51 protein-coding genes and 2 tRNA genes are annotated in these 52449 nt (G+C 38.2%); 11 read left to right on the top strand and 42 right to left on the bottom strand.

Annotated features, from left to right (window positions below):
• The first annotated feature begins 551 nt into the window (after nucleotides 1–551).
• Entirely contained in the window at nucleotides 552–878 is a 327-nt protein-coding gene (locus EDD61_RS07150; RefSeq protein ID WP_008686960.1) for a helix-turn-helix transcriptional regulator, read from the top strand.
• Between the two features lie 27 nt (nucleotides 879–905).
• Here EDD61_RS07150 and EDD61_RS07145 read toward each other — a convergent pair whose 3' ends face one another.
• The 10 genes from EDD61_RS07145 to EDD61_RS07100 all read right to left on the bottom strand — a co-directional run bounded on the left by EDD61_RS07145 (nucleotide 906) and on the right by EDD61_RS07100 (nucleotide 12001).
• The gene (locus EDD61_RS07145; protein ID WP_132224794.1) at nucleotides 906–1220 is read right to left on the bottom strand and encodes an AzlD domain-containing protein; all 315 of its coding nucleotides are present in this window, start codon (nucleotides 1218–1220) and stop codon (nucleotides 906–908) included.
• A complete protein-coding gene (locus EDD61_RS07140) occupies nucleotides 1213–1926 on the bottom strand; it encodes an AzlC family ABC transporter permease (RefSeq protein ID WP_008686957.1) in 714 nt (237 codons plus the stop codon). The genes EDD61_RS07145 and EDD61_RS07140 overlap by 8 nt, the downstream gene beginning before the upstream one ends.
• Before the next feature lie 204 nt (nucleotides 1927–2130).
• Nucleotides 2131–2733 (bottom strand): hypothetical protein, encoded by a 603-nt coding sequence (locus tag EDD61_RS07135; protein ID WP_008686953.1) that lies wholly within the window; start codon nucleotides 2731–2733, stop codon nucleotides 2131–2133.
• A gap of 288 nt (nucleotides 2734–3021) precedes the next feature.
• The gene (gene trhA / locus EDD61_RS07130; RefSeq protein WP_117548081.1) at nucleotides 3022–3708 is read right to left on the bottom strand and encodes a PAQR family membrane homeostasis protein TrhA; all 687 of its coding nucleotides are present in this window, start codon (nucleotides 3706–3708) and stop codon (nucleotides 3022–3024) included.
• Between the two features lie 48 nt (nucleotides 3709–3756).
• Complete coding sequence (locus EDD61_RS07125; RefSeq protein WP_243642698.1) at nucleotides 3757–7512, bottom strand: Ig-like domain-containing protein; 3756 nt, start codon at nucleotides 7510–7512, stop codon at nucleotides 3757–3759.
• A 29-nt stretch (nucleotides 7513–7541) separates the two neighbouring features.
• Nucleotides 7542–7961 (bottom strand): hypothetical protein, encoded by a 420-nt coding sequence (locus tag EDD61_RS07120; protein WP_132224790.1) that lies wholly within the window; start codon nucleotides 7959–7961, stop codon nucleotides 7542–7544.
• Nucleotides 7936–9609, bottom strand: a complete 1674-nt coding sequence (locus EDD61_RS07115) for a serine/threonine protein kinase (protein WP_132224788.1) — start codon at nucleotides 9607–9609, stop codon at nucleotides 7936–7938. Before EDD61_RS07115 ends, EDD61_RS07120 begins: the two co-directional genes overlap by 26 nt.
• 162 nt (nucleotides 9610–9771) lie before the next feature.
• Nucleotides 9772–10287 carry a transcription repressor NadR gene (locus EDD61_RS07110; protein ID WP_008686944.1) on the bottom strand — a complete coding sequence of 172 codons (516 nt, stop codon included), beginning with the start codon at nucleotides 10285–10287 and terminating at the stop codon, nucleotides 9772–9774.
• 15 nt (nucleotides 10288–10302) lie between these two features.
• Nucleotides 10303–11127 carry an HAD family hydrolase gene (locus EDD61_RS07105; RefSeq protein WP_117548077.1) on the bottom strand — a complete coding sequence of 275 codons (825 nt, stop codon included), beginning with the start codon at nucleotides 11125–11127 and terminating at the stop codon, nucleotides 10303–10305.
• Between the two features lie 43 nt (nucleotides 11128–11170).
• Nucleotides 11171–12001 carry an HAD family hydrolase gene (locus tag EDD61_RS07100; protein WP_117548076.1) on the bottom strand — a complete coding sequence of 277 codons (831 nt, stop codon included), beginning with the start codon at nucleotides 11999–12001 and terminating at the stop codon, nucleotides 11171–11173.
• A gap of 146 nt (nucleotides 12002–12147) precedes the next feature.
• Between EDD61_RS07100 and EDD61_RS07095 the strand changes: the two genes are divergently transcribed.
• Nucleotides 12148–14046: a DUF5696 domain-containing protein gene (locus EDD61_RS07095; RefSeq protein WP_132224786.1), complete on the top strand. Its 1899-nt coding sequence runs from the start codon at nucleotides 12148–12150 to the stop codon at nucleotides 14044–14046.
• Nucleotides 14047–14446: 400 nt separating this feature from the next.
• Here the strand turns inward: EDD61_RS07095 and EDD61_RS07090 are convergent, their stop codons facing one another.
• Nucleotides 14447–15826: a sodium-dependent transporter gene (locus tag EDD61_RS07090; protein WP_132224784.1), complete on the bottom strand. Its 1380-nt coding sequence runs from the start codon at nucleotides 15824–15826 to the stop codon at nucleotides 14447–14449.
• Between the two features lie 311 nt (nucleotides 15827–16137).
• Here EDD61_RS07090 and EDD61_RS07085 point away from each other — a divergent pair, with 311 nt between their 5' ends.
• On the top strand, nucleotides 16138–16878 hold the full coding sequence (locus EDD61_RS07085) for a hypothetical protein (RefSeq protein WP_008686934.1): 741 nt from the start codon (nucleotides 16138–16140) through the stop codon (nucleotides 16876–16878).
• Nucleotides 16879–17051: 173 nt separating this feature from the next.
• On the opposite strand, the gene EDD61_RS07080 is transcribed toward EDD61_RS07085, so the two are convergent.
• The 5 genes from EDD61_RS07080 to EDD61_RS07060 form a co-directional block, all read right to left on the bottom strand.
• The gene (locus EDD61_RS07080) at nucleotides 17052–17954 is read right to left on the bottom strand and encodes a sugar phosphate nucleotidyltransferase (RefSeq protein ID WP_008686932.1); all 903 of its coding nucleotides are present in this window, start codon (nucleotides 17952–17954) and stop codon (nucleotides 17052–17054) included.
• Nucleotides 17955–18270: 316 nt separating this feature from the next.
• Nucleotides 18271–18633 carry a YbaN family protein gene (locus EDD61_RS07075; RefSeq protein WP_132224782.1) on the bottom strand — a complete coding sequence of 121 codons (363 nt, stop codon included), beginning with the start codon at nucleotides 18631–18633 and terminating at the stop codon, nucleotides 18271–18273.
• A gap of 1 nt (nucleotide 18634) precedes the next feature.
• Complete coding sequence (locus EDD61_RS07070; RefSeq protein WP_132224780.1) at nucleotides 18635–18982, bottom strand: nitrous oxide-stimulated promoter family protein; 348 nt, start codon at nucleotides 18980–18982, stop codon at nucleotides 18635–18637.
• Between the two features lie 97 nt (nucleotides 18983–19079).
• A complete protein-coding gene (locus EDD61_RS07065) occupies nucleotides 19080–20735 on the bottom strand; it encodes an amino acid ABC transporter ATP-binding/permease protein (protein ID WP_117548074.1) in 1656 nt (551 codons plus the stop codon).
• On the bottom strand, nucleotides 20732–22468 hold the full coding sequence (locus tag EDD61_RS07060; RefSeq protein ID WP_132224778.1) for an ABC transporter ATP-binding protein/permease: 1737 nt from the start codon (nucleotides 22466–22468) through the stop codon (nucleotides 20732–20734). The genes EDD61_RS07065 and EDD61_RS07060 overlap by 4 nt, the downstream gene beginning before the upstream one ends.
• 285 nt (nucleotides 22469–22753) lie before the next feature.
• Between EDD61_RS07060 and EDD61_RS07055 the strand changes: the two genes are divergently transcribed.
• From EDD61_RS07055 to EDD61_RS07045, 3 genes are all read left to right on the top strand, one after another.
• A complete protein-coding gene (locus EDD61_RS07055; RefSeq protein WP_008686926.1) occupies nucleotides 22754–23506 on the top strand; it encodes a DeoR/GlpR family DNA-binding transcription regulator in 753 nt (250 codons plus the stop codon).
• A 13-nt stretch (nucleotides 23507–23519) separates the two neighbouring features.
• Nucleotides 23520–24407 carry a PHP domain-containing protein gene (locus EDD61_RS07050; RefSeq protein WP_008686924.1) on the top strand — a complete coding sequence of 296 codons (888 nt, stop codon included), beginning with the start codon at nucleotides 23520–23522 and terminating at the stop codon, nucleotides 24405–24407.
• Nucleotides 24408–24777: 370 nt separating this feature from the next.
• Complete coding sequence (locus EDD61_RS07045; protein WP_008686922.1) at nucleotides 24778–25398, top strand: 4Fe-4S binding protein; 621 nt, start codon at nucleotides 24778–24780, stop codon at nucleotides 25396–25398.
• 111 nt (nucleotides 25399–25509) lie between these two features.
• On the opposite strand, the gene EDD61_RS07040 is transcribed toward EDD61_RS07045, so the two are convergent.
• The 23 genes from EDD61_RS07040 to EDD61_RS06935 all read right to left on the bottom strand — a co-directional run bounded on the left by EDD61_RS07040 (nucleotide 25510) and on the right by EDD61_RS06935 (nucleotide 44728).
• Nucleotides 25510–26079 (bottom strand): ECF transporter S component, encoded by a 570-nt coding sequence (locus EDD61_RS07040; protein WP_008686920.1) that lies wholly within the window; start codon nucleotides 26077–26079, stop codon nucleotides 25510–25512.
• 17 nt (nucleotides 26080–26096) lie between these two features.
• The gene (locus EDD61_RS07035) at nucleotides 26097–27068 is read right to left on the bottom strand and encodes a nucleoside hydrolase (protein ID WP_020990855.1); all 972 of its coding nucleotides are present in this window, start codon (nucleotides 27066–27068) and stop codon (nucleotides 26097–26099) included.
• Between the two features lie 197 nt (nucleotides 27069–27265).
• A tRNA-Thr gene (locus EDD61_RS07030) sits at nucleotides 27266–27341 on the bottom strand.
• Nucleotides 27342–27547: 206 nt separating this feature from the next.
• Nucleotides 27548–28954 (bottom strand): glycoside hydrolase family 1 protein, encoded by a 1407-nt coding sequence (locus tag EDD61_RS07025; protein ID WP_132224776.1) that lies wholly within the window; start codon nucleotides 28952–28954, stop codon nucleotides 27548–27550.
• 13 nt (nucleotides 28955–28967) lie between these two features.
• On the bottom strand, nucleotides 28968–30365 hold the full coding sequence (locus EDD61_RS07020) for a PTS transporter subunit EIIC (RefSeq protein ID WP_132224774.1): 1398 nt from the start codon (nucleotides 30363–30365) through the stop codon (nucleotides 28968–28970).
• A 78-nt stretch (nucleotides 30366–30443) separates the two neighbouring features.
• Nucleotides 30444–31274, bottom strand: coding sequence for a PRD domain-containing protein (locus tag EDD61_RS13815; RefSeq protein WP_165877200.1), 831 nt, complete (start codon nucleotides 31272–31274; stop codon nucleotides 30444–30446).
• A 31-nt stretch (nucleotides 31275–31305) separates the two neighbouring features.
• Nucleotides 31306–31776, bottom strand: a complete 471-nt coding sequence (locus EDD61_RS07010) for a PTS sugar transporter subunit IIA (protein WP_132224772.1) — start codon at nucleotides 31774–31776, stop codon at nucleotides 31306–31308.
• A gap of 339 nt (nucleotides 31777–32115) precedes the next feature.
• A complete protein-coding gene (locus tag EDD61_RS07005) occupies nucleotides 32116–32595 on the bottom strand; it encodes a nucleoside-diphosphate kinase (RefSeq protein WP_008686910.1) in 480 nt (159 codons plus the stop codon).
• Nucleotides 32596–32757: 162 nt separating this feature from the next.
• Complete coding sequence (locus tag EDD61_RS13810) at nucleotides 32758–32922, bottom strand: hypothetical protein (RefSeq protein WP_165877199.1); 165 nt, start codon at nucleotides 32920–32922, stop codon at nucleotides 32758–32760.
• Nucleotides 32923–33024: 102 nt separating this feature from the next.
• Complete coding sequence (locus EDD61_RS07000; protein ID WP_008686909.1) at nucleotides 33025–33882, bottom strand: patatin-like phospholipase family protein; 858 nt, start codon at nucleotides 33880–33882, stop codon at nucleotides 33025–33027.
• Between the two features lie 157 nt (nucleotides 33883–34039).
• On the bottom strand, nucleotides 34040–35578 hold the full coding sequence (cls, locus tag EDD61_RS06995) for a cardiolipin synthase (protein WP_132224770.1): 1539 nt from the start codon (nucleotides 35576–35578) through the stop codon (nucleotides 34040–34042).
• 19 nt (nucleotides 35579–35597) lie between these two features.
• Nucleotides 35598–36557 (bottom strand): hypothetical protein, encoded by a 960-nt coding sequence (locus EDD61_RS06990; RefSeq protein WP_008686906.1) that lies wholly within the window; start codon nucleotides 36555–36557, stop codon nucleotides 35598–35600.
• A 406-nt stretch (nucleotides 36558–36963) separates the two neighbouring features.
• Entirely contained in the window at nucleotides 36964–37242 is a 279-nt protein-coding gene (locus EDD61_RS06985; protein ID WP_132224768.1) for a hypothetical protein, read from the bottom strand.
• A gap of 37 nt (nucleotides 37243–37279) precedes the next feature.
• Nucleotides 37280–37477: a hypothetical protein gene (locus tag EDD61_RS06980; protein ID WP_132224766.1), complete on the bottom strand. Its 198-nt coding sequence runs from the start codon at nucleotides 37475–37477 to the stop codon at nucleotides 37280–37282.
• 245 nt (nucleotides 37478–37722) lie between these two features.
• Complete coding sequence (locus EDD61_RS06975) at nucleotides 37723–38193, bottom strand: hypothetical protein (protein ID WP_132224764.1); 471 nt, start codon at nucleotides 38191–38193, stop codon at nucleotides 37723–37725.
• A 402-nt stretch (nucleotides 38194–38595) separates the two neighbouring features.
• Nucleotides 38596–39270 (bottom strand): GntR family transcriptional regulator, encoded by a 675-nt coding sequence (locus tag EDD61_RS06970; RefSeq protein ID WP_008979241.1) that lies wholly within the window; start codon nucleotides 39268–39270, stop codon nucleotides 38596–38598.
• Nucleotides 39271–39295: 25 nt separating this feature from the next.
• On the bottom strand, nucleotides 39296–40381 hold the full coding sequence (locus tag EDD61_RS06965; RefSeq protein ID WP_132224762.1) for a DUF871 domain-containing protein: 1086 nt from the start codon (nucleotides 40379–40381) through the stop codon (nucleotides 39296–39298).
• A 25-nt stretch (nucleotides 40382–40406) separates the two neighbouring features.
• Complete coding sequence (locus EDD61_RS06960; protein WP_008686897.1) at nucleotides 40407–40886, bottom strand: DUF3284 domain-containing protein; 480 nt, start codon at nucleotides 40884–40886, stop codon at nucleotides 40407–40409.
• A 67-nt stretch (nucleotides 40887–40953) separates the two neighbouring features.
• Nucleotides 40954–42333, bottom strand: coding sequence for a glycoside hydrolase family 1 protein (locus tag EDD61_RS06955; protein ID WP_132224760.1), 1380 nt, complete (start codon nucleotides 42331–42333; stop codon nucleotides 40954–40956).
• Nucleotides 42327–42509: a hypothetical protein gene (locus EDD61_RS06950; RefSeq protein WP_008686893.1), complete on the bottom strand. Its 183-nt coding sequence runs from the start codon at nucleotides 42507–42509 to the stop codon at nucleotides 42327–42329. The genes EDD61_RS06955 and EDD61_RS06950 overlap by 7 nt, the downstream gene beginning before the upstream one ends.
• A 42-nt stretch (nucleotides 42510–42551) precedes the next feature.
• Nucleotides 42552–42866: a PTS sugar transporter subunit IIA gene (locus EDD61_RS06945; RefSeq protein ID WP_008686891.1), complete on the bottom strand. Its 315-nt coding sequence runs from the start codon at nucleotides 42864–42866 to the stop codon at nucleotides 42552–42554.
• Between the two features lie 63 nt (nucleotides 42867–42929).
• On the bottom strand, nucleotides 42930–44354 hold the full coding sequence (locus EDD61_RS06940; protein WP_008686890.1) for a PTS sugar transporter subunit IIC: 1425 nt from the start codon (nucleotides 44352–44354) through the stop codon (nucleotides 42930–42932).
• 71 nt (nucleotides 44355–44425) lie between these two features.
• Nucleotides 44426–44728, bottom strand: coding sequence for a PTS sugar transporter subunit IIB (locus tag EDD61_RS06935; protein WP_008686887.1), 303 nt, complete (start codon nucleotides 44726–44728; stop codon nucleotides 44426–44428).
• Nucleotides 44729–45044: 316 nt separating this feature from the next.
• On the opposite strand from EDD61_RS06935, the gene EDD61_RS06930 reads away from it, so the two are divergent.
• The 4 genes from EDD61_RS06930 to EDD61_RS06915 all read left to right on the top strand — a co-directional run bounded on the left by EDD61_RS06930 (nucleotide 45045) and on the right by EDD61_RS06915 (nucleotide 48762).
• Complete coding sequence (locus EDD61_RS06930) at nucleotides 45045–46370, top strand: 6-phospho-beta-glucosidase (RefSeq protein ID WP_008686885.1); 1326 nt, start codon at nucleotides 45045–45047, stop codon at nucleotides 46368–46370.
• Between the two features lie 131 nt (nucleotides 46371–46501).
• The gene (locus EDD61_RS06925) at nucleotides 46502–47329 is read left to right on the top strand and encodes an AraC family transcriptional regulator (RefSeq protein ID WP_008686884.1); all 828 of its coding nucleotides are present in this window, start codon (nucleotides 46502–46504) and stop codon (nucleotides 47327–47329) included.
• Nucleotides 47319–48266, top strand: coding sequence for a DMT family transporter (locus EDD61_RS06920; RefSeq protein ID WP_132224758.1), 948 nt, complete (start codon nucleotides 47319–47321; stop codon nucleotides 48264–48266). Before EDD61_RS06925 ends, EDD61_RS06920 begins: the two co-directional genes overlap by 11 nt.
• An 88-nt stretch (nucleotides 48267–48354) precedes the next feature.
• A complete protein-coding gene (locus tag EDD61_RS06915; protein ID WP_008686880.1) occupies nucleotides 48355–48762 on the top strand; it encodes a DUF2000 domain-containing protein in 408 nt (135 codons plus the stop codon).
• Between the two features lie 167 nt (nucleotides 48763–48929).
• On the opposite strand, the gene EDD61_RS06910 is transcribed toward EDD61_RS06915, so the two are convergent.
• Nucleotides 48930–50468 carry a nitrite/sulfite reductase gene (locus EDD61_RS06910; RefSeq protein ID WP_132224756.1) on the bottom strand — a complete coding sequence of 513 codons (1539 nt, stop codon included), beginning with the start codon at nucleotides 50466–50468 and terminating at the stop codon, nucleotides 48930–48932.
• Nucleotides 50469–50676: 208 nt separating this feature from the next.
• On the opposite strand from EDD61_RS06910, the gene EDD61_RS06905 reads away from it, so the two are divergent.
• Entirely contained in the window at nucleotides 50677–51099 is a 423-nt protein-coding gene (locus tag EDD61_RS06905; protein WP_008686876.1) for a hypothetical protein, read from the top strand.
• 101 nt (nucleotides 51100–51200) lie between these two features.
• On the opposite strand, the gene EDD61_RS06900 is transcribed toward EDD61_RS06905, so the two are convergent.
• Both EDD61_RS06900 and EDD61_RS06895 read right to left on the bottom strand, forming a co-directional pair.
• Nucleotides 51201–51767: a sugar O-acetyltransferase gene (locus EDD61_RS06900; RefSeq protein ID WP_132224752.1), complete on the bottom strand. Its 567-nt coding sequence runs from the start codon at nucleotides 51765–51767 to the stop codon at nucleotides 51201–51203.
• Between the two features lie 568 nt (nucleotides 51768–52335).
• A tRNA-Val gene (locus EDD61_RS06895) sits at nucleotides 52336–52411 on the bottom strand.
• Between the last annotated feature and the right edge of the window lie 38 nt (nucleotides 52412–52449).

Genomic DNA, 52449 nt, shown 5'->3' with positions numbered 1-52449 from the left:
TAAAAATAAGAGATGTTTTTTCAGAACAAAGCATAGAAAAAAGAGGTGTAACCTCATAGACTTGTCAATTCAGTCTATTTCGTTACAGCCTCTTTTTTTATACGACACATCTAACAAGTTGAATGATCAGATCGCAATGTATATTGTGCATCATGAAAACAACAATGATAAACTTTATCAAATTTACGATGACAACTAGCAAACGCATCGTTCTTTCAGTTACTTGATAAGCTGTTTGAAAACAAAAGCCAAAATTGATCTTTATTTGCTATGGATAAGGAAGCTAACGGATGAAAAAAGCGAACAATAAAACTAGCAAAATGCCAGAAAGTAAGGCTAATACTAAAACAGCATAGGCCATGATTATATCCTTTTGTTCTGGTTTCATCAAAACCACCTCTATGCTTATGTATGCCACTTTTTATGCTTACGTATAGGCAGATTAAAGAAAAATTATAATATTTTATGGAAAAATATTGCTTTTGTTTCATCTTTCTAATTTTACCTTTTCTATCCGTTATAATAGGTAAATAAAGGGAGGAGGAGATCTTATGGTGGGAAACTACGGGGAAATTATAAAAGAAGCCTTAGCGATCAATAATATGACGCAAAAACAACTAGCAAAAAAGCTCCATTTATCCCCGCAGACAATCAACAGCCTGCTGCAGGGAAGGACATCCATACGCTTAGATGACTTTTTCATGATTGCGGAAATACTGCACTTAGATCCAGGTAAAATTTTTACTACCGATAATGAAGATGCAAAAGCCATTGATGCCTATTTATCCGCAGCAATTCACAAACTGGACGATTATCAGCGTGAATTAATTTTAGCATTATTACGCTATTTCCATCATGTAAACAAACGTTTAAAATAGGCTGTGACAACTATGCACAGCCTTTCTTTATGATAGCAATGGGAAAATCAAATCAACTAGATATACCATAATACAAGCAGCCACTGCCACACTTAACAATCCCTTACCTTTGTATGCCAGATATAAGGCTATCAAACAACCGGCAGTAGATGCCAGAACACTGCCTCCGCTGGTAAAAATGGCTGGGAAGGTCATTGCGCCTAACACCGCATAAGGTACATAGAAAAGAAATGATTTTATAAAAGGACTTTTGATTTCCTTCTGAAAAAAAGTCAAGGGCACCATACGAATCAGATAGGTTACCAGTGCCATAACAACCATATAAGGAAGATAGTTATTCATGAGACACCTCCTCCACCGGGAACAGCCAAGCGCCAAAGCCGGCAGCACAAACGGTGCAGATAATAATAACAAAACCGGAAGAGATCGGTAAAAAGGAAGCACATGCTGAAAAGAGGCAGCTCAGCGCTATCGCTAAGATCAAAACTTTGCGAACACTCTTTAACTTTTTGGCGGGAGGAATGATAATGGCTAAAAACATACCATAAATCGCAATACCTAAAGCACTTCGCAGACTTTCCGGCATTAAAGTGGTAAATGCTCCGCCTAACAAAGTTCCCATTGTCCAGCAGAAAACAGGAAATAAGATAAGACCAGACATATACCATTTTCCTACTCTTTCATAGGTAGAGCTTGCTAAAGCAAATATTTCATCGGTAACACCATAAGCAATCAAAGCTCGCTCATATGTTTTCATATGCTTGTCTACCTTCTGTGTTAAGGATAAGGACATTAAGGCATAGCGTAGATTAATGATAAATTGCGATAGCGCCAATTCTAGTAAAGAAGCACTCTCCAACATCAAAGATAAGGCACTGAATTGTCCGGCACTGGTAAGATTGGTGAGCGATATCATTACAGCTACCTCTACAGGAACTCCATTGGAAACCGCCATCATACCAAACGTAAAGGATACAGATAAATATCCTAAGCCAATCGGAATGCCATCTTTTAATCCCTGTGAAAAATGATTTTCAACAACTTCCATATCCTCACTCCCCTTATTCTTTAGGCATTATTATACAGGAAAGCAGATGGATTTTAAAGTGTGAATTTTAAGCCAAAAGTCTTTCATAAGAATGTCGTTTCTTTTCCGATGCAAATTACAAAATGTTTTGTTATCGAATGCATGGATGAATCATATAAAGAAAAAGATTTGCTAGCACATATGCTTACAAATCTTATTTTACGTTTATGCTTTGGATGTTGTCTGTAATGCTTTTTCTTTACCAAATTTTAAATCTGCTTCCTTTACATTTGCTACAGCTGCAATGCTTCTGTTTTTAATAAGTACCTTCCAAACCGCAATGCTTAATACCATATCCACACAACTATGAACAATGGTTCCTACCCCTACTAATCCCATGACCATATACATAAAGTCAACCGTAGGATCACCAACATAAATAGGCAATACAATAGCAACCTCAAAGATACCGTGAAGAAGTGCTACCCCCAACATATACAACAGGCTCTTCCAAACATTATTTAAGGTTTCTGGATGCTTCTTTAAATAATAGGCACCAGCGAAAGCCCATACCACATGACTGAAAGCACGTAAAACAACCGGCATAGGAAAGCCATACAGCAAAAAGCCTAACGTTGTTCCACAAGCGGTAGCAACAGCGACAAATGGTGAAACAAACATTGCAATCATGATTGCCACATGGCTTGCCAGGGTAAAAGACATTGGCTCTAAAATGACTTTAATTGGTGAGATGATTGGTATCAAAATACCTACGGCAATCAATAGTGCCGATAACACCATTGTATGAATTTTATTACTTTGACTCATTTTCATTTCCTCCCAAATCTTGTTTACATGTGTCAAGACACATGTTATGACTATTATACTCCTGATGTTTAATTTGTCAAAGTCTTTTTCGCTTTTTCTTACATCCTAAAGGAAAACCTTTCTCATATTTCCATACGCCGATACCTAACCCATACGACTTGCTATCAATAAAGAGGAATCATAGAGTATACAATAGCACATGTAGGACAATCCCTGCTTCTTTTCACCAAAAGGTGCTTTTATCCATCAACCATAAGAAAAAAGACGATACACTGCGTATCGCCTGATTCATAAATATAGAAACAAATAAATGCCCAACCAGTGTAGGATGGCACCGCCTAACACGAATAGATGCCAAATAAAATGACTTCCTTTCCCATGTTTCGCAAAAGGAATCATCCCAATGGTATACACAATGCCACCGCCTAAGATCATCCAAAGCAGGTTTTGATTGTCATTCCACAAACCGGGCAGAAACACCAAACCACTCCAACCAATCACAAAATATAACGTAAAATGTAACGCCGGCCACTTACCAGGTCCAAAAATAAGGATCATAATGATGCCAAACAGGATGAGCAGCCACTGTATGATAAAAAAGCTAATTCCTAACGCATCGCCGCGATACACAAGTAAGATCGGCGCAAAGGTTCCTCCAATCAATAAATAAATGGAGGTGTAATCAAAACGTCGCCACAGATGTTTTACTTTTGATTCACTTTTAAAAGAATGGTATAGGCAGCTCATCAACATCATAAGAAACATACTAATGCCATAAATCAAAGCAGCCACGCATTTATTCATCGTATCCGCCTTTATCAGTAACATCACCATAGCGATAAGAGCAAATAAAGCGCCTGCCCCATGCGTGATGGCATTTCCTACCTCTTCCAAGATACTAAGCTTGGGTGGTTTATTTTTTTCGTAGAGCTGTTGTTTACGCTCTTCCTTTGTGAGCAAAGATTGCTTTTTCAAAATATCCCTTCTTACCGTTCAAGTATAGCACAATTTTAAGAACTTGTCTTATCGTGCATGCTTTCTTCTCTTATAGATATATGCGACACTTCCAACCAGAATGATGCCGGCGAACACATATCCATAAGGTTGGCCATTTGGTGTTTGAAGCGTATAAGAAGGATGGGGCAGTATGGTGATATCCTCACAGGAAATAGTTTGTATATTTCCCGCAGCATCTTCTGCGTACACATTCACCTGCTGAGGCAAAGAACTTTGATAAAGCATAAACGTATACATATCTTCCTTCTTTTCATACGCAAGTGCTTTTCCATTTACAAGAATTGTCACTTTCTTCAGCTGCATATTATCGCGTATGAATACTTGAACCTTACGCTTGTTTGCATCATAGCGTGTATGTGCATTAAGATTCATAAAATCAATTTGCGGTGCATTTTGATCCATCATAAACTTTACGATGGCATGTTTTGTATAAGCCGTATTATCATTTGCATTGCCCGCAGCATCCTTTGATAATAAATATACTTGATAACGGCCATTCTTTTGAAACAGCTTTTTAGGCAAATGATACGTATATTGATACCAATTGCCTTTGTTTTTCACAACCGTATATTCTTCTTTCTTTAGCTTTTGCACACTGCCATTCACACTAAGAAACACCTGTTGTTCAAGTAAACGCGTAACATTGCTTTCTGTTATTTCAATAGCAAATGGATGACGATAATAAGCATTGGAAACCTTTGGCAGCTCATAGACAGAGCCAAAGCGATTCACACTGAATGTCAGTGTTTTTTCACTCTGATTTCCAGCACGATCTTTTGCCTTTACAGATACTGTATAAATACCATCAAATGTACGCTGAAAGGGGATGGAGGAAAATTGATATCGTAATTGTTTTCCCTGTTCTTTTACCTGATAAGCCAGCTTAGTCTTTGTTTGATTGGCACAAGTCAATGACACAGATACCAAATGTCGGTCAATAGCGGCATCGCGACAGATAATTACTGGCTTTACCATACCTTGGTAAGCTGTATTGGCGGTAACTCCCATGATTTCAATCTGAGGTTTTTGTGTATCAATAGTAAATGGCAAGATGGATATACTTTCACTTTTCTGCCCTGCTTTATCTTCTGCTTGCACCTGTAATTCATAAGTGCCATCTACGACAAAATCCAAATGAGTAAAATATCCATCTTTTCCTTTCTTCCATGGGGTTGGTTTAGGGAATTGCAGAAGTCTTTCTTGCTGTTTTGCGACTCCGTCTATCTTCATGCGTGCCGCATCAAAATGTGTCTCATCCACCTGAATGGTAATCCGTTGAGGCTGATGAAAAAATCCTTTTGTATTTCCACTATCCAAACGATCAATGGTTACTAGAGGTGGTTTGGTGTCAATCGTGAAGATGGTGTGTTGCTTTTTTGATGCCAGTTTTCCTGCATCATATGCCTGTAAAGCAAGCGCATAGGTTCCATCCTTTTGAAAAGAAAGTCTAGCTTCATAAATATCCTTAGATACTTTTTGCCAATGCAGATCCATTTGAATTCGCTTATGATCCTTTTGTATGTTAAGATCTACACCTTTTTCGATAAAGTTTTGTTCCTGTATTTGTAGGATCGCCGTCCGCTTTGTAAAATAACCGTTATCTGCACCTTCCTCTTTCTGATCTTCAAACAACAGGTTTACATTAGGAGCCATTGTATCCTTACAAAACGAAATGTGTACTGTATCTGTGCGATTGTGCCAATCCACCAGCACGACTTCCAAGGTTGAATGATTGCCTTTGGATGTGACAGCGATATCTGTTTCTAAAGAGGTAATAAGATTATGATTGACACCGGTGATATGAAAACTTTGTTCATCCTGTTTCAGCTTTTGATCTACCTGATATGCCTGTTTTGGCTGTAAATCACATAGGAGCTGATGCGTGTTTTCTTCATCGCCAAGCAAACGCCACGACACTTTTTGAATACCACTGTCTTTATCCTGCATTCGCAAATGAATGGTAATCGGCGCGGATTTTGTATATAAAGGCAAGCCTTCTATATCTTGATAAGGGGTATGGGGCAATTGATAAGAAAGATGTGGGTTAAGCTGATGACATATGACAATTCCTTGGCTATGCACATACGCCTGTTGATTGCTTGCTTTGGAAGAATGATGACAATAATCTTGCGTCATCGCATACAGCCAGCCGCTAAAACCATCATTTAGTGGTATTGACAATCCTCCATGATCATCTGTTACATCCTTATGTATGTCACTTTTTACGCCCATAGCATCTATGGTATACCATTGAATAAAGGCAATACCACTGCTGGCTTCCCCATCCAGTGCTTGCACATAAACCGATAAAGGCTCCTCATAAAAAAGTTCTAATTGTGTTTTTGCTACCGGCTTATGCGTTTGTCCCTGTAAACGAAAAAAGGCAATAGTAGGGCGCTGATCATCTACATAACACGTATAACTTGTTTTGCTTATATTTCCCGCATGATCGCTTCCTTCTACATAAAAGAAACAGGCACCGTCTTTACGATATTGTAAAGGAATATCCGAAGTGCTAACCTTCATATGAAATTCCTCTTTGCGTTCATCATCCCATTGTTGTTTCTTCAAAAGATGATGTTGTTTGGTATAAATGCGCACCTCATAAATTCCTGAGAGTGTATCTGTTCCTTGTATGGTAATCGGGACATGTTGATCTAGCCATATCACATCTTTATTCGCATATTGATGAGCAGTCGTAAGATCAGCACTTATATGCAACTGCATTGCCTGCTTTTCTAACAGGATATCATTGCGCGCAGCCTTTATATTAGAATTCTCTCTAGTAATTGGGATAACATCACTGCAATTGCCAACGGCATCTTCCAAGCTAAAAGAAATTGTCCCCTGCGCTTTTACCATTTCTTCTGGCAGTCGCACGACAAATACAGCATCTTCTTTCTGGGGATGCTGCGCAAAGTTAAGACAATCATTTTCAATTGGCAGTCCATCACTAAACAATGTCACTTTTGCGATGCCACTTCCCTCATCCATGATCGGAATGCGTATTGCAAACTCCTTCGCAAAACATGTTTGAAATAAAGTCGTGTGGGGCCGTCTGCCATCCCCATGAGGATCATAGAGGGTTATCTTTTCCCCACTGATAAGTGTAGGTATTGTTGTATCTATGTTTTGGACCTTCACCTCATAAGGTGCACTGAGATTTCCTTGCTCATCCTTGGCATAAAAGACATAGCGTCCATTGTTTACGATTGTAAAAACCGCTTCTTTTTGGAAGAGACCACCTTTTTCACCATAGGTTAGCTCTTGTGATGTATTGCTATCATCAATCGCCGTTAGGCTAATAAGAATGGGGTCTTTACTAAATTGGTAAGTGGATAAGGCTGCCTTCGTAATGATAGGTGCTTGCTTATCTTTTAGCTGTAAGACATTCTTTTCCTTATGATATACATAATCGAGCTTATCCTTTTGTAAACATATGGAAAAACGGTTCATTGTTTCTTCTTGCTCATCATGATGGATAAAAACCAAAACTTCCATACCTTTTTCCATTGCTGCATCATGGATAGGAAAAACAACCTTTCCATCCTCATCACTTAGCTGTGTAAAGGTCTGCAATGTTTCCTCTTCTTCATATTGCAATGTCACCTTTTGCTTCACGATTGGATCCTTTGTTTCATAATTCTTCCAAAGCTGAATGGTGAAACAAGGAGTTTCTTCATGTGCCTTCAAAAATGAGGTGGCACCACATACTACCATACCCATTACCAATATAACCAACCATCCATACCTTTTTCTCATGACATTTTCACCTTTCTTACTTACTCTTTTCATAAGGATACCTTACCCTCACGCTCTTCCCTTTTCCCTTCTTCTATATCTTCCTTTTGTACAACTGGCAGAATACAGGTTTGCGCAAGCACATTGCACTTTTGCCCATCCTTTGTCAGCATCGTCGTTTCCAAACATATACGTCTTTGCTCTTTGTCTGATGTGTCCGTTTGTTTCATAAACGCTTGATGATAATGTTCATCTTGTGTTTTTTTCCAAGTCTGCTGATTAGGCATTCGCCAATAAACTTGATCCTTTTTCCTTTTCCTTTGTTGGGACAGCTGTCGTTTCATCTTCCAGCCACTAAGTTGTGATAGTGCCGTATACACAGCCCAATGATGACATAGCCAAACAAACAACAGACATCCCATGATGCCTAACATCATACAGCCATCATGCAGTCTTTCCCATCGTTCCATCCTGTTTCTCCTTTTGACATGCCACATGTATTCGTGACGTCCCTTCTTCACACATTCGTAAGATCTCTGCTTTCAGCGCTTTTGTCTTAGGTGTGGTAGTATTTAATTGCATCACCTCTTCCTTGATTGTTTTCATTCTGAATAGCATCCTCTCTTCGCTGATGCCATCACGATGTAATCCTCTAGCATAATTCACTAATAAACAGACAAACATACGATCACTTTCCAACTCGACGATTTCTGCTGGTGCTTTCATTTGATGCTGCTGATACAGGTGTTCCATATCTTGATAACACCTTTGATACATACCGGCATCTTCCACCTCTTCCATACGCAGCGTAATCGTCTGATGAAATTTTGCAATATTGGCATATGCTTGCGCCAATGCATATGCCTGCGTTTTCACATGTGTATGTACCTTTGAAAACCAAAAGTAGGCTGCCTTCATACGTGATATAGATGGTTGTGCCTCCTGTTTTGTTTCGTAATAATACCAATACAACTTGCCAATCTGAAAACACAATTCTTCATAGAAAACATCTTCATGAGAAATATAAGGCTGTATGTTTCGTTTGAAATCAACCTCTTCCAAGAAAGAAAAACAACCATCCTGTGCATAGATTGCTACTACCTGCATATAGGCTTCTTTACGATGTGGCAACTCTTTCACCGCCTGATACAATTTCTGCTTTTGTTTATCTTCTCTTTTTTCCTGTAAAGCTGCTTCAAGCAAACCTTCATATGCCTGCGCATGCAATAGATGAGCATACGCATTTGCCCAAACACCACCCCCAAAACATAGCATGCAAAACAAAAGACATATACCCGTTAAACGCAAATGCAGCTTTTGTTTATGACGATAGTGCGTATCATATTCCTGTATATGAGAGAGCGCATATTGCACCTGTAAAATCGAAGCATATCGATTTTTTGGTTCTAATTCCATGCATTTTTGCATGATGTTTTGTAATCCGCTGGAGATTGTATCTGGTAAAGCTTGCATCTCCTTATGTAAAGGAGAACGTCCACAGGCCATATGATATAAAGTTGCCCCTAAAGAATAAATATCACTGCGACAATCACTTTGTTGGTCAATAGAAAACTGTTCAGGTGAAGCATACCCTTGCGTACCTAAGACGGTTGTATCTCGGTCATTGTTAATTTGATAACGACGTGCAATTCCAAAATCAATCAGACACAGCTCTCCCTTTGGTTTTACCATAATATTACCGGGTTTTAGATCTCGATAAATAATGGGCGGTGACTGTTGATGAAGATATGCTAAGATATCGCATAATGCCACCCCCCATGCAATTATTCTAGCTTGTGGCGGTGGTCCATAATCGCGTATCATGGTTTCCATCGTTTCCCCTTCGATATAATCCATGACGATGCAAACTTCCTCACTTGTTTCAACAATATCAACAATGCGCGGTAAACCGGGATGATCAAGTTCTTTTAATAGATCCGCTTCTTTTGTCCAAGCCTGCATAAGGATGGAAGAAGAACTATGAGTTCTCTTCATCACCTTAATTGCCCACATCTTATGAATGTGCAAATCCATAGCCAAGTACACTATTGACATACCGCCTTTACCGATTTCTTTTAAAATTTCATACTTATTAGCTAAACGCATCCCTTCTTTCATACCTTACACCTCTTTCTTACAAACTCCCCTTGCATATGTATATACGACATGACATCATAAAAAGCGTAAAAAAGGCCAAAAAAAAACGCGAGTTTTTATTCGCGTTGTCCTTTCTCTTCCTTTTTGATAAAAAGCAATTGTTCCTCATAAGCGTCTTATTAGCTATCGTTTATATAAAAATCCTTTTTCATCCAAACGCTGAATAATGCGTGTATAGACTTCTTCACTAGGACATTGCAGTGTATGCAAATGTAAACCATTGGTCAGATTTGATAATGGTTTTGCCCTATTTTCACAAACATTTTTATAAAACTGCTGAGCATCATAGCGAGAGGCAATATGTAACTGCCCGGATAATTGCCCATAAATCGGATGTTCGACAATTACATCAACTAGTGTTCCCCCTAAATCAATGATCGTATAGATTTCATCCATCATCTGTTCAGCCGTATGATCTACGGCAATCGTCTTTCTAATGCCACTGGCTTCTTTAACATCACATACATAACCACGCGGTGTTGCTATGATATGATGCCCTGCTGCTCTAAGCAAAGCCACATCACCGACGATGATCTGACGCGATACATGAGCAAGTGTTGCCAACGCGCTAGCTGAAACCGGTTTTTCACTTTGCTTAATATGTGTCAGAATAAGCTTTCTGCGTTCACTGGATTCCATACATCTTCCTCCTTTTCATGATGCAAAGATAAATTTTTGAATTGCTTCTGCGACAGCATCTTCATTACAATTCGCCTTGGTAACATAATCACTGATAGCTTGAATTTCTGCTACGGCATTGGCCACCGCAACTGCCACACCAGCATCCTTCAACATCGCATAATCATTCAGATTATCTCCGATTGCCATAGTATCTTCGATAGCAATTCCCAGATGTGCAGCTAATTCTCTCAAGCCCAATCCTTTATCAACACCAATGGCATTTAATTCTAAATAGCGATTACTGGAATAAGATACACTGACTTTATCCTTTGTAATGGGTTGCATCTGTTTTGCTATTTGTTGTAAATATGCCATATCCGTATTTTGAAATAAGATTTTCGCAATTGGTGTATCCTTTAAAAACGCCAACGATGTCTCTTCACAAATAATACTATCTGGCTTAAACATAAACAGCCACTTCTTTTCATCTTCATTTAAATGGAAGGCATAAACATCTTTATCCGTAAACACTTGAATACAGACATTAGCTTCATAACCAAATTGAAACAGTTCACAAGCCAAAGCAAAAGGCAATGCGTGAAATTGTAACTTCTGATAATCTTTCGCAGTGCATAGGATTCCACCATTGTTACTGATGATATAGGCATCTTCTTGATCACGTAATGCTAAGGTGTCTAACACATCATCAATACAAGTATAACCGCGTCCGGTAGCAGGTACAAAGAGTACACCATATTCATCCTTTGCCCGTTGTATTGCTATCCGATTTTTCTCGGATATTTTCTTATCGCTGTTTAACAGCGTTTCATCTAAATCACATGCGATCAATTTGATCATCGTCATTCCTCCCATTTTCTATTCCCTATTATAGCACATATCCTTATGACTCTACACAAAGGGCATGCTCTTGCATCCATCTTGCGACGCCATCCTCCTCATTGCTGCCTATGACACCATCGCTTTGTTGTTTCAGTTCCTCAATAGCATTGTCAACGGCATAAGCTTCATCTGCAACCTGAAACATCGGCAAATCATTTACGGCATCACCAAAGCAGACCACATGATCAAAGCCACCAAGTTCCTTTAATTTTAAAATAGCATTCGCTTTACTAGCGGTCGCCGGCATCACTTCCAGCCAATATTCTTCTCTGCCTAGTTCTCTTTGAAAAGTAATCGTAAATGTATCTAAGGCACATAGCTGTTCGTAAATAGGTTGTAAGGCTTCTTTGTCATTGATGAAGGTCACATAGAAACTATCCCCATCCAACAGCTGTTGTGCGGATACGATTGATCGAAAGCGTTTATCATCCATACGACTGTTTCGATAATGCCAACCCCCGGGATGCAAAGTGTCCGGCAGATAGGATACACGTTCTACGCCATTGATATACGCATAGACAAAAGGATACTGCCGGTAGGCATCACCAATTCGCAAAATTTGTTCCAGCTGTTGCTTTGTAAATTCCTGCTGTGCAAGGATATGGTGATCCTTCGCATCCAATACATATACACCATTATATACAATTAGTGGAAGTTTCAGCTGTAAGCCTTTTGTGACCTTGGCTGCTGAATGTAAGGATCGTGCCGTGGCAAACGTAAATGCTACCCCTTTTTTGATTAATGTGTTTAAAATAGATAAACTCTGTTCACTGATCGAACTGTTTTCATTTAACAACGTACCATCCAAATCACTCACATATAAGACTTTCATCTTGATCTCCTGTTCTTTCTTAGCAATTAAATTCTACATTCTGCTTATAGTATAGCATTATTATATTCTCCTTGTTCAAGGAAAAATTGCAAACTTTCCTATTTCATAGTATCATAACACAGAAAAAGAAAATAGCAGGAGGACACATGAACTTACAGGCACATACCATCACCCTTACCTTACAAGAAGATACCTTACAAATATCGATTGCTTTACCACATCAACATTGGCAAAGCATTCAACAAGCCCCTTATCTCTTATATCATCAAAAAAAGCTTGCTTTTACACAAGCGACACAGATTCATCATTCTTACTGTCAAGTAGGCTTAGCAAAAGGTATTTTAAGTGATTATCAGGGCTTTTTCAATACAGATCTTCATTTTCAGACCTTGATACTTATTTCTTCATCATCCGAAATCACCTTTCACTTCCTTCCCATTAAAGATGAAGGAGTAACGGAAGTTTTTTGGCCTATGCCTTTTACATTTGATAAGGCAAGCAAGGATTGGTATACACTGCTTCCTTTACAACAGGGTTTACTGTTGCCAAATACATGGAAGAAAGAAGTATGTCAGTTACCTTTTGATGGAGCCTTTTGTTCCAGCAGTGCTTATATGCCCTGGCTTTCGCAGATTAAAGAAAACATGGGATATTTGCTTATCAACGATACACCATGGGATAGTGCTTATCAAATACAGCATCCTGCACATGGTCCCTATACGCATGTTTCCATTCGCTGGCTGAGCAGTCTTGGCAAGTTGTCCTATCGCCGCAGCTTACGCATGCAGTTCTATGAACATTGTAATCATAACACAATCGCAAAGGCCTATCGCAAGGATGCCATCGCTCGCGGTTTACTTGTCACATTAAAGGAAAAAAGTATCCAACAGCCTTCCCTTGATGAATTGATTGGCGCATGTTTTCTGCATAAAGGCATACAAACACATGTCCAGCCACAATCCCGTTTTTACGATGCGAAAAAGCCGGATCGCTATGAATCCTTAACAACCTTTGCAACACGCCGACAAGAAATGATCGAATGGAAGCAGCTTGGCGTAAATAAATTATATCTACATCTGGATGGCTGGGGCGTAGAAGGCTATGACAATGCGCATCCTTCCATATTGCCTCCCTGTGAAAAAGCCGGTGGTTGGGATGGCTTGCAAGCCTTATGCCAACAGATGAAACAGCTGCATTATGTATTCGGATTGCATGATCAATATCGTGATCATTACCATCTGGGAAAGGAATATGATCCACAAAATAGTGTGCAATTACCAGACGGCAGTATCCCTTCGCATGCCTATTGGGCCGGAGGTGAACAGGATTACTTATGTGCTAGTCTGGCAAGCTCCTATGTAAAACGCAATTATGAAGCGTTATTTGCTCATGGCATTTATCCGGATGCGGTGTATTTAGATGTCTTCACCTGTAATGAACCAGATGAATGTGCTCATCCTATGCATCGTATGACACGTCGAGAATGCTTAGCATATCGCAATGCTTGCTTTGCCTGGTTGTTGTCTAAGCATATTTTGACCAGTAGTGAAGAGGTCAATGAATGGGCCTTGCCTTATCAAATTTTTGCTCATTATGGACCCTATCATTTTATGATGCATTCTCCTAAAGAAGAACGCATTGGAATCGGCATTCCTTTGTTTAACTTAGTTTATCATGACTGTGTCTTATTGCCTTGGCCAATGGATGTTTACCTGGATGGCGAAGATCTCATGCTGTATGCCTTATTAAACGGCGGTGCACCGTATTTAGAAAAGGATGGTGCTTATCCTAATACAGATGGTGTATTTGATAACGAATATAAAAGCTTAACCAAGCAAGAGAAACAAGAGCGCTCTGCCATCGTAAGTGCTTTTCATACACTTGTCGCCAAGGAAGAGATGGTCTCACATGAATTTTTAGATCACGATTATAAGTGTCAAAAAACGCGCTTTGCGAATGGTTGTGAAGTTACGATTGATTTGCGTAATAATAGCTATACGCTTTCTGTTCCCGCAATGGATGACGCTAACCTTTCTAATATTTAAATGGAAATTTCCAAAAAGTAGATCCTGTATCAGTACTACTACAGAAAACTTTTTTGAAAAGACCAAATGATCTTACCCTAATTACACAGTAATGAAAAGACTTCTAGACAAGTTGCACGTGTGAGAAGTCTTTTTTATACTTTGCTTTATCTTCTTTTCTACGATCTATAAATTAAACATAAGATGGTATTCTATACTCCCTTTTTTGCCATTATCAAAAAACGCTCTTTCACCTTCTTCTGCATCCGACCAGTAAAAATCCATCTTCCAAATTAAAACAGTAAAACTTTATCTTCATCTGTATCAAACAGCAAAAAAGATTTCTTATGGAAGACTACCTATCCAACATAAAAGAAATCTTTTAACCTATGTAATTATTATTAAGCAAGTTTCATTATAGCTACATCAGCTTTAATTTATCCCAAAGCCCCAATATAAAGATAAACACGACAATGACAGGTAAAAGATAGCTGATATACCAACGCATGTTCTTTGGAAAAGGCAATCCTTCCCCCGCATTTGCCTCTTGCAGGAAATTTTTCCATCCCCAGCCAAAGCTGCGCGTACAAAAGAAGACAAATACCAAAGAACCAAGTGGCATAATAACATTTGATACTAAGAAATCCAACAGATCTAAAACGGCACTTCCTTCTCCAAAAGGTTGAAAACCGGATAAGACACTAAAGCCAATAGCACAAGGAATACTGCCCACAATCAGAATTAAGATATTTAATAAGACACTTTTCTTTCTGGTCCAGGCGAACAAATCCATGGAGAAAGAAACGATATTTTCAAATACGGCGATGATGGTCGATAAAGCCGCAAAGTTCATAAAGATGAAAAATAAAGTTCCCCATAACTGTCCATTGTCCATCACATTAAAAATATTAGGTAGTGTCACAAAAACCAAGCCAGGGCCACTATCCGCAGCTACACCAAATGCCATACAGGCTGGAAAGATAATAAGCCCTGCCATGATAGCCACAAAGGTATCCAATGCCATCACTCGCACTCCTTCGCCGGTTAAAGAATGCTGTTTATCAATATAGCTGCCAAAAATAGCCATGCCTCCCATACCGATGCTTAAGGTGAAAAAGGCTTGCCCCATCGCCGCATAAATTGCATCAAACAAACCGTTTTGCAACAGCTTATCAAAATCAGGGACTAAATAAAAGGTTACACCTTCCATAGCATTCGTAAGACTCAAGGCTTTACCAACCAATAGCAGCATAACGCCCAACAATAACCCCATCATTACCTTCGTAATCTTTTCAACCCCTTTTTGTAATCCCAGTGCACAAATACCACAACCAATCAGCACCACCAGAATCATCCAAAAGACAGAAGCCAAAGGATCTTGTTGTAATGTTTGAAAAGCTTCTTTTACTTGTTGTGTTGTTGCGCCATGAAATTCACCGCTCGCCATCTTGACGAAATATGCCAGCATCCATCCAGCAATCGTCGTATAGAACATTACTAATAAATAATTCCCCAGCATTGCCACATAAGAAAAGATATGCCATTTTTGTTTCGGTTTCTCTAAAATATGAAAACTGCGGGCAACACTTTTTCCTGATCCTCTTCCTACGGCATATTCCATGACGATAATAGGAAGTCCTAATATAATAAGGAAGAATAAGTATACCAACACAAAAGCTCCACCGCCATATTTTCCTACCACATAAGGAAAACGCCAAATATTACCTAATCCAATTGCACATCCCGCGGATAAAAAGATAAATCCCAAGCGGGAGGATAATTTTTCTCGTTTTGCGTCCATAAAGTTCAAGCTCCTTAATTTTTACACAAGTGCTTCCATTGTATAAAACTTTTCCCAGTAAGTCAAATACAGCAAACGTACATTCTGTCTATCTTAGCTAATAAGAAAAAACGCCTCTTTCTATGTAATCATCCTTTTTTTCTAATAAGCTTAAAACGATAGAAACAAAATGGAAATTTGTGTCATATCTTACAAGCTTTTAATAGAAAAATATGATATAGTCATCACCATGAAGAAGGTAAATACCATTTTCAATGGCTTATCCCTTATAGAAGGATAGCATAAAAGAAGTTGAAGAGGAGTGATGTTTTATGATTGAAAAGTTTTTAGTTAAAGAATCCAAACGTATTCACAAAGCCACAAGAAGGCGATTGCGCATCTGTACACTTTTATTTGTCTGTTTCATGGTACTTCTTTATGTTCTTTTACAAGATGAATTTGCCAGGAATCCATCCTTTAAAAACACTATTTATAGTATAGGTATCGTCTTAATCGTCATCGTTGTATGCGCGGATGTTATTGGGACTATTCGTACGAGGAAAGCTGATGCCCAAGGGGAAAATCTCATTCTTCCTTATCAAGACGGCAGTAAGCAAGAAATTGCCGAGAAAATCAATCAGGATGCAGCAAATGGACTGTTATTTGAAGAATACATATATGAGTTTCCTGAAGGGAAAAAACCTTATGGTGAAAAAATTGTCTTAACATCTTCATATTTATTATTATGCAGTACCAAGATTACCGTCATTCCCCGTGATAAAATCTATTGGACATGTGCACAAGTAGGATATAAGGGTGGTCCTTATCGCGTACGCTTTTTGGTTTTCACTGTAAAAAAAGTGTTTGAAGTAATCGGTGTTGATATTGAGCATGTCGAAGCCTTAGCAAATCAGCTATATGAGTATCTGCCAAACATCTTCGCAGGATATGACGATGATTTTAATTTCTCTTATCAGCTGGAGGAGCTTTATACAAAAGATCATTATGAATTTATGCGCTTATATGAAGCCATGCAACAGCGTTATGAAACACAAGAAAAAGACGCTGTATAGAAGACCATGAAACATTTCTCAAGCAATTTTAAGCAATAGAAGTAACAAGCAAAAACAATCGTCTCACAAAAGCGAAAAAGGAAGAACTCTATGCATCTTGTGCTTGCCAGCGACAAGATAGCATGAAAGCGACTTCCTTTTTTTATGCTTTATCGTTCTTAACCGTTTTTTACTTATTTCCAAAGATCACTTGGATATAAGCCTTTATCAACCAATGCCTTAATACCAGCTTTTACTCCCGGCTTATCTTCCTGATACGTAACACCGAACCATTTTTCATTGCTGCTCAATAACTTCACCGTGGCCTTGCCTTCTTTGATTAATTCATCGGTTACCACAGGAATTAAAAATTCTGATTTCATAGTATTTTCCGGTACTTTTTCATTTAAAAACGCATGGAACTTTGTTTCAATCTTTTCCACATAATCAGGGAAGAATCCCCACATATTCATTGATACCAATGAAGTTGCGTCCACATCGATCCATTCATCGTTCTCAAAATATTGCACACCGTTTTCATGCTTTTCAATCTTGGCACATTCTTTAACTTCTGTTAACAGACCGTTTTCGGATTGACAGATACCTCTTGTCACACTGCCATTATCTGTTAAGGTATTTTCCAAGATGTAACCAATCAAGCAATAGTCTGTATGGTTTGGATCTGCCAAATAGTCATGCAAAATCTTATAAGATTCTCTGCCATAAAAATCATCTGCATTAATGATGGCAAATGGTTCATGCAACACATCTTTACAGCATAACAATGCATGTCCTGTACCCCAAGGTTTACTTCTTCCTTCAGGAATGTGGAATCCACTTGGCAATACAGAATCAATGTCTTGGAAAACATATTCCACTTCTACTTTTCGTGCAATCTTATCCCCAATTAATTCTTTGAAATCCTTTTCCATTTCTTTTTTTATAATGAAGACAATTTTATCAAAGCCTGCTTTAATTGCATCATATGCTGAGAATTCCAAAATTGCTTCCCCATTAGGTCCTAATGGATCCATCTGTTTTAATCCGCCATATCGACTGCCCATACCGGCTGCCAAAACTACTAATGTTGTTTTCATTTTTTCACCTCATATTTTCTATTTGCATTTTATCATAAAATAAACAGAATAGAAAGGAATGCGAAAGGCATTCCCAAGGATACTAACAAACATCGCAATCCTTCTAAAAAAGCAGCAAGTATTCTCCCACCTTTATTAGAAAGAACATGGTTGATACAGCTTTTTCATAATATTTGCAGACTATCTTTTTTTGAAATTCCCTATGCAAGCTTGCTCAACATGTTACGTTTTCCTCTTTTCTAGTTTGTCGCTATTGTCATGGCAAACATCCCTTGTAAAGGTTAAACATAAAATCATAATTAATCAGAACTTTTGCTTAGGAGCGTATGGTTTCAATACGACATAGGAAGTAATAATATTTAAATGCCATTAAACAAAGCAGAAACAGACGCAAATACAAATGCTCCATAAAATACATAGCCAATAATAGCATGGCACTGGCAAAGCTTAACAGCGATACCTTCGTACGCAAACGCATGCTGCGCTGTTCAACAAAGCTGGCTAAATGATTTTGATACATGGATGTCTGCATCAGCCATGTGTGAAAACGTTTTGAACTTTTCGCAAAACAATAAGCCGCCAACAACAGAAAGGGCGTTGTAGGTAGAACGGGTAAAACAACCCCGATTGCTCCTAACCCCGTGGCAATGATACCAATCAATAAATACACTAATTTCATATCACGAAACTCCTTTTGTTTTTCTTTTTTCCCAATGCTGCTTACTTGTGTTTATCATATGTCTAAGGGCCATGAGTGGATGATACAACAGCATATAAGGGCCACTGAAACGCATCACTTCTTTGATCTTATCACGCTGCTCTTTTCGATAACAATGCACCTTACAGCTGCTGCAAAATGTCTTAGTTTCCATGAAAGGGCAATGCTCGATACGCTTACTGGCATAGGCATATAGATCTTCACATTCTTGACAAGGATGTTGCTTATGATGCTTATGGCAATATAGATCAATCATAAAACGAATCGTTTGTTTTTCCTGGTCTCTTTTCTTCGTTATATGTTTCCTCACTTTTCATTTACTCCTTTTTCCTCGATTGACTTAGAAACTTTTTTACATGTTTCTTGATGCATACGCATGGCGGCAAATGTGAATTTCATGCGAACCATCAGCTGCTACGCGTATGCTTCATTTGAATCAAATGATCAACAAAGCGCAAGGTACTTGGACGATGAGATACCAAAACGATAGTTTTATCTCTCTGTTCAGCCAGCTTACTTAAAATGGCCGCCTCATTTAGCGCATCCAGATTGCTGGTTGGTTCATCCAGTAAAAGACAAGGTGCATCATGTAAGAAAGCTCTTGCCAAAGCAATACGCTGACGTTCTCCCTGCGATAACGATTCTCCAAGTTCTGCAACCGGTGTTGCATAATCTTTTGGCAACGACATAATAAAATCATGGATATTAGCCTTTTTACATGCCGCCTCTACTTCATCTATCGATGCGTTTAGTTTGGCAATGCGAATATTATTCAAGATGGAATCATGAAACAGTACCGTATCCTGGGTCACATACCCCTGCATCTGCCGTAAGTCTTTTGTATTGATATCCTTTATTGCTGTATCATTCACATGAATCTGACCTTGTGTAACAGACCAAAATCGCATTAAGAGTTTTAATAAAGTGGATTTACCAGAACCACTTTTTCCTAAGATACCTGTAATCTTTCCCTTTTCAAACACCGCATGAAAGTCCTGTAAGATCATCTCATCAGCATAAGCAAAGGATACCTCCTGCAAACACATGTCACCAAAGGCCACCTTCTGCTTACCATTGATTTCTTCTACCTGCTCCTGTTCATCCAACAGATGCAATACGCGTCTTGCACTGGCCATTGTAATTAATAGATTATTTGATAAATTGCTGAGTGCCATCACTGGTCCAAAGCTAGAAAGCAGTAAAACACTTCCCATCAGCGCACTGGTAAAACTGATTTCATTCAATAGATAGAGCCAACCTGCACAAAGCACCATTATACAAGAGAAACCCATGATAGCCATATTGGCCAGCGCCATACTCACACCTTCATAGTGCTTCAATTTCTTTTGCCGTTCATTTACAATCGTACTGCGCTTTTGCATACCCGCTAAGCGTTCCTTGCCTGCTTCATACTGCAAGATGTCCTGCATTCCTCGCAAAGACTCCAATGTATAATCACTTAAATCGCCAAATTCCTTACGTGATGCTTTTCCATCCGCTTTCCCTTTTTTGGTAATATACAATGGCAATAAGATGCCAATACTGCAATAGGCAAAGAAGGCAATAAGGGCAAAAACAGGATGCAGGTTGAGAAACATACCTAATAAGATCAAACAAGTAAGGATGGCAATGAAGATAGGAGAAATCGTATGGGCATAAAAAACCTCCAAGGCCTCAATATCACTGGTGATCAAAAAAATCAGATTGCCGCTGTCTTTCCCTTCTAACTTTGCCGGACATAAGCGACGTAAAGTGGAAAATACGCGATCTCTTAAAATAGCTAACAATTTAAAAGCAATATAATGATTGCATGCTTGTTCTCCATAATGCAAAATACCTCGCAAGATAGCACATACTCCCATTATGATAAAGAATACAGAGATGGGAAAATCCGGTGCCTGTATAGCGATATGTGCAATCAATAAAGAGGCAAAATAGGGAATGAAGATGGCACAAAGAAAGCCAGTGACCCCTAATGTAATGGCTAATATCATATAACCTGTTAATGGTTTTACTAAGCTGCTCATGCGCAGCATCAGTTTAAAATTACTTTCTTGTTTCATACTGTTTGCTCCTTATAAAACTGTTCCAGTGTCTGTTGTTGTTTAAACATACGTTCATATACACCGTTTTGTCTCCTTAATTCTTCATGTGTCCCCTGTTCTACACAGCTTCCTTTTTCCATGACATAAATACAATCACTATCTACGACACTACTTAAACGATGGGTAATCAACAATACCGTTTTTTCTTTCTTTAAACGATGAATCAACTGTAAAATAGCATCTTCACTTTCCATGTCGATGTTACTAGTTGCCTCATCGAAAATATAGACTTCTCGATCCGCCAATAATGCTCTGGCCATTGCCAGACGCTGCCGCTGTCCTCCAGACAAATTCTGTCCGCCTTCCTCTAACATCGTATCAAGACCATCTTGTTCCTGTAAGAAATCTGCGATACAGACATCTTGCAAAACTTTCCATAACGCTTCATCACTTGCTAAAGGATTACCCATTCGTAAGTTTTCACGAACACTTCCTTTTATGATGGTTGGCTTATGGGTCACATACATCACCTTTTTATAAAAGGATGCATCAGCTAAAGAAGAACGCTCTATCCCCTGTACAGTGATACTCCCTTGATAATCCGATGCAAATCCACAACATAACTTAGCAATCGTGCTCTTACCAGAGCCACTTTCGCCTACGATGGATACAAAGCTGTTTACCAAAACGTTTAAGCTGACATCCTGTAAGACAACACGCTGTTGATCATAAGCAAAGGTAACATGCGATAGTTGCATGACAACCGGTTCATCGGATAATGTGCATTTGGCTTCTTCCTGAAGTGGTATATCCAACAAACGAAAGATTTTCGCACTTGCGGCAATCCCATTCATCGCAATATGGAAAAATGAGCCCAACAGACGTAAGGGAATGAAAAATTCACTTGATAACAACACGATACTGATGACAGCAAATAATGAAATAGAACCATTTCGATATGCAATCATGGCTACGATACTGCCAATTGCTGCCCCACCATAAGCTATCAGATCCATCACACTTACACTGTTTAACTGCATCGTCAACACCTTCATCGTAATACGGCGAAACGTTTCTGCTTCTTTATTCATTTCTTCATGCTTATATCCATCAGCCTGATAGATTTTTAAGGTAGTTAAGCCTTGCAGATTTTCTAAGAAGCTATCTCCAAGACTGGCATAGCTCGTCCAATATTTTGATAACAGCTTTTTCGCAAACTTTTGTACGGCGATGATGGAGAGTGGAATTAGTGGTACACATACCAACAACACCAAAGAGCTTCGCCAATCCAGCCAGACAAGAATCAAAAATAAAGTCAACGGTGCTAACATGCTATAGAAAAACTGTGGCAAATATCGTCCAAAATACGTCTCTAGCTGATCAACACCTTCCACGCTGAGCTGTACCAGTTCACTTGTCGCAATATGTTGCGTATAACTGTTCTTTAGCTCCAGCAACTTCTCATATATGCGTTGACGAAGATGATTTTTAACATCACAGCTTGCCCTATAGGAATACCGGCTTGCCTGCATACTGGTAAGCATGCGAACGATAATCATCAATATGACACCGATGGCACATAGCATCAGATTGCGTAACGTCAAGGTATCCTGAAACATTTCCACAAAGATATTTGCGAAAAGAAAAACCATTCCGATATTGCTCAACATGCCCAGCCATTGCATGAATACCTGTTTCCATACCATGACTTTTGCTTGTGGCATCTCTTTTAATAACCTTTTATCAATCATAAGTCCTCCATAAGTTAGTCTAATCTAACAGAAATTTCGATAGAAGTTTACCATGGATAACTTATCGTGTCAATACCATCGATCCTTTATCTACTGGCAATCATTGGAAATCAGGAACAAGCATGCAGGCAAAGGAATAAAACCATTAGATACCCATTGTATTTCCTTTTGTTTTCCACGATACAAAACATATATCTGCTGAAATTCAAACATAAATTCTTCTGTTTTCCATTCTTTCTTGTAATTTTCTTTTGTTTTGATAAAATCAAAGTAAGGAGGGATGACATGTCAAAAACAACAACCCTGCGTCGCAAGCAAATTGAACAGATCGTAGCTACACGGCATATCGTTCATGTACAAGCGCTGGCAAAAGAATTGCTGGTATCGTGTGAAACCATTCGCAAAGATTTGGCTTTTTTAGAAGAAAAAGGTGTCTTATACCGTACCCATGGCGGAGCCCGAGAACGTTCCAGCAATATCGATATTCCCTACGATATTCGCTCACAAGAATATATTCAGGAAAAACGACGCATTGCCAGACAAGTGCCGGCCTTTCTTCATGATGATGATATCATCTATATTGACGCTTGCAGCACAGCCGCTTATCTCGGTATGTTTTTGAAACAGAAGAAGCAGCTGACCTTTGTGACAAATTCTTTAGACTTAGTATCTTCCATGCAGGATAGTGGTCATAAGATTATTATGACAGGTGGCACGTATGTACCTGAAGGTAAGCGTTTATCGGGCGATTTTAGCATGCCTTTGATCCAATCACTTTTCTTTGATGTGTGTATCTTTGGCATGGATGGCTGTAAAGATTTGGATGGTCCTGCCAATATGCGTGAAGATGAGTTGATGATGAACAAGGCGATCTTAGAACGATCACATAAAGCCATCTTGGTATCCGATGCCTCTAAATTTGAGCGATATGCCCATTATCAATATGCCAAGTTCTCTCAGTTTGATGTTTTTATCACAACACAGCTAAGCAAAGAAGAAAAAGCACGACTGCCTATCCCTTATATTATCGAAACTTGAAAGGAGCTACTTTATGAATACCATTGATTTACACATGCATTCCCAATACAGCATTGATGGCGAATTTAGCGTTAAAGAATTATGTGAGCAAGCCAACCATAACGGTTTGCGCGTTATGGCAATCGCTGATCATAATTCGACCAGAGCTTATCACGATGTTACAGATACCAAAGGAGTACAATTGATACCGGCAATCGAACTGGATTGTACATTTCAAGGCCACGACTTTCATTTATTAGGCTATGGCATAAATCCCGAGGCAAAAGAATATGCCGAAATTGAAAAAGATATTATAACCCAGGAGCAACAGGCAAGCGCTCAGCGATTGGCTTTATTAAGAGAACATTTGCATATTTATATTGATGAAGAAGAATTAAAACGACGCAGCTTTCACGGCATTTATGTGGCCGAAACCATTTGTGAAATCGCCATGGAGGATGCACGTAATAAAGACAATCCCCATATGAAACCTTATTATTTTGGTGGTGCACGCAGTGATAACCCTTATGTGAATTTCTATTGGGATTATTGTGCGCAAGGAAAAGTAGCTTATGTGCCTATTCATTATATGAGTATGGAAAAAGCTATTGCCCTCTATCATTCACAACATGCTCTGGCAGTGTTAGCCCATCCCGGTAATAATGTGAAAGAAGATGCGGCTTTATTAGAAGCTTTGCTGAAACTGCCATTCAATGGCATTGAGGTGTACAGCAGTTATCATACACCAGAGCAAATTGCTTATTATAAACAAGCCGCATTACAACACAATTTATTGATTACTTGTGGCAGTGATTTCCATGGCAAGACAAAACCAAGTGTCACCATGGGGAAATGTCATATGCCAAAGGAAGAAGAGGAAATGCTATATACACAACTTCAAGCCAATGGATTATGCAAGTGATCTAAGCATTCCAACAAAAAAAAGAGGCCAGTGCCTCTTTCAATGATTATGAGCTAGCAAACTTTTATATATTCCAACAAAAAAGAGGCCAGTGCCTCTTTTAATGGTTATGAGCTAGCAACCTTTTATATGCTGATTACTATGTCAATCAAGCTTATGCAATGAGAAGAACTTAACATTGCCTCTGGATAATAAAGACAAGTCAAAAGCCAACAAGTCTTTAATAAAGAATGATAAAAGATAATAAGCAACAAGATGAAAAGATTCTCTATGTACAGCCTCTTCTTTCTTAATGGTATTTTCCAAACGGCAAACTTTCTTTTCCGTTATGCTTGGGTTATAGTTAAGTTGTCAAGAAAGAAGGATGCATATGAAAAAACAAGATCTCTTACAAGAATTGCGCAACATCCGCAGTGTAGCCATGGCCAGTGTAGATGCCCAAGGAAATCCAAAGAATCGCATAATTGATGTAATGCTGGCGGATGAAAATGCCATTTACTTTTGTACAGCAAGAGGAAAAGCCTTTTATCAGGAGTTAATGATGAAGCCAGTCATTGCCATTACCGGAATGAATGCCTCTTGGCAAATGATACGCCTGCAGGGAGAAGTCGAACATTTAACAAAGCAAGTCATGTGGATCGATAAAATCTTTATGGAGAACCCACAGATGAAGCAAGTGTATCCGAAAGATTCTCGTTATATCCTAGAAGCCTTTAAAGTAGCAAAGGGTGTGTTGGAATGGTTTGATTTAGGTAAGGAACCTATCAATCGCGAATGCTTACGCATGGAGGATGATGTACAACTGCTTCAGGATGGCTATCAGATACAAACAAATTGCATTGGTTGTAATAAATGTCTGAGCAGCTGTCCACAACAGTGCATCAAACAAGGCAAGCCTTACCATATCGTACAATCCCATTGTCTTCACTGTGGGCTCTGTTATGAGCTTTGTCCTGTCCATGCCATTCGGAAAATTACCGAATGCGCATAGCTCATATGAAGTGTGATTCATTTGTTTCTAATTCCTTTTATACTAGCAGCTTCTTAAAGCTCTTGCTTATCTATAAAACCTAATACCATTTTACTTATGTTCGCTGTCCAATTAACGTTCTGCATGTCGTTTTAGATTATGCAGTAGGCTTGTTGGCAGCTTTTTTAATAAGGCAGCGACAAATAGCAGCGTAATCATACGATCAATATAATCGGTGATCACTTGCACCACAAAGCAGCTCATTGTCAATCCTAAAGGTGTTTTCGCTAAAAGCTGCACAAAAAAGGTAGAGCCACTCGAGGTAATACCACCAAATAGATACGCTGTAATCAATGCACTTAAGAAGGACGTTGGCACACTGATCATCAAAGCACCAAGGAAAAACCACCATCGCTTATCTTGCTTTTTACGCCAAACAAAGCCGGCAAGCAATCCCAGAAAGATACCGACAGGAGCATAGTATAAGGAATACATATCAACGGTTATTCCTAAAATTAAGCCACTTAACAAACTTGGCAGCATCCCATAGAAAGGGCCATAGACTGCCGCAATAAACATAGTACCCATACTATCTAAATAAATCGGCAGTTTCAGCATAAGTGCGATTTGTCCACCAATCAAATTGAGCACCACAGCCAGTGCTATCATACTAATATGATAAATGGTAAATTTTGTTTTCATGTCTTCCCTTTCCTTCCTTAACATACGGTATCCAAAATATCTAAGGCATCAGTTGGGATTGCTAAGATACGGCTGATAAATAAGCGGAAAAATGCATGCACATCGACTTGTGTGAGAATATGTGCATTGGCTTTTCGCTGATAAAAGTCATAAGCATCCACAATTGTTTGTCCACGGGATAGCCCATCACACGCAACTTGTACATTTGAGCTGAAGCCGCTGCAAATAGCAGGATTTAGAAAATATGCCACTGCGAGTGGATCATTGATCACACAGCCAATCAAATGTTCTTGTTTCCAGTGAAAGTCATAATAAAATTTTGTTATTTTGCGAATGAAACTTCCTTGTTTTGCATCAAGACGTTCGATATAAGAAAGCAAATTCGGTGTTAATACGATCTTTCGTGTCACATCTAAGCCAACCATATGGATTTGTTTTTGTAGGCGTTCCATTTCATGATAGACAATCGCAGCTGCCTCAGGATCTTCCCAGTAATTGTATTCCGCAACGGGTGAACAATTACCATGTGCTTTATAACTGCCTCCCATGGAAACAAGTTGTTCGATGTTGGCAAACGCTGCGGCATTCTGCTGTATGAGATGCGCCAGATTTGTCAAAGGCCCCAACGCGATAATGGAACAAGCTTCCTTTGTTAATGTTTCACATAAAAAGCTAACAGCATCTATGTTTTGCTCATAGCCCGCTACTTCTTCTAAATAACTTTCACCTAAGCCATCACTGCCATGAGTATCTAAAGCATCACAGAAAGGTTTTTGTAAAGGTTTATCTGCTCCCAGATAAATAGGAACATCCAGGCGATTCATATGGCGCAATACTTTCTTAGCATTCGCAAAGCCAAGTTGTAATGGAGCATTTCCACAAACAATGGTAATGCCTAACACTTCAATCTCTAAAGATGATAATGCCAGCATCAACGCTAAACTATCGTCAATCCCCGGATCACAGTCAATAATCACTTTTCTTTTCATTTGCATATCCTCCAATAAAAAATGACCTCACATAATAAGCAAGGCCATAAGTAAAAATAGATAAAACACAAAAAAAACATGTGCTTTTATTTTTATGTTATGAATTGCCTATTATTATACTGGGAGGTAAGGAACCAGTGTATACTTTTCTGCTTTCATAAAAAACGCCACTTTTATCGTGGCCTTCATTACAAATATGGTGCCGGCTATAGGACTTGAACCTACGACCTACGCGTTACGAGTGCGTTGCTCTACCAACTGAGCTAAGCCGGCACATGAAATCGTGCGCAGATATTATAGCATTATTTTTTTTCTATGTACAGATTCAAATGTAAATTTATCCACAAATTCCAAATAAATGTTAAGTTATTTCACAAGGAATGAAAAGCAGAGTCTTAATGGCATCATCATAAAGTGTACCCCATACGGGGGATACATAAATTATAAGTGCATTTCCTATACTCTGCTTTTCTGCTTTTTTACTCTGTGATTTCCAGATCTTCTCCATTTGATTGAATGACTTTCTTATAATAAGCAAACGAACACTTCTTATAACGCGTTCCACTGCCATTCCCTTGATCGTCTACATCAACATAGATGAAACCATACCGCTTTTTCATTTCACCGGTTCCTGAGCTTACGATGTCTAGCGGCCCCCACCATAAATATCCTCTGACATCTACTCCATCATAATCAACCGCTTTCTTCAATTCCGTTATATGATTTTTTAAATAATATTTTCGATACGTATCCTGTACGCTGCCATGTTCCAATACATCATAATCTGCGATTCCATTTTCAACGATAAAGATAGGTTTTTGATAACGATCATACATATAATTTAAAGAATAGCGAAGACCAACCGGATCAATTTCCCATCCCCATTTTGTCTTTTCTAAATAGGGATTTGTATAGCCTGTCGTAAAGGATATCAAATCAAAATCTTTCGTATCTTTTCCAACAACTACCGTATTGTAGTAACTATAGGAAATAAAATCTACAACTCCCTTTCTTAGAATGTCATCATCTTCCTTTTGTACTGGTAAAACAATTCCCTTTCTTGCCAGTTCTTTGCGTTTATAAGATGGATAATATCCACGATTTTGCACATCTACGTAAAACATATAGTTCTTCATAAATGTTTCATTTGCCATAATATCATCAGGATGACATGTAGCAGGGTATGAAAAGATCCCCCCATACATACTGCCTACTTGATTCTCCTTATTGATTTCATGAGCCAAGGTTACCACCTTTGCATGTGCTATCAATTGATGATAGGCGGCAATCATACGCTCTTTATAGCTGGCATCTTCGCTTATAGCACCTGCCCACCATGGACAATCGGTCATCGTATTGATTTCATTAATAGGCAGCCAATATTTAACTTTTCCATTATAACGCTTGAACACTGTTTCACAATAGCGAACAAAACAATCAATGGCATCGCGATGAAGCCAAGAACCAAACTTTTTAAACATTCCTATCGGTGTCTCAAAATGGCATAATGTCACCGTCGGCTCTATCCCACACTTCCTGCAATATGCTATAACTTCATCATAATGCTGTAACCCTTCCTCATTAGGTTTTGTATCATAACCATTCGGATATATTCTGGACCAATCGATGGAAAAGCGATACATGCGAAAACCCATCTCCTTAAATAAAGCAATATCTTCTTGATAGCGATGATAATGATCTATCGCCTTATGCGAAGGATAATTTTTCTTTGGATCAATATCCAGGGTGATCGCTCTTGGGGTATTTACATCACCTGCCGTCATAACATCAACTGCATTTATCCCTTTTCTCCCTTCTTGCCATGCTCCTTCACATTGATCCGCTGAAGTAGAACCACCCCAAAAGAAATCATTTCGTAGACTCATAGTTATCTCCTTTCTATGCACAATCTTTAAACGTTATATACGTCGCGATAAAAGTAATGGCTCCTCCTAACAACATTGCAAGAATATAAAAGATAATATTCGTCGCGGTCGGTCCTATGTAGCAAGGGATGGCAAACATTCCCCCGGTTCCATAAACATTGTAACAATATACTTGCAACAAGCCACATAATCCGGCGCCAAAGAAGTTACCGATACAAACACAAATCAATGGTGTTTTATATTTTAAATTTACACCAAACATGGATGGTTCACTAATGCCGGCAATGATTGCTGTAAATCCACATGATAACCCTGTTGATTTTAATTCTTTATTCTTTGTTTTACAAGCAACTGCCGCTGCTGCTAATCCTTGATTAATATTATTCAGACAGTCTATCGGGGATACGATGGGTTCATAGCCAAATTTTGTAAAAGACTCCAACCAGTACGGTGTTGTCGCATTATGCATACCGGTAATAACAAGGAATGGATATAGTGCACCTAGCACTGCCATGCCGATAAAACCCGTTGTCTCATACAGCCACATCAGAAATGCCGTAATATACGTACCTAAGATTGCACCTAAAGGCGCCAGCACACAGAAGGCTAGTGGAATCATCACAAGTAAAGTAGCGAATGGTTCCATAATCACTCTTAAAAAGCTTGGCGATATCTTCTTAAAGAAACGCTCTACTGGTGCCATGATCATAACACATAAAATGACTGGGAAAACCATATAGCTGTAAGTACCTGCATAAACAGGTAAGCCAAACAACGTGATAGAAGCTCCTTCATCAACTAATGCTATGAATGATGGTGCTACCAGCATCAAACCCATTAGCATTCCTAAACCTTCATCCGTATTGAATTTCTTTGCCGCACCTTTACCGATAAAAACAGGTAAGAAATAGAAACCGGCATCTCCTACAATAGATAACATGTTGTATGTAGAACCAGCGGGATCAAGTATACCAAAGGTCGATAGTAACAGACATAGCACCTTGATCATACCGGCACCGATCAATACCGGGATAAAAGGTATCAGCGAACCGGAAATAATATCCGCAATTGCGGAAAATGCTCCTTTCATCGTTAACTTTTTCTTTTCCTTTTTCACTGATACATCCAAATCTTCATCAATGGCATCTTCCATTACAAAACCATGCTCTTTACATATCAAACGATAAGCATCATCTACATCTTGTCCAATGATGATTTGTAACTCATCCCCCTGCCATTGACATCCTAATACCCCAGGAAGCTTTTCAATCTCTTCCGGCTTTGATAAACTCTTATCTTTTAAATTAAAACGCAATCTCGTAACACAATGTACAAAATACGTAACATTGTCCTTTGAACCTATGTAATTTACGATATTCTCAGATAATTTCTGAAATTTATTTTTAGACATTTTGCTCCTCCTCTATATGTATTAAACAATGGTACGGCCGATACATTGTTTTAATACCAAAAGACTTTCCCCAGGCGGTTATCCGCTTTTCCCCTCACGCATGCATAAACGATTTACATGCAGCATCAAATATAAAATTTCTTCACTTTCTAATTGGCAATTCATCTTCTTTTCTAAATATGTACAAAGCTTTTGGACACAAGCATTCGTTTTAGGAAAATTAGCAACCATTTCTTCATATAGAATGGAATTTTCCGTTTTCAATGTTTCTTTTTCCGCGATGCGTTTCATTAAATAGCGGATATGTGTGATAAAACGTGCATAGTTGAAACCATCTTTATCAATTTCGATATGAAATTCACTTTCGATGATTTGCGTAATGTCGTTAAGTATTTTATGGTCAGCTTTCTGCCCTTTTGTATTGGTGGTTTCATAATTAATAAAATGTAACGCAATGGCATACTTTTCATCATCAGGTAAAGTAGTCTTTAATTGTTTCCGGATGATGGTTAATGCATAGGTACCGATAGCACATTCCTTTTTATACAATTGTTTCAAATCATCCGTAAGCATGAAATTCATCATATATCCTTGTTGATGCCTTTGTAAGGCAAATTGAATATGATCGGCTAATGAAAAGATAACATTTGAACTTAATTCGTATGGGATACGTCGTTTCGCATAATCCACGATTTTCGTAGCCACATCGATAACGTCATAGTCAATACATTGCAACAGTTGGAAGTATTTCTGATCAACGTTGTAATACGTTCTTTGTATGATGCTTAAGTCTTTTAGTTCATATGGAATCTTGCCAAAACCGATGCCAGTACCTACAGCAATTAATTCGTTATGATCTTTATCGATGCATAAGGCAACACAATTATTTAATTTCTTAATGACCCGCATACCATTTCACCTCTTTCCATACATAGGATGATTACAATGCAATCTTCATGATGTTATGTGCAGATGATACCTGCCCATAAGTTTTATGAGTAATCACAGACTTGCTCGTAATAATAATCAGAACGGTCATATCTATTTGCTCTTGTTCAAATAATGCTTGATCAAAGCTTAAAATAGCTTCCCCTTTACGAACATGTTCATGTAGCTCTTTATATACGGTAAAACCTTTCCCCTTCAGTTTCACACTGTCTAAGCCTACATGCACCAGTATTTCTAACCCCCGTTTATTTTTAATGCCAAAAGCATGTTTCGTATTCGCCAACATTATCAATTGGCCATCGATTGGCGCATAGATGGTTTCCTTCGATGGAAGAATGGCAATTCCATCACCCAGCAGTTTATTGGCAAACATTTGGTCCTTTACATCTTCAATTTTTATACATGTTCCTGCGACCGGAGAATACACTTCGTCTTCTTTTGTTCTCTTAAATATTTTCAACATATTCTTCACCTCAACAAACAAAAAACTCTTCCAAAACACCCTGAAAAATTTTCAGTGATGCCTCGAAAGAGTAACAGTCTGAATTAACAATTTCATTCTAGCATTGGTTTTCAGCGTTGTCAATGTAAAAAAAGAGAATTCTTATTTCCTAATAAAAATTAAGCGAACGCAACATATGCAATTGGTAATTTCTGGTAATATCTATTAGAAAATATATAGCTTGTTTAAAAGATGAAGAAGCGTAAAAGAAAAGATGAATTCCTCATCTTTCCATTACGGACCTTCGTTTTAACAATAGCTTTTTCATCCACAAGAGCTTTATCAGCATTTCGTATTTTCTTATAAATAATTTTGCCAAATTTGTAATTCCCGTTCGGCACTTTCTTTAGCATCAGATGCATGAATCACATTATTCACCAATCGCTTTTCACGACTTGCTTTCTCATAATTATCTTCACTAAAGCGCCCGCGTATCGTTTCTGGTCCTGCCTCTGCCGGATTTGTCTTTCCAACCAGCTGTCTAGTCAATGTGATAATATCTTCTTCACCATCATAACTGACACGCATTGGCTGAATATATCTTGGACCATTGTAATAAAAAGACGCAAATAATTTCCCGGGAAAATTAAATTCTTTATCCATGGCATCAATGACACCATGATAATGGTCTAAAAGAACTTTCATAACTTCCATCGTCACTTCTAAACGACAGCTTTTCTCAATACACAATCCATGGGCAGTCAACATTGCCACGACCTCATCTTCCTGATGATTTGCAAAAGCATCTGGTTTTAACATCATAAACGTTACCTGTTTCATAACATACCTCCATTTGTTTCAGTATACTACAGGATGTTGAAACTATCCAAGCTTTTCTTAGTTTCTTATAAAAAGCTAATCATTGTGTGACAAGCCGGAATTATAAAATGACACAGGAGGATGAATGCCTGCTTTTTCACAAGATCTGCCTCTTATCATTTCTTATGGATTGATTGTAAAGAGCAATTTGTTTCCGACGATAGAATGATTGACTAGTAATATCTTTTTTATCCTTGCCAAAAAACGTTCCTTAAGGATGACAGCTATGGCAGAATCATAAACACCAATTATTTTGATTGTCAAAAGCTGCCACAAAAAGGCTTTCATATTCAATATTCCTAAGAGTGCCCTAGTAAACGATCCTCAATACCGATAAACAATAAAAACGTCGATTGTTTTTATCACTTTACAACAAAAAAAAGGAATCTGTTACGATTCCATAAATTCACGTATCATGGTCAAACGTTTTTCCGTATCCTCATAACCTAAGTCAAACCAACGCTGCAATAATTCCTTATCACTTGTATAACGCGTGACACCATAATCGGCACTTGGTCTTAATACGATTGCTTTTCCCTCTTCTTCCAGCTTTTTCACAATACCCCATTGGCGGTTGTAGTTTTCATGACGAATACGCAAATATTCACGTATCTGTTTATTTCCCGGATACATCAATCGAGCTAATTGTATCTGCCACCCCGGTGCTGGTTTGCGTACATAATTTTCTTCTTTTGTTGAAATAAAGACGTGTTTATCCATGCCCTGTCGAATACTTTGTTCAATTGGAATCATATCCACCAATCCTGCATCCATATACGTATGATTGCGGAATTTCACCGGTCTCGTTAATAGAAATAAAGAACAAGATGCCTTCATCAAACGTTGTTCGATCGGATCGAAGTATTCTTTGCCAAAGTACTCAACTTCGTTAGTATCCATATTATACACACCAATATCCAACTGTGTCGGGTTTTTCATAAATGCCGCATAATCTAATGGTGCATGCTCTTCAATAAATTTACATACATGATCAATACCAAAGACACCACGTTCATGTAACAATGGTGATACACCGATCGCCTTAGGATCGCTTGCGGCATCTACACCTGAAATCCGCAAACGCTCACGTTGTTTTGATACAAAAGGTAATAATACCTCTGCACCTGCACTGATGCCTACCGTATAAGGGAAGTCAATATCATTATCTAAAAAACATTGTAGAACACCGCAAGTATATGCAGCCTTTGTGCCTCCGCCTTCGCAGATCAAACCTGTTTTTATCGTCATATTCTATACACCTCATAGTTAAATATTATACTATTATCTTGATAAAAGGTAAAGTATTCTAGGGATTTTCACGTAAAAGAAACATCATCAACATCCCGTTTTCTCACTTCTTTTTAACCAAATGAAAAGAAGATGAGACTACTTGCCTCATCTGATGTTACATCATTGGTGAAAATAAATTCAAGATGGAACGCATGATACGCACTGGCAGTTTCACATTCTTGCATTCTTCCAAGGTAACTTCATGTGATTTTGCCAAACTATGTAAATAATCCTGTTTTACATCCATAACAACCTTGCTGCGATAGAACCAGACACCACATTCATAATGTAAATAATAAGAACGATAATCCATATTAACAGTTCCCACAACGGCCATATCATCATCAACGACAAAAGTCTTTCCATGGACAAAGCCAGGCGTATATTCATAGATTTTAACACCAGCTTCTATTAATGGCTGATAATTGGCTCTGGTTACCGCAAATACATACCATTTATCCGGAATGTGAGGTACTAAAATACGTACATCTACACCATTCTTGGCTGCTAAGGTCAGTGCTGTTTTCATCTCATTGTCAATCACTAAATAAGGCGTTGTCGCATAAACATAACGATTGGCACCATTGATCATATTGATATGTGTATATTCACCTACATTCTCATTGTCCGTCGGAGAATCACTGTATGGCTGCACATAGCCATCATTTTCAATATCTATAAACTCATTGAAATCCGGTTTAAAATCAAATACATTATCTTTGATCTTTTCATCATAATTCCAGAATTGCAAAAACATTAATGTCAGATTCCAGACTGCCTCACCTTTTAACATGACACTGCAATCTTTCCAATGTCCAAAACGTTCTTTCGCATTGATATACTCATCAGCCAGATTAATACCACCAGTCATCCCAATCTTACCGTCAATAACTAAGATTTTGCGATGATCGCGATTATTCATCTGGATGGCTAGTCTTGGTTTAATGGGATTGAATACTTTTGCTTTCATCCCCAAGCCTTGTAACACCTTATAATAATCAGGTGCTAAGGTCGTAATACACCCGGCATCATCATATAATACACGTACTTCTACTCCTTGTTTCACCTTTTCAATCAGAATATCCAAAATCGTATCCCACATGACACCCGGAGCGATAATGAAGTATTCTAAAAAAATGAACTTCTCCGCTTTTTTCAATTCTTCTACCATTACAGTAAATTTATCTTCGCCAATCGGAAAAAAGGTTGTTTCTGTATGTTTATAAATAGGAAAGCCGGCATTTTTCCATAAATAATTCGCTTGTTTAAATGCTGCTGTATCACTATTTTGCAATTCTTCCATGATTTCAGCATTTTGCCATATAATTTCCTTATATTCACTAAATGCCTGATTATCACGAATACGCAATTCTTTGGGCACCTTTTGACCGCCAAACAATAAATAAATCAATCCACCAAACACCGGTAATGCCATAATCAACAAGACCCATGTCATCTTATAGGTAGGATTATCATTGCGGTTAATGACATACACACTGATGATAAAGCTTAATGCAATTAAGAGAAAATAAATCCAGACAAAGTATTCGCTCAGCTGAAAAACGATACCAAAGAATACTCCCAACTGTATCAGAATCAAGACAGCGACAATAAATATTTTGTTATGTAAAAGGGATAAGATTTTTCTTAACATACATTCCCTCCTTCTCTACTTATTTTTGGCTTTTGATATAAGCCTGCAACATGTTGATAATTTTTGTTATCTGTGTGGCATCAGCATCCCGATCTTTACCGGTCCCTGTTCCCATCACATACAGACGATGATCTTCATCAAGAGTACCACTGGCAATCACAACGGCTTTACGGAAATAAGACATTGCAGTTTGTACACGCATAGATTCATCTAGCTTAATAGTTTCTATTTGTTTTCCTTTTTCTGGATAACACTTAGCAATTTCCATTGCCAGCTTACGATTGCTAGGATTATAACCAATCATTGTTGTATCCCCTTTACCGATACAGTCTAAGCAAATCACATTTGGATTCTTACCATCCTTGACAAAGTCCTCATCGGCACATCTCGCTCCTAAAAAGCTCCCTTTATTTTTATCCGTAAACAGAAACGCAATACGTTGACGTTCATCTTTATCCAAACTTTTAGCTAATGCCACCGCAGCCGCCACTGCACTGGAATTACGATTCACATTATGGCGGTTACCGATGCCATGTACCATCAGATAGATCAAAAAGATTACCAGTACAAACATCAGAAAGGACATTAGATTTGCCATTGTGGGCGCACTTAGAAAATTTCCACCAATATACAGCCCCGCTAAAATAAATACATATAATAAGATAATCGGTACATAAGTAGCAATTAAGGTTTTATTCATGGTTTTCGTTCCATCAAGAGGAAAGTAAAAGACCTTATGCCAGAATTTACGTTCCGGTGTATCATATGGCACAACGATGACCGTCTTCATACGCTTGCGATTGCCATAAAAATAATCCTCAGCTTTCATGACGATGAGCTTGCTGCCTTTTATCATCGTCTTTTCATAACCGGCTTGCGTCATGTCTTCATGCAAAGCTTTTGCAAATTTATGTTTTTGCTTTCTTGTAAAGCGTTTTCCATATGTTTTCGTATATTTCTCAAACAGCTCTTGTTCCATATGATTACCTCCTGCGCAATATCTTTCATTATACTAAAATTCTGCATATTTTTATAGTGTCCTTGCTATATTTCCATGACAATTCACATCATTTGTATGAATTCATAAAGAATGGAACCGTTCTCATATCATTTGTCGAAAGGAATAAAAAAAAGCAAGCTCACCGTTTCGTGTGAATCTTGCTCTTTTGACATCCATATGTTATCGGATGTAGTATCATTTTCTACTTAAACAGTTAACACCACAAGTAATAAAACCGTTTGTTTATTTTGGTGGCACGTTTTTGCCTTAATTCTTCAATAAAGTTTTTATCATTCATTCTAAAATTCCTCCAATCCAAAAAGGCAACTACCGTATCTTGATAATTGCCTGTCAATAAAAAGCTGTATAGAAAAAGCAGTCAATCCTAAGACCAACTGCTCTGATCGTAATGAAGTGCTTGTATTTTCTTTACCGCTTCTTGCCTATAATTTTCAATATCCAAAAGTCTTTTTTTACCTGCTGTTAAATACATAATCGGTAAATCAATTTTTTCAAAATCATTCAACAACAATAGTGGTTCTTCACTTTGACAGTATTTCATATATTTCTTTAATCGCTCATCAATATATGTGTCCATGTTGGCATATCCGAACATTTTATCCACATTTTGTAAATAAAGTTTTATAAGTTCCTTTTTATCCATAGAATCCCTCATTTCACTTATAAAGCTTTGATGTTTACTATATAAATGCTTTAAGACCAAGTAAAATAAGCACAATAGCTATTACTGGAACGGGCATCATACAAATAAGATATAAATTTAATTTTTTCTTTGCCTCATCTGTATTTTCTTGTTTCATTTTTTTGATTTTTTGCAAAACAATAACTGGAAAAGAAAGAAAAATAAGACCACCTATTAAAATCATTGCAATATTCATTTACATAATCCTCCTCAATAAGTTTATATATATTTGCCGTGTGAAATAGATACTTTTTATATCACACCTTATAAAATGCAGTTTTACCTTGTAAATACAGCGTTTCCCGTTTGTGAATGTCCATTGTCTTTTGTTTTTTCTGCCCCCCTTTGTTAGATAACGGGGGCTTAATCTTCGCTCGCCGCAGGCTCACTCCGTCTGTTCAACTAATAGCATTACATTACCAAAAAAGAAAAAATTGTATGTTATTTATCTTCTAAAATAGCACCATATTTCGTATGTGGAAGATACTGTATTTTTAAATAAGTATGTTTATCAACATACCCAGAAAATACTGTAAATTCGATTTCATCATTTGTAACTTCATCATATAGAAAAATACTTCTTCTTTCAGAAGATACATCCGCACCACCATGAGCTTGTTCAGTCACATATCCTTCTGCATAGCTATACTGTTTGTTTATGATATAAGGCATATCTAAAACAAAATCTTTCAAATATAAGATTAAAAGGATGGCAATTATCATAAAGACGCCATTCGTCAATCGAAGAAATATTATATCGTTTTTTCCAGTATATTCTTTTTTTATCGCTTCTTTATCAAAAAATATCGCATAAACGAGCTTTCTCTTTTTGATAAGATAGATAATACAAGCAATTAAAGCTATAACAAATAATGAAACCCGTATAAACAATCTAAATATAGCAAAATCCATAATATTCTTCTCCCGTATAAATAAGGTAATTGACAATATTATAACATTTGCAATATAGACCGTCATCCGTTTTCTGCTATATGTTATATATATTTTTTTATCCCATGTTTTTTCAAGAGTGCAAGCATTGCTTACGCAACAAGCTCTTGACAATGCATTCTCTAAAAAATGATAGATAATCAAGCAGAAAAAGGACAAGTTATGCTGTGTTACAGCAACGAAAAGACATCTCATATCTTGTATGAAATGCTATTTTCTTTGTCGTATCAAGGTTCTTTCAATCTAGTAAATTAGTGGTAAATCTCTTTTGCCTTTTCATTCATATTGCTTAAAGTCCCTGTGTTTATGCAGATGATCAGATTTTTAATCTTTTTTATAGAAAAAATACCTGCAGAACAGGTATTATGAAGTAATTTCGATTGTTTTTTCGAAAGGGTTATAAAACGTTTTTATGTAAACCAGAGGTTTACCATTTTTACTGCGAATCGTACTTTCTGCCATAATGATTGGTGTTGTAATCTTTATTTTTAACTGATTGGCATATTGTGCAGGCACGATCATTGGATGAAATCTTTGGGTTACCGTCCCCTGTTCAATATAACTGTTCAGATTCAGCAGCTCTTTTAAATGGTTAATTTCATCGTCGCTCACCAAACTTCGGATGAAATATACCTCTTCTACACTCAATGGACGATGATTAATCTTATTGACGCGTACTACTCTCAACATATAATCCGTTTCTTTTATTTCTAGGTAAGGCGCCATTTCTTCGGCCTTTTTTACAGAAAAATAAATAACGCTGAAATCCATGGCATCATGTTCCTGTAATAATTCTGAAGTCAGATTTTTCTTAATCAGTTTACGGTCAGCAACAAACGTACCCTTATTCTTGTCGCGATATAACACACCTTCTTCCACAAGCTCATTTACAGCATTGCGGACGGTCATACGACTGGCGTCAAACCGAATTGCCAGTTCGCGCTCAGATGCTATCGGTGAATTCACTGGTTTCCCATTGATCTCATCTAATAGCTGTTGCTTAATTTCGAGGTAACGTGGGGTAGCCAAGTCATTCACCTCCCTTTCCGATGAAGCGTTTATCTTATTTCATAAAGCCAAAAGTCAGCCATGGTTTAATATAATCCAATAACATGGTTTCGTTGGCTGGAATATGTCCAATAACATTTTTCCTTCCATCATTTGGCATATCTTTCAAGACAATGTGCAATTCCCCTTTGTAACGTGCATACTTATCATTGATAATGACAACATCGCCACGTTTCAAATCTCTTGTATTCTTTGGTGGCACACTTTCTTTCGCAAAGGTTACCCGAGGCATGGTACTTCGTGCCATGTATTCACTCATATCACCTCTGACAAAGTGTGGATGTTCATATAAGATTTTCTCTTCTGTAGGATGTAAATCCGCCTCAAAATCAATCTTAAAGGTTAATTTACCCGGATCAATCTTGGATAATATAGCCAATTCTTCTTCACTGGCGAAGCAGTTGGCAATGATAACATCATCTACCAAACGTGTCGCAAATAAATGTCTTGCGGCAACATCAACCGGTAAATCACGATGCATTTCTAAGGTACATAAGCCTTCATTGACCGGCCAAGGTCCAAAGGTATTGGGCTGTTGTGAAGAAATAAAAGCAGCCACCTTAATATTTTGCGCCTTAATATCGCTACTGCATTTTGCAAAGTGTGCATAACTCAATCCACTGTAACGCTGTGGATAAAAGTTATGACAGGTGATGATCGTATCCAAATTGGGATAATGACTCATGATGTTATCTAAATATTTTGTACCTAAACTGGCATTGATTTCAATTTTCAAATGTTCTGGATTATAGGTCATTTGTGCTTCCTTCAAAGAATCGAATCCCTCATCCAGACGAATGCCATCTGCATGCATTTCTTTAAAGAAAGAAAGATCATCATAGGATACGCCTAAACGTTCAAAGACGAAAGGCGCGACATCCAAGATAACTTCCATGCCATAAGTGTGTGCATGGTCCATCAGTTCGCGAAATTCTTTGACGATTTCTTCCCTGCTTTTTTCCACACTTAATAAACATGTAAAGATCCTTTTGAAACCATATTTTGCCGCCAGTGTGATATACTCTTTGTCCTTTTCCAAAGTGGAATGCTCCGGATACAGACAGATTCCTAATCTAGCCATGATTAGCCTCCTTTGAGTTGACAGCCTATGCTTCTTGGTTATCTTCTATTTTATTTTCTTTTGCTTTTTCTTCTTGTGCATATTTTTCAACGGCTCTTAACAGTCGTGTTGCACGTTTTTTTGCTCTACCTTTATAAAACAAGTTCATAAGCTTGAAGTTCCAGTCACTGCTTCTGTTTCTTCCTTTAAAATCTTCGCTATAGGTTACGCCGATACGACCGTCTGCTAAATCTTCAATCTCATAGCTTAACGTGTTCACCCCTCCATAAGAGGAAAACTCGGCTTTGTAAATATGCGGTGGATCCCATTCTGTGATATTGATATCCACTTCCCCTTTGCGTCCTACTTTATTCTTCATCGTTTTCTTATAAGAAAACCCTTTATGAAGCTGTTTGACACGTACCTTTTTCCCAGTTGCTTCAGAAATATCGTACGCAACAGATTCAGCGATGTGCTTGAAGAAATCAGCTGCATCAATATATAACAATTCCTGTACCTGTATCATCTTGCTCACTCCTTAAAAACGCTTATTTATAAAGGTATTATACATAAATCTCTCTTGTATTATAAATCTATTCAAAGCCATGGTGTTCTGCCAGTTCTTTAAACCAGCGACCACTTTTTTTAATGATTCTTTCTTGTGTTGCAAGGTTTAGTTCTACCAAACCATAACGATTCTTATAGGCATTCAGCCAGCTCCAACAATCAATAAAGGTCCAGACATGGTAACCGATACAATGACTGCCTTCTTTTATGCCTTTTGCCAACCATGTTAAATGGTCTTTAAAGAATGCTATACGATAGTCATCTTCAATTCTTCCATCTTTACGGAAGCGTTCTTCATTTTCCACACCCATACCATTTTCCGTAATCATCCATTCAATGTTGCCATAGTTATCACGAATATTCATCGCAATATCATAGATCCCCTTTGGATAAATTTCCCATCCACGATAAGGATTCATCTTTCTTCCCGGCATTTCATAACGATCAAAGTAATATTCTGGTGTAAAAGGAGCATCCGGATTAGGCATATTGGCTTTTGCACAAACCCGCACCGGCTGATAATAATTAACCCCTAAGAAGTCAACACGATTTTCTTTAATCACTTGCAAATCTTCTTGTGTATATGTTGGCATTAAGTCATGTTTCCGAATAATTTCAACTAACATGGGATCATATTCACCCTTAACAGAAGGATCCAGAAAACTCTTATTCGCAAACAATTCGGCGATTGTAGCCGCTTTTACATCTGCCGGATGATCACTTCGAGGATATGCCGGAGTCAAATTTAACACGATACCGATCTTGCCTTCCTTATCAATCTTGTGATATTCCCGAATGGCTAGGGCACTGGCAAGTGCTGTGTGGTATGCTACTTGAACTGCCGCTTTGGGATCTACCTTACATGGATAGTGATAACAACTTAAATAACCACATTCCACATGGACAATAGGTTCATTAAAGGTAAACCAATGTTTTACCTCTTCATGGAATAAGGTAAAACAAGTTTTTGCATATGCTTGATAATATGCAACTACCTGTCGATTTTCCCAACCGCCGATTTCCTGCAAAGCTGCTGGCATATCAAAGTGATATAAATTCACAAAAGGCTCAATGCCATTCGCCTTTAATTCTTGAAATACATCTTTATAAAAGCGAACAGCATCTTCATTGATTTCACCATATCCTTTTGGGAACAAGCGCGACCAGCTGATAGATGTCCGAAAAGAATTGTGTCCGGTTGCTTTTAAAAGCTGGATATCACTTTGATAGTGTTCATAAAAAGTGGAAGTTGTGCCTGGACCAATTTCATCATGAAATTTAAATGGTTCTTGTTCATACCAAAGATCCCAGATATCTGCTCCTTTATCATACGCAGTATGAGCACCTTCGCATTGTGTAGCGCTGGTTGCGCTTCCGAAGAAGAATGATTTTGGAAATTCTACCATTTCCCATTCTTCCTCCTTTCCTTTTGGGCAGACTTTTTCAGAATGATGACACCTAACAAAACAATCGACAATCCTCCAATGATCATTGGAAATGGATTTGCCATTTGTTGTGAAAACATAATAAATAATAATCCGATACCGATCATAAAGACCTGCCAAGATGCCCACTTTTCCATACGTATTACCTCTTTCTTCATCATTTATGTTGATAAGTTTCCTTATTTGTTTTCAATTTTTTTATTTAATGCGATAAATTTTTCTGCCAGAATCTTAAATGATTCAGCAGACATCAATTGATCCTCTGCATGAACCAGCAGTAATACAACTTCTGTGTTTTCACCGTTTGCTTCTTTTTGAATCAGCTGTGCATGTGCACTGTGTCCACCGGTGAAGAATTCATCGCCTTCTTTAATTTTTGCTTCAGCTTCGTCGAATTTACCCTGTTCTGCCAGATCAATTGCTTCAATGTAGCTTCCTCTTGCCATACCTACTGCAGAAATGATCTGGAAACAAATTAGTTCAATACCTTCCATGGTTATATTCTCCTTTTTTAAAAAAGCAGAGAAGGGATTTTCCCCTCCCTGCAAGTGTACTGCTTATTCTGTGTCAAACTGACCTTCGTTTTCTTTTGCTTGCATACGGTTTGCCAACATAACGAATGGTGTCCATAATACAAAGGAAACGCCCAAACATAAGATTGAAACCAATGCAGCAAGAATGTTACCGCCAGTTCCCATAAATGCGTAGATACCAACAGGCATAACCCAAGGTACCTGAACAAATACAGGAGGAATAATGCCAGCCATTGTAAAGCCTAAAGCGATAGCTGCACATATAGGTGGAACGATCAGCCAAGGAATGATATAAATCGGATTCAATACAATTGGCATACCGAAGATAACAGGTTCATTGATATTGAAGATACCCATAGGAGCTGCTAATTTTGCAACGGCCTTAGAATCATCTCGTTTAGAGAAAATCAGGATGGCAATCAGTAAACCTAAGGTTACCCCGGAACCACCCATTTGTGCATAAGCATCAAAGGAGCCACGTGTCCAATCGTAAGGCATACCGACAGTTGTATGATGTTTATTGAAGAAATCCAAGTTTTCCAGCAACGCAGGTGTATACACACCCTCGATAACTGGTGCCATAACATTGGAACCATGCAAACCAAAGAACCAGAACAGCTGTACCAAGAAGACAATCAGGATAACACTGAAGAATCCCTGCGATAAGCCAAGCAAAGGTTTCTGAATATATTCAACGATCAAGTCGTTTGGATAAGAGCCAGTGCAAGCAACACAAATTTGTGTTACGATACCAAATACGTAAATAGCAATGACACCAGGAATGATAGCAGCAAATGCGTTACTTACTGCTGGAGGTACAGAATCAGGAAGCTTGATCGTAATTTTCTTAATCATTAATTTAATATAGATCATGCTAGATAAGATACCAACAATCAGACAAGTAAACAATCCACTAGCACCTGTATAACTGGAACCTAAATAGCCCCAACCGCTGGCACCATGTAAAACAACGGCTTTTCCGGCATCATTTAAGGCAACATCTAAACCGGCACCCTTTAAAGCATCCAGTGCAGAAGTTGCAACACCTGGTAATTCATAATCAAAGATAGCACTTTGTCCCATACAAGTAACAACGGCAGCAAATGCAACAACGCCACCGGCGATTGGGTTGACATCATAAGATTTTGCCAGATGATATCCTAATGAGAATGTGAAACACAAACCTAAAATAACTATAGAGCCAAAGTAAACGTTTCCGTTTACATTGATGATTTGCTGCACATTAGCAACAAATTCATTGCCTTCACCCCACCATGTATTTGGTAAATCGCGCAGGAATACGTTTAGCAATACTGCCAAACTACCTACCATGGTAACCGGCATGATGGAAATGAATCCATCACGGACAGCAACTAAATGTCTTTGACTGCCGATTTTAGCAGCAATTGGCATAAAGTGCTTTTCCATCCAATCCATAAAAGCATTCATAATTTTTCTTTCCTTTCACTAATTGAGTTTTTGCGTTTTGAGTTTGAGTTAAATTTAAGCTGGTAATTGTGTTATTTCCCCAGCAGTTTCAGTGCTTGATCTAATACTTTCGCACCGTTCATCATCGCATACGCCTGCATGTCGATAACAGTTACCGGTTTCTCTCCGGCAATACCCTTCATTTTTGACTCCAGGAATCTAACCTGAGGTCCCAACATCATAATATCAGCGTTGCCAATATTATTTGCTGCTTCTGCATCACCTACTGCCCAAATTTCAGCTTCGATACCTCTTTGTGCGGCAGCATCTTTCATTTTGTTTACCATCAAGCTGGTTGACATTCCGGCAGAACAAACAAGCAGAATTTTAATCATGTGAATTCCTCCTTTCCACTTGGTATATACCACTTTACACACTTATGATAACACGTTTAAAAATTTATGCAACCGTTTTCTTTCTTTTTTTAAAAAAAGTTTTGAGCTATCATATTTGTGACTATATGCGCATAAAATACAATAAAGAAAGGATTTTATTTGAATTAATAACATAATAAGAAAGAAAGTTAAGAAAAACCTCACATTCGTATGGACACGCTTACACAGGTATGTTATTATGGTATAGACCACTTGGGTTTATACGGTCAATTCATTCAAATGGTATAGTCCACTTTACAACGATGAGGAGGCATTTATGAAGAAAGATACAGTTAAAATTGTAACAATCGGAGGCGGCAGCAGTTATACACCAGAATTAGTGGAGGGATTCATTAAACGTTATGATACCCTACCGGTTCGCGAACTTTGGTTAGTTGATATTGAAGAAGGCAGAGAAAAGCTGGAAACCGTCGGTGCTCTTGCGCAGCGAATGGTTAAAAAAGCCAATCTTCCTATGAAGGTCATTCTCAGCTATGATCGTCAAGAAGCCTTAAAGGATGCTGACTTTGTAACAACACAGATGCGTATCGGTCGTCTTCCTGCACGCGTGGAGGATGAGCGAATCCCATTATCGCATGGTATGATTGGTCAAGAAACCAATGGTGCCGGCGGTATGTTTAAAGCTTTCCGTACGATTCCCGTCATTCTTGACATTGTCAAAGATATGCAGAAACTATGCCCAAATGCATGGATGATCAACTTTACCAATCCTGCCGGTATGGTCACTGAAGCCATACTGCGCTATACTGATTTTAAAAAGGTGATTGGCTTATGCAATGTTCCTGTGAATATGGTTGCTGGCATTGCCAAGATTCTCGGTGTTGAAGAAAACCGTGTAACCTTAGAGTTACAAGGTGTAAATCATTTTATCTTTGCGACTGATGTTTTTGTCGATGGCAGTTCTGTCATGGATACTATCGTGGAAAAGTATGCAAATGTGACTGCTGAAGATACGCTTGCAATGAAAAACTTTATCTCTTTGCCATATTCTCCTTCCTTTATACGCGGTTTACATGCCATACCATGTCCCTATCATAATTACTATTTCTTTACAAAGGAACAGCTGGACGAAGAGCTGGAACAATGGAAAGAAGGTACGGTGCGTGGCGAAGTTGTATCACAGGTTGAAAAAGAACTCTTTGCCCTGTACAGCCATCAAGAACTAGATGTCAAACCGAAACAGCTGGAACAACGTGGCGGTGCTAGATATTCTGATGCCGCATGCAACTTAATTCAGTCTATTTATAATGATACCGGTGATATTCAGTACGTAGATGTAAGAAACAACGGAGCGATAAGCAATCTGCCTCATGACAGTGCTGTTGAAGTAGCCTGTCGGATAACCGCGGATGGTCCTAAACCTATCGCAACCGGTGAATTAAAATGTACCATTAATGGTTATGTACAAATGATGAAGTCGTTTGAACGCATGGTCGTTGAAGCTGCTGTCACAGGGAACCGTGATTTGGCAGTGACCGCATTAAATATGAACCCTCTATGTCCAAGTGATGAACTGGCCAATGTGGTCATCGATGAATTGTTAGAAGCACATAAAGCTTATTTACCACAGTTTCAAAAGTAATGTTTAACATAGAAAAGAGTCATTTTATGGAATGGCTCTTTTCTTTATGCCAAAATGACATTTATGTGATATCCTACAAGAAATACTTATCGCTTCATGATAAAATAAGGACATTGGAAAGGAAGTATTCTATGGAAAAGGAACACCGTGAAGTATGGTTTGATAATGATTTGCAAATTGAAGCTTATCAGCTGCATGGCATTGTGCAAAAGTTTCCAAACCATTTTCATCCGTATTATGTCATTGGCTTTATTGAAGGCGGCAAGCGTCAGATGTGGTGCCGTCATAAAGAATATGTATGTGAAAAAGGCGATATGATCTTATTCAATCCATTAGATAATCATCATTGCGCTCCACTTGATGATTCCATTTTGGATTATCGAGCTGTTAATATTCAGCCCGAGGTCATGCAAACGATCATGGAAGAGCTCTTTCAAACAAAGCAGCTTCCTCATTTCACGACACCGCTTATTAAAAACTGTGAATATACCCAGCAGTTATCCTCACTTTATCAGGCAATCATGGAACAGGCTTGTACTCTAGAGAAAGAAGAAGCATTATACTTTCTGATGCAGCCACTCATGGAAAACTATATGGAAATAGAAAAAGAAGATGCACCGCTAGAGGAACCAATACAAAAATTATGCGCATATATGGAAGAACATTATGCAGAAAACATTACACTGCAAACGCTAAGCGAACTATCGCATTTCAGTAAATCTTATTTATTAAATGCCTTTACTCGACAAACCGGAGTATCCTGTTATCGCTATTTACAAACTGTTCGTATTCATCAGGCAAAAAAGATGTTAGAAAAAGGACTCTCTTTGAAAGATGCCGCAATGGCAGCCGGTTTTAGTGATCAGAGTCATTTTACCAATTTTTTTAAAATGTTTATCGGACTGACACCAAAACAATACCAGCGTATCTTCCTGAAAGGAGCTATGCATGACGAATAATCGAAAACAAGGACATCTATGTGCCTTTCTCACCATTTTCATATGGGGCACTACCTTTATCTCAACTAAAATTTTATTAACCGACATGACCCCTTTACAGATTTTATTTACCCGCTTTGTGATTGGCTATCTCACGCTATGGATCATGTATCCGCATCGTTGTACACTAGAAGATAAAAAACTGGAACGCTGGTTTGCAGGTGCCGGACTTTGCGGAATTACCTTATATTATCTGTTAGAAAATATCGCTTTGCTGTATACACAAACGACCAATGTCGGCGTCATTATCTCGATTGCTCCTTTTTTTACTGCTTTCTTAAGTTCAAAGATCATGAAGGAATCCTCCAAAGGGCGCTTCTTTTATATAGGGTTTGCTTTGGCAATGCTTGGTATCTTACTTATCAGCATACCGGATAATGCCGGTGTATCCTTTCATCCTTATGGCGATGTATTGGCTTTGCTAGCAGCTCTTGTTTGGTCCATCTATTCTCTGCTCTGTCGCAAACTTTCTACTTTTCATATGACAACCATTGGCATAACACGCAGAACCTTCTTTTATGGTTTACTCTTCATGATACCAATCATTCTAACGCAAGATACCTTTCACGTTTCACAAATCTGGCATGGTGGTTGGCCTGTAATCGGCAATTTACTATTTTTAGGCTTTGGTGCCTCGGCATTATGCTTTGTCACCTGGAACAAGGCAGTATCTATTTTAGGTTCTATACAGACAAGTGTCTATATTTACTTAGTGCCTGTCATTACCGCATTGACATCTTTTCTTATCTTACAAGAATCCATCAGTATGAAAAAACTGATAGGAATCATCTTTACTATATGCGGCTTATTTTTATCACAAGATTTGCAAAAGAAAGAAAATGCCGCATTATCTCTTCATAAACAAGCAAAAACAAGTGTCCCAAAAGACATCTGCTGATCTTATGAAATACATTATATAAAAGTAATAAAAGGAAGGAGTAAGTATACGATAGCTTTACAAGATAGATCGTATACAAAAAAACATTATGGAAATTAAAAGTGTATGTATCTTATGGGAAGATTTACCCCTTGGCATCATGGCCAATACAGCGGCTATTCTTGGCGTATCCTTAGGTAAACATGCGCCGACATTAGCGCGTGAGGATGTTTATGATAGCACTGAGGGAAAACATCCCGGCATTGTGCAGTACCCACTGCCCATTCTTAAAGCCAACCAGGAAACTTTAGCTTCGATCTACCAAAAGGTCCAAACGATGGAAGATGTTTATTTCGTTGACTTTACCAACATTGCCCAAAGTTGTTTAGACTATGACGACTATATTCAAAAGATGAAAAAGGCTACACAAGAAACCATCGAATATTATGGTATTGCTTTGTTAGGTCCTAAGAAAAGCATTAACCGTTTAAGTGGAAGTCTGCCTTTGCTTCGTTAAGAAATCTAAACGATTGCTAGAATAAAAAAGATGGTGTTTCCTGTCTTCCCCGTTTAGGGAGTAGAATCTACATCATCTTTTTATATGCATGGAGTTGAAATACTTGATACCATTTCTTAATTCAAAAAACGCTTTTACCCTATTTTATATATATTCTTTGTCCTAATCTATTTGATATACTTCTTTAAAATGGCTTCCATTTCATCAGCGTTATGGGCAATCCATGTCTCATAAGATTCACCATGCGCACTGACATGATCGGCAATCGCCTGTAAAAACAAACAAAGATCATCTGCCAATACAGCACCTACTATATCCCCAAACCGGGTATCTTTGGCATGATCATTCCCATACAAGCTTACTTGAAAAGCCGGATATGGCTTTTTATCAATCACCTTGACTGTACCCTGAAAACCAATAGCTCCGATTTGATTGGTTCCACAAGAACTGGTACAACCGGAGATAAAGATACGCGGTAAGACATCTGCAGGATAGTCCTTTTCTCTAAAGTACATGATAGCTTCACGTAAAGTACCTTGAGAATCACGCAAGCCTACCTGACATATGGATGCGCCAATGCAAGAAACACTTTCCTCAAAACGATTGCGTGCTCCATCCTCTGTAATAGCCAGCACCGCTTTCGCCTCATCAGCTGTACAATTGATGATATAAACTCCTTGTTGTGGGGTGATACGCAATTCTACATCTTCCATGTCCTTGATAGTTTCATAGATCTGACGTAATTTCTGAGGTGCCAGACAGCCGCCAAGTGGATGATAATACACGGCATATAACCCCTGTTGTTTCTGGGCAATCACACGACGATCAGACAGTGTTTTATCCCCTGTTTTCTTTAGCACAGGTTCTTCAATATGTACCATCAAATTCTCGCCGCGCAACGCTTTTTCTACCTTATCCTGATAATCCTGAAGCAATCCATCTACCCCAAGTGTATCCTGTAAATATCGTGTTCTTGCTTTCGCACGGTTTACATAATCGCCATGTTCCATAAACATCAACACCATGGCAGATACATAAAACAGAATCGTATCCGGCTGTACATGATGACCAACCTTCACACCCATGCGAGGGTTATTTCCCAAGCCTCCGGCACAATACACATCAAAAGTATGGTCGGCATTTGCACAAAATCCTAAATCACGGAAATTGGCATGGGTTTCATTCTTATCCGAACTACTGAAAGCTACCTTTAGCTTTCTTGGTAAGGTAAACTTATTAACAATGCTTAATAAATAATCCCCAACACATTCCGCATAAGGGCGTACATCAAAATACTCATCCGGATCTACACCACTAAGTGGTGAACACATAACATTACGTGGAAAATCACCACCGCCGCCACGACATACAATATCATGATCCAAAGCATCTGACATGATATAGGGAATCTCAGTTCCACTTAAATCATGCATCTGAATCGTCTGACAAGTTGTAAAATGCAGTTTGGTAACACCGTGCTGTTCACTGGTATCACATAAAAACTTTAATTTATCCTTCGTTACTACCCCTTGGTTCATACGCAGACGTAACATAAACGTCTGTGCACCACGCTGTGCATAACTGCCAAAACCACCGCTGAATCCTTTAAAATCCTTCACGCTGATTTGCTTATTTATAAATTGCTGTGTCTGTTCATGAAACAATCGTATCTCTTCACGCAATTCCTCTCTTAACGCATCTTTCACTTACTTTACCTCCATAGTGTCATACCTCGATATCTTAGCATACATCAAGAAAAAGGACAAATAAGGAAATATTTTCATAAGATAAAATATTCTTATCTATCCAATATACATCATTTCATTTTCTATCCCTCATAAAGAACTCACTTGTATAGTATCATGAATTTCTTTATAATAAAGGAAGTGTATGAGAAAGAAAGAAGGAATGACTATGTTAGATCTGCAAAACCACAAAGAATTCTTATGGAGATATACCCTAAGCTATGGGGATATAAAAACGAAAAAAGATGATCATACAACCTATGTCTTCCCTTTTCAAAATATAACATTTACCAACAAAGAGGATTGGGAAACATATAAGACTCCAGAACTAAAGGAACAGCTGTTTGCATGTAACAATCTAGAAGAAATCTTTGATTTCATCTCCTTGGAATATCAGGATTTCTACTTTATGGAAATCAGCGCTCATCTGCATGAAGCCGATGACCAGCCTTTGTATTCCTTATTATTGAAAAAGACTTATGAGAATGTGGGAATAACTGAATACATCACCAAGAACAATTATCTTCATCTGCTGAAATTTGCGGATGAAGCAACCGCTGCGTATCTTCAAGAACAATTAGACAAACAATAAGTGGGATAAAGAGAGTATTTCTCTAATATTTCATAAGCAAATCAGAAGGCTGTAGCGTATAGTAGCTTTCAGTTAAGCGTAAAAAAAGCGATTGTCACAAGTTATTGGCAATCGCTTTTCATTCGTGCTTCTTCTTTTATAGAACGAATGATGCGACATGGATTTCCAGCGGCTAATACATATGGTGGAATATCTTTTGTGACTACGCTGCCTGCCCCAATCACACTACCTTTTCCTATCGTGACTCCTGCCATTACTACCGTATTGCCACCAATCCAAACATCTTCTTCAACATGTATAGGTAATGCATACTCTAAACCTGCTCGACGATCTTCTATAGAGAAAGGATGACCAGCTGTATAAAAAGCACAGTTTGGTCCCACAAACACATGATCTTCTACATGTATTTCAGCAGCATCCAGCATGATGGTATGCATATTCAGATACACTTGTTTCCCTAAGCGGATATTGGTCCCATAATCACAATAAAATGGTTGTTCAATAATTAGGTCATCTTCCATTTCCCCTATGATAGCTTGTAAGACTTTCTTACGTTCTTTCACAGCTGTAGGCAGTAGCTGATTATATTGGTGACACAGATCATGACATTGATTGCGTTTTGCGACAAGTTCTTTATCATAGTTTGCATCATAAAGTATCTTTGTCATGTAACACACCTCTTTCTTTTAGTATTATGATATCATAATTTGTTCCCATTTAGCTGATTTTAAAAAAGCACTGCCATAGGTTGTTTATCCGAAGCTTATGTACAAACTCATGTTATTTTTCTCATTCGATCTTTCAGTTCCCTATTTGCTGTTGGAGGTTTTGATAATAAAATAGCGCTCCTAATCAAGCAGTACCATAGGTTGTTTATCCTGAGCTTGTACAAACTCATGTTATTTTTCTCATTCGATCTTTAGTTCCCTATTTGCTGATGGAGGTTTCAATATTAAAAAAGCGCTCCATTCAAGCAGTACCATAGGTTGTTTATCCTGAGCTTATGTACAAACTCATATTATTTTTCTCATTCGATCTTTAGTTCCCTATTTGCTGTTGGAGGTTTCGATAATAAAATAGCGCTCCTAATCAAGCAGTACCATAGGTTGTTTATTCTGAGCTATGTACAAACTCATATTATTTTTCTCATTCGATCTTTAGTTTCCTTTTAGCTGATGGAGGTTTCGATATTAAAAAAGCGCTGCCATTCAAGCAGTGCCGTGGGTTGTTTATTTATGGTGGAGGTTGAGGGACTTGAACCCCCGACCCTCTGCTTGTAAGGCAGACGCTCTCCCAACTGAGCTAAACCTCCATCGGTGATTCATATATTACCATAAAACAACTAATCAT

The organism is Longicatena caecimuris (assembly GCF_004341945.1).
Classification (GTDB): Bacteria; Bacillota_I; Bacilli_A; order Erysipelotrichales; family Erysipelotrichaceae; genus Longicatena; species Longicatena caecimuris.
Note: the sequence above shows the minus strand (reverse complement) of the source record. Positions and strands in the feature narration are given on the sequence as shown.

Excerpts from the sequence above, each read along its gene's own strand:
- EDD61_RS07090 (WP_132224784.1), bottom strand. The coding sequence starts at position 15,826 with ATGGACGCAAAACGAGAAAAATTATCCTCCCGCTTGGGATTTATCTTT.
- EDD61_RS07020 (WP_132224774.1), bottom strand. The coding sequence starts at position 30,365 with ATGTCTAAAAATAAATTTCAGAAATTATCTGAGAATATCGTAAATTAC.
- EDD61_RS06945 (WP_008686891.1), bottom strand. The coding sequence starts at position 42,866 with ATGGAAGGTATTGAACTAATTTGTTTCCAGATCATTTCTGCAGTAGGT.
- EDD61_RS07105 (WP_117548077.1), bottom strand. The coding sequence starts at position 11,127 with ATGATCAAATTGATCGCATGTGATTTAGATGAAACGCTGTTAAACAGC.
- EDD61_RS06990 (WP_008686906.1), bottom strand. The coding sequence starts at position 36,557 with ATGGAACAAGAGCTGTTTGAGAAATATACGAAAACATATGGAAAACGC.
- EDD61_RS07120 (WP_132224790.1), bottom strand. The coding sequence starts at position 7,961 with ATGGAACGATGGGAAAGACTGCATGATGGCTGTATGATGTTAGGCATC.
- EDD61_RS07125 (WP_243642698.1), bottom strand. The coding sequence starts at position 7,512 with ATGAGAAAAAGGTATGGATGGTTGGTTATATTGGTAATGGGTATGGTA.
- EDD61_RS06915 (WP_008686880.1), top strand. The coding sequence starts at position 48,355 with ATGGAAATTAAAAGTGTATGTATCTTATGGGAAGATTTACCCCTTGGC.
- EDD61_RS06955 (WP_132224760.1), bottom strand. The coding sequence starts at position 42,333 with ATGGTAGAATTTCCAAAATCATTCTTCTTCGGAAGCGCAACCAGCGCT.
- EDD61_RS06935 (WP_008686887.1), bottom strand. The coding sequence starts at position 44,728 with ATGATTAAAATTCTGCTTGTTTGTTCTGCCGGAATGTCAACCAGCTTG.
- EDD61_RS07110 (WP_008686944.1), bottom strand. The coding sequence starts at position 10,287 with ATGGAATCCAGTGAACGCAGAAAGCTTATTCTGACACATATTAAGCAA.
- EDD61_RS07140 (WP_008686957.1), bottom strand. The coding sequence starts at position 1,926 with ATGGAAGTTGTTGAAAATCATTTTTCACAGGGATTAAAAGATGGCATT.
- EDD61_RS07000 (WP_008686909.1), bottom strand. The coding sequence starts at position 33,882 with ATGACGATAAAAACAGGTTTGATCTGCGAAGGCGGAGGCACAAAGGCT.
- EDD61_RS07025 (WP_132224776.1), bottom strand. The coding sequence starts at position 28,954 with ATGAGTCTACGAAATGATTTCTTTTGGGGTGGTTCTACTTCAGCGGAT.
- EDD61_RS07150 (WP_008686960.1), top strand. The coding sequence starts at position 552 with ATGGTGGGAAACTACGGGGAAATTATAAAAGAAGCCTTAGCGATCAAT.
- EDD61_RS07095 (WP_132224786.1), top strand. The coding sequence starts at position 12,148 with ATGAACTTACAGGCACATACCATCACCCTTACCTTACAAGAAGATACC.
- EDD61_RS07055 (WP_008686926.1), top strand. The coding sequence starts at position 22,754 with ATGTCAAAAACAACAACCCTGCGTCGCAAGCAAATTGAACAGATCGTA.
- EDD61_RS06920 (WP_132224758.1), top strand. The coding sequence starts at position 47,319 with ATGACGAATAATCGAAAACAAGGACATCTATGTGCCTTTCTCACCATT.
- EDD61_RS07135 (WP_008686953.1), bottom strand. The coding sequence starts at position 2,733 with ATGAGTCAAAGTAATAAAATTCATACAATGGTGTTATCGGCACTATTG.
- EDD61_RS07145 (WP_132224794.1), bottom strand. The coding sequence starts at position 1,220 with ATGAATAACTATCTTCCTTATATGGTTGTTATGGCACTGGTAACCTAT.
- EDD61_RS06965 (WP_132224762.1), bottom strand. The coding sequence starts at position 40,381 with ATGGCTAGATTAGGAATCTGTCTGTATCCGGAGCATTCCACTTTGGAA.
- EDD61_RS06900 (WP_132224752.1), bottom strand. The coding sequence starts at position 51,767 with ATGACAAAGATACTTTATGATGCAAACTATGATAAAGAACTTGTCGCA.
- EDD61_RS07060 (WP_132224778.1), bottom strand. The coding sequence starts at position 22,468 with ATGATTGATAAAAGGTTATTAAAAGAGATGCCACAAGCAAAAGTCATG.
- EDD61_RS13810 (WP_165877199.1), bottom strand. The coding sequence starts at position 32,922 with ATGAAAGCCTTTTTGTGGCAGCTTTTGACAATCAAAATAATTGGTGTT.
- EDD61_RS06930 (WP_008686885.1), top strand. The coding sequence starts at position 45,045 with ATGAAGAAAGATACAGTTAAAATTGTAACAATCGGAGGCGGCAGCAGT.
- EDD61_RS07100 (WP_117548076.1), bottom strand. The coding sequence starts at position 12,001 with ATGAAAGTCTTATATGTGAGTGATTTGGATGGTACGTTGTTAAATGAA.
- EDD61_RS07035 (WP_020990855.1), bottom strand. The coding sequence starts at position 27,068 with ATGAAAAGAAAAGTGATTATTGACTGTGATCCGGGGATTGACGATAGT.
- cls (WP_132224770.1), bottom strand. The coding sequence starts at position 35,578 with ATGTTAAGAAAAATCTTATCCCTTTTACATAACAAAATATTTATTGTC.
- EDD61_RS06905 (WP_008686876.1), top strand. The coding sequence starts at position 50,677 with ATGTTAGATCTGCAAAACCACAAAGAATTCTTATGGAGATATACCCTA.
- EDD61_RS07080 (WP_008686932.1), bottom strand. The coding sequence starts at position 17,954 with ATGAAAACAACATTAGTAGTTTTGGCAGCCGGTATGGGCAGTCGATAT.
- EDD61_RS07040 (WP_008686920.1), bottom strand. The coding sequence starts at position 26,079 with ATGAAAACAAAATTTACCATTTATCATATTAGTATGATAGCACTGGCT.
- EDD61_RS06950 (WP_008686893.1), bottom strand. The coding sequence starts at position 42,509 with ATGGAAAAGTGGGCATCTTGGCAGGTCTTTATGATCGGTATCGGATTA.
- EDD61_RS06940 (WP_008686890.1), bottom strand. The coding sequence starts at position 44,354 with ATGAATGCTTTTATGGATTGGATGGAAAAGCACTTTATGCCAATTGCT.
- EDD61_RS06960 (WP_008686897.1), bottom strand. The coding sequence starts at position 40,886 with ATGATACAGGTACAGGAATTGTTATATATTGATGCAGCTGATTTCTTC.
- EDD61_RS07005 (WP_008686910.1), bottom strand. The coding sequence starts at position 32,595 with ATGAAACAGGTAACGTTTATGATGTTAAAACCAGATGCTTTTGCAAAT.
- EDD61_RS13815 (WP_165877200.1), bottom strand. The coding sequence starts at position 31,274 with ATGCGGGTCATTAAGAAATTAAATAATTGTGTTGCCTTATGCATCGAT.
- EDD61_RS07115 (WP_132224788.1), bottom strand. The coding sequence starts at position 9,609 with ATGAAAGAAGGGATGCGTTTAGCTAATAAGTATGAAATTTTAAAAGAA.
- EDD61_RS07065 (WP_117548074.1), bottom strand. The coding sequence starts at position 20,735 with ATGAAACAAGAAAGTAATTTTAAACTGATGCTGCGCATGAGCAGCTTA.
- EDD61_RS07085 (WP_008686934.1), top strand. The coding sequence starts at position 16,138 with ATGATTGAAAAGTTTTTAGTTAAAGAATCCAAACGTATTCACAAAGCC.
- EDD61_RS06985 (WP_132224768.1), bottom strand. The coding sequence starts at position 37,242 with ATGGATAAAAAGGAACTTATAAAACTTTATTTACAAAATGTGGATAAA.
- EDD61_RS07075 (WP_132224782.1), bottom strand. The coding sequence starts at position 18,633 with ATGAAATTAGTGTATTTATTGATTGGTATCATTGCCACGGGGTTAGGA.
- EDD61_RS07010 (WP_132224772.1), bottom strand. The coding sequence starts at position 31,776 with ATGTTGAAAATATTTAAGAGAACAAAAGAAGACGAAGTGTATTCTCCG.
- EDD61_RS06925 (WP_008686884.1), top strand. The coding sequence starts at position 46,502 with ATGGAAAAGGAACACCGTGAAGTATGGTTTGATAATGATTTGCAAATT.
- EDD61_RS07050 (WP_008686924.1), top strand. The coding sequence starts at position 23,520 with ATGAATACCATTGATTTACACATGCATTCCCAATACAGCATTGATGGC.
- EDD61_RS06980 (WP_132224766.1), bottom strand. The coding sequence starts at position 37,477 with ATGAATATTGCAATGATTTTAATAGGTGGTCTTATTTTTCTTTCTTTT.
- EDD61_RS07045 (WP_008686922.1), top strand. The coding sequence starts at position 24,778 with ATGAAAAAACAAGATCTCTTACAAGAATTGCGCAACATCCGCAGTGTA.
- EDD61_RS06975 (WP_132224764.1), bottom strand. The coding sequence starts at position 38,193 with ATGGATTTTGCTATATTTAGATTGTTTATACGGGTTTCATTATTTGTT.